This window comes from Rhizobium sp. Root1212 (genome assembly GCF_001424985.1).
Lineage (GTDB): Bacteria > Pseudomonadota > Alphaproteobacteria > Rhizobiales > Rhizobiaceae > Pararhizobium.
Genome location: NZ_LMDA01000003.1, coordinates 1 through 57,671 on the forward strand (window position 1 = coordinate 1; position 57,671 = coordinate 57,671).

General features: G+C 61.7%; 50 protein-coding genes and 1 pseudogene (1 of these 51 running past the window's edge). 9 read left to right on the forward strand and 42 right to left on the reverse strand.

The window, feature by feature from the left end; all coding sequences use genetic code 11:
• A pseudogene (locus ASC86_RS07690) lies at positions 1-178 on the forward strand (amino acid ABC transporter ATP-binding protein); the annotation flags it as partial.
• Positions 179-253: 75 nt separating this feature from the next.
• Here ASC86_RS07690 and ASC86_RS07695 read toward each other — a convergent pair.
• The 6 genes from ASC86_RS07695 to ASC86_RS25615 all read right to left on the reverse strand — a co-directional run bounded on the left by ASC86_RS07695 (position 254) and on the right by ASC86_RS25615 (position 9,314).
• Entirely contained in the window at positions 254-1,753 is a 1,500-nt protein-coding gene (locus ASC86_RS07695; RefSeq protein ID WP_056318759.1) for a caspase family protein, read from the reverse strand.
• A gap of 188 nt (positions 1,754-1,941) precedes the next feature.
• Positions 1,942-3,471 carry a caspase family protein gene (locus ASC86_RS07700; protein WP_056318762.1) on the reverse strand — a complete coding sequence of 510 codons (1,530 nt, stop codon included), beginning with the start codon at positions 3,469-3,471 and terminating at the stop codon, positions 1,942-1,944.
• Entirely contained in the window at positions 3,471-4,367 is an 897-nt protein-coding gene (locus ASC86_RS07705; RefSeq protein WP_056318765.1) for an OmpA family protein, read from the reverse strand. Before ASC86_RS07705 ends, ASC86_RS07700 begins: the two co-directional genes overlap by 1 nt.
• Before the next feature lie 13 nt (positions 4,368-4,380).
• Entirely contained in the window at positions 4,381-7,623 is a 3,243-nt protein-coding gene (locus ASC86_RS07710; RefSeq protein ID WP_056318769.1) for a c-type cytochrome, read from the reverse strand.
• Between the two features lie 26 nt (positions 7,624-7,649).
• Entirely contained in the window at positions 7,650-8,909 is a 1,260-nt protein-coding gene (locus tag ASC86_RS07715) for a ferric reductase-like transmembrane domain-containing protein (RefSeq protein WP_056318773.1), read from the reverse strand.
• Positions 8,910-9,098: 189 nt separating this feature from the next.
• Positions 9,099-9,314, reverse strand: coding sequence for a hypothetical protein (locus ASC86_RS25615; protein WP_156386951.1), 216 nt, complete (start codon positions 9,312-9,314; stop codon positions 9,099-9,101).
• Positions 9,315-9,500: 186 nt separating this feature from the next.
• Here ASC86_RS25615 and ASC86_RS27000 point away from each other — a divergent pair, with 186 nt between their 5' ends.
• A complete protein-coding gene (locus ASC86_RS27000; protein ID WP_082598944.1) occupies positions 9,501-11,696 on the forward strand; it encodes a M10 family metallopeptidase C-terminal domain-containing protein in 2,196 nt (731 codons plus the stop codon).
• A 69-nt stretch (positions 11,697-11,765) separates the two neighbouring features.
• Here ASC86_RS27000 and ASC86_RS07725 read toward each other — a convergent pair whose 3' ends face one another.
• From ASC86_RS07725 to cysG, 5 genes are all read right to left on the reverse strand, one after another.
• Positions 11,766-12,578 (reverse strand): ferredoxin--NADP reductase, encoded by an 813-nt coding sequence (locus ASC86_RS07725; protein ID WP_056318777.1) that lies wholly within the window; start codon positions 12,576-12,578, stop codon positions 11,766-11,768.
• Between the two features lie 138 nt (positions 12,579-12,716).
• The gene (locus ASC86_RS07730) at positions 12,717-13,214 is read right to left on the reverse strand and encodes a DUF934 domain-containing protein (protein ID WP_056318780.1); all 498 of its coding nucleotides are present in this window, start codon (positions 13,212-13,214) and stop codon (positions 12,717-12,719) included.
• A 17-nt stretch (positions 13,215-13,231) separates the two neighbouring features.
• On the reverse strand, positions 13,232-14,905 hold the full coding sequence (locus ASC86_RS07735) for a nitrite/sulfite reductase (RefSeq protein ID WP_056318782.1): 1,674 nt from the start codon (positions 14,903-14,905) through the stop codon (positions 13,232-13,234).
• A gap of 13 nt (positions 14,906-14,918) precedes the next feature.
• Positions 14,919-15,233 carry a DUF2849 domain-containing protein gene (locus tag ASC86_RS07740; RefSeq protein ID WP_056318786.1) on the reverse strand — a complete coding sequence of 105 codons (315 nt, stop codon included), beginning with the start codon at positions 15,231-15,233 and terminating at the stop codon, positions 14,919-14,921.
• A 1-nt stretch (position 15,234) separates the two neighbouring features.
• Complete coding sequence (cysG, locus tag ASC86_RS07745) at positions 15,235-16,698, reverse strand: siroheme synthase CysG (protein ID WP_056318789.1); 1,464 nt, start codon at positions 16,696-16,698, stop codon at positions 15,235-15,237.
• 223 nt (positions 16,699-16,921) lie between these two features.
• On the opposite strand from cysG, the gene ASC86_RS07750 reads away from it, so the two are divergent.
• Positions 16,922-17,518, forward strand: a complete 597-nt coding sequence (locus ASC86_RS07750; RefSeq protein ID WP_056318791.1) for a nucleoside deaminase — start codon at positions 16,922-16,924, stop codon at positions 17,516-17,518.
• A 4-nt stretch (positions 17,519-17,522) separates the two neighbouring features.
• On the forward strand, positions 17,523-18,356 hold the full coding sequence (gene mazG / locus ASC86_RS07755; protein WP_056318794.1) for a nucleoside triphosphate pyrophosphohydrolase: 834 nt from the start codon (positions 17,523-17,525) through the stop codon (positions 18,354-18,356).
• A 165-nt stretch (positions 18,357-18,521) separates the two neighbouring features.
• Here the strand turns inward: mazG and hflX are convergent, their stop codons facing one another.
• The 8 genes from hflX to dusB all read right to left on the reverse strand — a co-directional run bounded on the left by hflX (position 18,522) and on the right by dusB (position 28,569).
• Positions 18,522-19,850, reverse strand: coding sequence for a GTPase HflX (gene hflX, locus ASC86_RS07760; RefSeq protein ID WP_056318798.1), 1,329 nt, complete (start codon positions 19,848-19,850; stop codon positions 18,522-18,524).
• 76 nt (positions 19,851-19,926) lie between these two features.
• Entirely contained in the window at positions 19,927-20,169 is a 243-nt protein-coding gene (gene hfq, locus ASC86_RS07765) for an RNA chaperone Hfq (protein WP_018325164.1), read from the reverse strand.
• A gap of 111 nt (positions 20,170-20,280) precedes the next feature.
• A complete protein-coding gene (locus tag ASC86_RS07770) occupies positions 20,281-21,144 on the reverse strand; it encodes a D-amino-acid transaminase (RefSeq protein WP_056318802.1) in 864 nt (287 codons plus the stop codon).
• Between the two features lie 22 nt (positions 21,145-21,166).
• Positions 21,167-22,531 (reverse strand): sigma-54 dependent transcriptional regulator, encoded by a 1,365-nt coding sequence (locus ASC86_RS07775; RefSeq protein ID WP_056318805.1) that lies wholly within the window; start codon positions 22,529-22,531, stop codon positions 21,167-21,169.
• Positions 22,521-24,794: a PAS domain-containing sensor histidine kinase gene (locus ASC86_RS07780; protein ID WP_056318808.1), complete on the reverse strand. Its 2,274-nt coding sequence runs from the start codon at positions 24,792-24,794 to the stop codon at positions 22,521-22,523. The genes ASC86_RS07775 and ASC86_RS07780 overlap by 11 nt, the downstream gene beginning before the upstream one ends.
• Before the next feature lie 165 nt (positions 24,795-24,959).
• Complete coding sequence (gene ntrC / locus ASC86_RS07785) at positions 24,960-26,414, reverse strand: nitrogen regulation protein NR(I) (protein ID WP_056318811.1); 1,455 nt, start codon at positions 26,412-26,414, stop codon at positions 24,960-24,962.
• Complete coding sequence (locus ASC86_RS07790) at positions 26,411-27,553, reverse strand: nitrogen regulation protein NR(II) (protein ID WP_056318814.1); 1,143 nt, start codon at positions 27,551-27,553, stop codon at positions 26,411-26,413. Before ASC86_RS07790 ends, ntrC begins: the two co-directional genes overlap by 4 nt.
• On the reverse strand, positions 27,550-28,569 hold the full coding sequence (gene dusB / locus ASC86_RS07795; RefSeq protein ID WP_056318817.1) for a tRNA dihydrouridine synthase DusB: 1,020 nt from the start codon (positions 28,567-28,569) through the stop codon (positions 27,550-27,552). The genes ASC86_RS07790 and dusB overlap by 4 nt, the downstream gene beginning before the upstream one ends.
• Before the next feature lie 184 nt (positions 28,570-28,753).
• On the opposite strand from dusB, the gene ASC86_RS07800 reads away from it, so the two are divergent.
• Positions 28,754-29,968 carry a bifunctional 2-C-methyl-D-erythritol 4-phosphate cytidylyltransferase/2-C-methyl-D-erythritol 2,4-cyclodiphosphate synthase gene (locus tag ASC86_RS07800; protein WP_056318820.1) on the forward strand — a complete coding sequence of 405 codons (1,215 nt, stop codon included), beginning with the start codon at positions 28,754-28,756 and terminating at the stop codon, positions 29,966-29,968.
• Positions 29,965-30,462 (forward strand): CinA family protein, encoded by a 498-nt coding sequence (locus tag ASC86_RS07805; protein WP_056318823.1) that lies wholly within the window; start codon positions 29,965-29,967, stop codon positions 30,460-30,462. The genes ASC86_RS07800 and ASC86_RS07805 overlap by 4 nt, the downstream gene beginning before the upstream one ends.
• Here the strand turns inward: ASC86_RS07805 and ASC86_RS07810 are convergent, their stop codons facing one another.
• The 17 genes from ASC86_RS07810 to tpiA form a co-directional block, all read right to left on the reverse strand.
• Positions 30,463-31,293 carry a hypothetical protein gene (locus tag ASC86_RS07810; RefSeq protein WP_056318826.1) on the reverse strand — a complete coding sequence of 277 codons (831 nt, stop codon included), beginning with the start codon at positions 31,291-31,293 and terminating at the stop codon, positions 30,463-30,465. It abuts the gene before it with no gap.
• 70 nt (positions 31,294-31,363) lie between these two features.
• Positions 31,364-31,816, reverse strand: coding sequence for a type II toxin-antitoxin system RatA family toxin (locus ASC86_RS07815; protein WP_056318830.1), 453 nt, complete (start codon positions 31,814-31,816; stop codon positions 31,364-31,366).
• A gap of 9 nt (positions 31,817-31,825) precedes the next feature.
• The gene (locus ASC86_RS07820; RefSeq protein ID WP_056318832.1) at positions 31,826-32,398 is read right to left on the reverse strand and encodes an AAA family ATPase; all 573 of its coding nucleotides are present in this window, start codon (positions 32,396-32,398) and stop codon (positions 31,826-31,828) included.
• 68 nt (positions 32,399-32,466) lie between these two features.
• Positions 32,467-33,441 (reverse strand): lipoyl synthase, encoded by a 975-nt coding sequence (lipA, locus tag ASC86_RS07825; RefSeq protein WP_056318836.1) that lies wholly within the window; start codon positions 33,439-33,441, stop codon positions 32,467-32,469.
• A gap of 81 nt (positions 33,442-33,522) precedes the next feature.
• Positions 33,523-34,968 carry a dihydrolipoyl dehydrogenase gene (gene lpdA / locus ASC86_RS07830; RefSeq protein ID WP_056318839.1) on the reverse strand — a complete coding sequence of 482 codons (1,446 nt, stop codon included), beginning with the start codon at positions 34,966-34,968 and terminating at the stop codon, positions 33,523-33,525.
• A gap of 53 nt (positions 34,969-35,021) precedes the next feature.
• Positions 35,022-35,663, reverse strand: a complete 642-nt coding sequence (locus tag ASC86_RS07835) for an SGNH/GDSL hydrolase family protein (protein WP_056318841.1) — start codon at positions 35,661-35,663, stop codon at positions 35,022-35,024.
• A gap of 83 nt (positions 35,664-35,746) precedes the next feature.
• Positions 35,747-37,087: a pyruvate dehydrogenase complex dihydrolipoamide acetyltransferase gene (locus tag ASC86_RS07840; RefSeq protein ID WP_056318846.1), complete on the reverse strand. Its 1,341-nt coding sequence runs from the start codon at positions 37,085-37,087 to the stop codon at positions 35,747-35,749.
• A 15-nt stretch (positions 37,088-37,102) separates the two neighbouring features.
• Positions 37,103-38,476: a pyruvate dehydrogenase complex E1 component subunit beta gene (locus ASC86_RS07845; protein WP_056318853.1), complete on the reverse strand. Its 1,374-nt coding sequence runs from the start codon at positions 38,474-38,476 to the stop codon at positions 37,103-37,105.
• Positions 38,477-38,497: 21 nt separating this feature from the next.
• Positions 38,498-39,541, reverse strand: coding sequence for a pyruvate dehydrogenase (acetyl-transferring) E1 component subunit alpha (gene pdhA / locus ASC86_RS07850; protein WP_056318857.1), 1,044 nt, complete (start codon positions 39,539-39,541; stop codon positions 38,498-38,500).
• A gap of 153 nt (positions 39,542-39,694) precedes the next feature.
• A complete protein-coding gene (locus ASC86_RS07855) occupies positions 39,695-40,003 on the reverse strand; it encodes a septum formation initiator family protein (RefSeq protein ID WP_056318859.1) in 309 nt (102 codons plus the stop codon).
• 261 nt (positions 40,004-40,264) lie between these two features.
• On the reverse strand, positions 40,265-41,539 hold the full coding sequence (eno, locus tag ASC86_RS07860) for a phosphopyruvate hydratase (RefSeq protein WP_056318861.1): 1,275 nt from the start codon (positions 41,537-41,539) through the stop codon (positions 40,265-40,267).
• A 120-nt stretch (positions 41,540-41,659) separates the two neighbouring features.
• Positions 41,660-42,499: a 3-deoxy-8-phosphooctulonate synthase gene (gene kdsA / locus ASC86_RS07865; protein ID WP_056318864.1), complete on the reverse strand. Its 840-nt coding sequence runs from the start codon at positions 42,497-42,499 to the stop codon at positions 41,660-41,662.
• Positions 42,496-43,392 carry a VOC family protein gene (locus ASC86_RS07870; protein ID WP_056318867.1) on the reverse strand — a complete coding sequence of 299 codons (897 nt, stop codon included), beginning with the start codon at positions 43,390-43,392 and terminating at the stop codon, positions 42,496-42,498. The genes kdsA and ASC86_RS07870 overlap by 4 nt, the downstream gene beginning before the upstream one ends.
• A 140-nt stretch (positions 43,393-43,532) precedes the next feature.
• Positions 43,533-44,105: a transglycosylase SLT domain-containing protein gene (locus ASC86_RS07875; RefSeq protein WP_056318869.1), complete on the reverse strand. Its 573-nt coding sequence runs from the start codon at positions 44,103-44,105 to the stop codon at positions 43,533-43,535.
• A gap of 135 nt (positions 44,106-44,240) precedes the next feature.
• Entirely contained in the window at positions 44,241-45,869 is a 1,629-nt protein-coding gene (locus ASC86_RS07880; protein ID WP_056319100.1) for a CTP synthase, read from the reverse strand.
• A 150-nt stretch (positions 45,870-46,019) separates the two neighbouring features.
• The gene (gene secG, locus ASC86_RS07885) at positions 46,020-46,505 is read right to left on the reverse strand and encodes a preprotein translocase subunit SecG (protein WP_056318872.1); all 486 of its coding nucleotides are present in this window, start codon (positions 46,503-46,505) and stop codon (positions 46,020-46,022) included.
• A 147-nt stretch (positions 46,506-46,652) separates the two neighbouring features.
• Entirely contained in the window at positions 46,653-47,423 is a 771-nt protein-coding gene (tpiA, locus tag ASC86_RS07890) for a triose-phosphate isomerase (RefSeq protein WP_056318875.1), read from the reverse strand.
• Between the two features lie 51 nt (positions 47,424-47,474).
• Here tpiA and ASC86_RS07895 point away from each other — a divergent pair, with 51 nt between their 5' ends.
• Both ASC86_RS07895 and ASC86_RS07900 read left to right on the forward strand, forming a co-directional pair.
• Positions 47,475-48,227 carry a cytochrome b gene (locus tag ASC86_RS07895; RefSeq protein ID WP_348270761.1) on the forward strand — a complete coding sequence of 251 codons (753 nt, stop codon included), beginning with the start codon at positions 47,475-47,477 and terminating at the stop codon, positions 48,225-48,227.
• The gene (locus ASC86_RS07900; protein ID WP_056318880.1) at positions 48,206-48,790 is read left to right on the forward strand and encodes a YceI family protein; all 585 of its coding nucleotides are present in this window, start codon (positions 48,206-48,208) and stop codon (positions 48,788-48,790) included. The genes ASC86_RS07895 and ASC86_RS07900 overlap by 22 nt, the downstream gene beginning before the upstream one ends.
• Before the next feature lie 68 nt (positions 48,791-48,858).
• Here ASC86_RS07900 and ASC86_RS07905 read toward each other — a convergent pair whose 3' ends face one another.
• The 6 genes from ASC86_RS07905 to ASC86_RS07930 form a co-directional block, all read right to left on the reverse strand.
• A complete protein-coding gene (locus ASC86_RS07905; RefSeq protein WP_200943790.1) occupies positions 48,859-50,310 on the reverse strand; it encodes an aspartate aminotransferase family protein in 1,452 nt (483 codons plus the stop codon).
• 11 nt (positions 50,311-50,321) lie between these two features.
• The gene (locus tag ASC86_RS07910; RefSeq protein ID WP_056318886.1) at positions 50,322-51,332 is read right to left on the reverse strand and encodes an NAD(P)-dependent oxidoreductase; all 1,011 of its coding nucleotides are present in this window, start codon (positions 51,330-51,332) and stop codon (positions 50,322-50,324) included.
• Positions 51,329-51,754: a transporter gene (locus ASC86_RS07915; protein ID WP_056318889.1), complete on the reverse strand. Its 426-nt coding sequence runs from the start codon at positions 51,752-51,754 to the stop codon at positions 51,329-51,331. The genes ASC86_RS07910 and ASC86_RS07915 overlap by 4 nt, the downstream gene beginning before the upstream one ends.
• Before the next feature lie 94 nt (positions 51,755-51,848).
• Positions 51,849-53,171, reverse strand: a complete 1,323-nt coding sequence (locus tag ASC86_RS07920; RefSeq protein WP_056318891.1) for an FAD-binding oxidoreductase — start codon at positions 53,169-53,171, stop codon at positions 51,849-51,851.
• Positions 53,171-54,610 carry a UbiA family prenyltransferase gene (locus ASC86_RS07925; protein ID WP_056318894.1) on the reverse strand — a complete coding sequence of 480 codons (1,440 nt, stop codon included), beginning with the start codon at positions 54,608-54,610 and terminating at the stop codon, positions 53,171-53,173. Before ASC86_RS07925 ends, ASC86_RS07920 begins: the two co-directional genes overlap by 1 nt.
• A gap of 129 nt (positions 54,611-54,739) precedes the next feature.
• Entirely contained in the window at positions 54,740-55,615 is an 876-nt protein-coding gene (locus tag ASC86_RS07930) for a phospholipase (protein WP_056318896.1), read from the reverse strand.
• Positions 55,616-55,796: 181 nt separating this feature from the next.
• Here ASC86_RS07930 and parE point away from each other — a divergent pair, with 181 nt between their 5' ends.
• Positions 55,797-57,671, forward strand: partial view of a DNA topoisomerase IV subunit B gene (gene parE / locus ASC86_RS07935; RefSeq protein ID WP_056319103.1) — the 5' portion only. It continues 198 nt past the right edge of the window; the window shows 1,875 of its 2,073 coding nt (coding positions 1-1,875); it begins with the start codon at positions 55,797-55,799; its stop codon lies off the right edge, out of view.

Here is a 57,671-nt window from a genome sequence, read left to right on the forward strand (position 1 = left end):
CGAAGAAGGCATGACCATGCTGTGCGTGACCCACGAAATGGGCTTTGCCCGCCAGGTCGCAAACCGCGTGATCTTCATGGACCAGGGCCAGATCGTCGAACAGAACTCGCCGGCCGAATTCTTCGACAATCCGCAGCACGAGCGCACCCGGCTGTTCCTCAGCCAGATCCTGCACTAAGCACTATTTTTCCGGCGACGGACGAAACAAGCCCCGCCTCACGGCGGGGCTTGTTTGCGTTTGGGGCCATCCGTGTCAATCGATGCGGTATTTCAGCGTGCCGGCATACCAGAGGGTGCCGCGGTTCTCGGTATCGCCAGTCCAGACCTTGCGCAGCCGCGCGACGATATCGCTTAGCGCCTCACGCGCCTTGACCGGCTCGGACAGGCCGTTTTCCTTGGGCGCAACGGGGGTGAGATCGACGTCATCCTCGACGACGACCGCGACGAGCATGTTTTCGCCCTCACCTTCCGCCTCGAAATCGAAGCCGTAATAGGCATCCGGGATCGTCAGCGGCTGGCCGGCCGTCAGAGGCGTGATCTTCCGGGCAAGTGTGTTCGGGAAGATCTGCGTCGCCATGCCCTTGCCATCGACATCCAGCAGCACCAACTGGCCGTCGTGGCGACTGGTGACGGAGATGGTAAAGGCTTCTCCCGATTTGAGGTCCGGGCCGGGATGGAGGCTAACGGAGACATCGCCGGTATCGCCACGGCCGAGGATATCGCCAACATTCGAGAGCGGATCGGCGGCGACATAAACAGGCGCGACAGCAGCGTCCGTTTTCACCTCTTCATAAGCGGATTCCGGCTTTTCCTGTTTGGGTGTTTCCACGACCGGTTCAGGCTTAACGACAGCCGTTCCCAAAGCCTCCGGCGTCGTCTCAAGCTGCGGATCGATGCCGTCGCAGGCTTCCTGCGCCTCACAATAGACCTTCGATTCGCGGGTGACGTAGTCCAGCAGTTCGGCATTGCTGATCAGGCCGTTGGCATTGCCATCGGACGTTTCCGGCCGGTAGCCATCCACGAAAGCCTCAGTGAAAACGCCATGCCGCTCCTCTATCGGCAGCCGCACATCGTCCCAGGCCACCTGATAGGGTGCCGCGGCACTCCAGACCGTTACGCCGGCCTCGGCCAGCGCCTGCGGCTTGTCGACCACGCCGAGATCGATGCGCAGGCCGCGTGTCGCAGGCTTCTTCACAGCCGCGAACGGGCGGGGAAGATAGCGCGCGCCCTTCAGCCCCGACACCGCCTGCGGCGACAGCGAACGCGAGATCGTGCCGGAATGGCAGGCATCAATGACCACGGTCACGGCCCTGCCCTTCATCTCCGCGATCAGCGGCTCCAGTTCGTCGTCGAGGATGACGTTCGTCCAGTCCTCGTCGCCGGCTTTCAGGTCATAGGTCGAGATCGCCTCGTCCATGCCGTCTTCCTCGTCGCCGCTTTCATCCTTCACCTGCAGGCCGTGGCCGGAAAAATAGAGGAAAACGCGGTCGCCGGGCTTCGTTCCTTCGATCAGCCATTCCCTGATCGACGACAGGATGGCCGCTTTCGTCGCCTGCTGGTCGGTCAGCAGACGTATGCCATTCGACTTGAAGCCGAGCTTGTCGGTCAGAAGGCCGGAAATCGCCTTCACGTCGTTTTTCGGACCGTGAAGGAACATATCCTCCGGCAGGTTTTCGTAAGTGCCGATACCGATGACCAGCGCGCGATCCGCGGCTAGGACCGTTGAGCTGAGGAAGCCGGCCAGAATAGCCAAAGCCGCCGCATAGGTTCGGAAAGCTGCCGCGCACTTTCCCTTCTCCCCCGCGGGGAGAAGGTGGCTCGAAGAGCCGGATGAGGGGGAAGGCCGGCTCGGAATATCAGGGGATGCCCCCTCATCCGCCCTTTGGGCACCTTCTCCCCGCTGGAGAGAAGAGAAAGCAAGCATCGCCTTCAGGAAACCCATCACAGCTTTTCCCTCGTATAGAGGGGCTGGATCGCCACCGCCGTATCCGTGCCATCGAGGCGTGACAGAAGCACCTGTAGCAGGTCCGCCGCATCCACCCGTTTCTGCGCCAGAAGGGCTGCGATGGCGTCGATCGGCTCGTTGGTGGAAATCGCCACCAGATGATCGGCCCCGAAGGGCTCGACAACCTCCAGATCCGTGAGCTTGAAGACATGGCTTTCTGTGCCTTCAGCCTGCACGTCGAGCAGTTGGACTTCGCCGGTATTGGCAAGATTGAAAACGATCATGTTGTGGTAGCGGCTGGCCGGCGCTTCGAAGGCGATCCGGTCGCCCTTGGCATAGATGTCTTTTTGTGGCGCAAGCGAGACCTCGCCGGGATTGCGGCTGGCGAGAACCTTCAGAAAATCGAGCAGCACGAATTTATCGACCACGCCCTGAATGCTTTTATCATCGACGTGCTCGCCCGCCACATCGCCATTCGGCGTGTAGAAAACACCGCTGGCGGCATCCCAGCGATAGGGCACGCCGGAGCCGCCGACATGCTGTAGCGTCGCCGTCGCGCCGCCCGCATCGAGCGCCAGCCGGTCCTGCCAGCCAAGCTCGGCTGCCTTCTTCCCCGCCTGCCCCTCGACCTTTGCCGTGCCGCCCGCTCCGATCGGCAACATCAGTTCATCGGCGGAGCGCGGAAGTTGCGGCGTGAAATTCGGCACCTGCAAGGCTTCCGACTGATGCTTCACATTGGCGAAGACATAGTCTTCCAGCTCGACACGCGAAATCTTCCCATCGCCGTTGCGATCGGCCGCACCTTCAACGGCGCGCGCAAAACTCCAGCTCAGCGCACCGCGCGGCTCACCCTCGATGATCACCTCCGGCGATGGCTGGCTTTCGAGCGATGCGGCCAGCATCGTCACCTCGCGGAAATTCGCCTCACGGATCGCGGCACCGCTCGACGCCTCCTCAGAAGGCGGAGCAAGCTTGACCGTGACAGCCGGCGCCAGCCGCGTCTTGCCCGTAAAGGAGCGGCTCATGCCGCCGGAATGGCAGCTGTCGGAGACGAACAACACCCGCACGCCCCTGGCTTCGGCTTCCGAAAACCAGGCGTTCAGCTCATTATCGACGATGATCTCGTTTTCGGTTTCCGCAGCCCTTGCCCGGTCGAAGCCCGGCAATTGCAGGAATTCGTCGAGCCCGTCCTCCTCGTCGCCCGCTACCAGCTCCGGCATCTGCGAGCCATGACCGGCATAGGTGAGGATGATCGTGTCGCCCGCCTGAGAATCGGAAACCAGCTTGTTCCAGCCGGCGCGGATATCATCCTTGCGCGCCTGCGTATCATAAAACGTCAGAAGCTCGGCAATACCGGCTTTCTGCAGCGCACCCGCGACATCCTGCGCATCCTTGACCGCGCCTTCGAGGTTCACCTCATGTGGATAGGCATCGATGCCGATGATAAGGGCGCGGGTCGCCGCGAGCGCCGTCTGGGACGCGGTCAGGGCCATAAACGCGGAAAGCAAAACGCCACGCAGCATCATCATTGCTCCAGATCGACTTCGACACGGCGGTTCAGCTGGTTCAAAATCTCTTCGTCATAGGCGCTCGCGTCATCCGGCTTGAACGGTTCGTCCTCACCCTTGCCGATCACCTGCCATGCCCCGTCATACCCCTCGGCCACCAGATAATTCGCCAGCGCCTCAGCGCGCGCCACGGAAAGCGTCCGGTTGGAGGCGGCGGTGCCGATCGGGTCGGTGTGGCCTATCAGGGTGATGGCCTTGGGCTTCACCGATTTCAGGCATTGCGACAGGTCCCTGGCCGATTCGATGCCTTCCGGCGTGAACTCCGCCGTACCGAAGACATAACGCACCGGTGTCGCCTTCTTTTTCAGGGAGACGCCGCGATAGGCGACCTTGCAGGCGCCGCGCATGGCGAGTTTCACCGGCTTGGGTGCAGCCAACCGCATCTCCGTCGCCATGCGGTCGAGACGGGCGATATAGGCGGCGTCCGGCGCCATCCAGTCGGGCGTCAGGGTTCGGTTGTCGCTGTCTTCCAGCGCCATCTGGTAATACCGGGCCGCCGCCTCGTAACCCTTGCGGTCGCGGTTGATATCGCCAAGCGCATCGAGCACCTGCCAGGGGGCCGCCGTTTCGGCGATCACGCCCTGAAGCTCGCTTTCGAAGCCGGCGAGATTTGCCCCCGCCCCCACGGCCGCCACGATGCGGTTGAAGGTCGCAAGTGCCGCGATCCGGTCGATCAGCGCCACGTCATCGGCGCTGCATCCCGCCTTGTCGCCCTCCCCGGCAATGCGTTTCGCCGCTTTTTCGTCACCCGCATTCGTCGCCTCTGCAACCGCGGTCAGCGCAGGGCACGCCGCCTGCGCCGCCATGGACGGCAGCGCAAACAGAAGGGCAAGACCCACAAGCTTCAACCTCATGCGTCGCTCTCCCTCATGGCCTGATCTCGAAGGTCACGACCTGCAGGCCGCTCGCGCCCTGATCATCCTCGGCCTTTTTCGCCAGATTGATCGCAAGCCCACGTGTCGGCGGCAGATGCGATTGGGCGACGATCTGGCGGGCCTGCTCGGCCGTCAGCTTCTGCTCAGCCAGTCCGCCGGCGCGGCAGAAGGCAACCATCGTCTCGGCCGGCGCCGGCGTATCGAAGGTGAGATTACCGGTGCCAGCCTGCGGAATGAGCCGCCGCTCGCCCGCCTGCAGCGTGGTATTGCCGATCATCGCATCGGGGATAATCTCGACATTGCCGGTCTCCTCCACATAAAGCACCTGCAGCTCGCAAGCCTTGTTGGTGCTCAGCTCGAAGGAGAGCTGGTCTCCCACCTTCGCCGTGGTCGAGGCGACATGCAGCGCAAGCTCCAGCTTACCCTCCTTCTTCGTTTCCTCCTGCCGGTATTCCGGCGTCGCGGCGGCCACCGTCTCCTGTTTCAGGCTCGCCTGCGTGGTGATCGCCTCCGGGCTTGCGGCAAGCGCGTAACCGTCGGAAAAATGCACCGTCGTCGTATCGAGCGGCTTCAGCTGCATCAGCGGGTGCAGCAGGTTGGCATATTGCTGCTCCAGTTCCGCGCGCGGGATGGTGCCCCCGGCCTCCAGCGTCGTCACCCAGTCGAGCGCCAGCCGCAGGGTGTCGTTATCCGTTACCTGCTGGACGGCGCGGGAGAACTCTTCCGGCGTCATGTCGAATTCGGAGGCTAGCGCCGCGAAATCGAGTTCGTCCTCGTATTTATCGGCGAAATAGGTGACGAGTTCGGCGCTGCCCGGCGCCTGCATGCTTTCGGCACCGCCATCCGGCGTCGGCTGGGTGACGTCGAGCTTCACCAGCGCATCGACGAAGCGCTTGCGGTCCTTGTCATAGGCCGCATCCAAATCTTCCTGGGAGACATAAAGCTTCAGCAGCAGGTCCTTCTGGTCGCGGTCGAATAGCGTCGAGGTCTGGATATGCTCACGCAGCTGATCGCGTTTCGAAAGGATGCCGTTGGCATGGCAATCGAAGCAGGAGCGCGCATTGACGATCTCGACGCCCTTGCCGATCGGCCGCTTGCGGAAGGAAACGATCGTCGTCGGGCCGACATCGAGCTGCTTGCCGGCCGATGTCGAGAGATAGTAGCCCTGCAGCCCGTTGGGCAGCGAGAAGATCATTTCACCGCCGTCATGCAGGAAGGACTGCAGGCCTGTATCAAGCGGCTCCAGTTCCTTCGGGCCGTGCGGAAAACGCTTCAGCACCTGCCGGCCGACATCGCCGCCGAAATCGTAGGATTTCCAGTAATAGCCGCCGAAGGGCATGTCGTGCCGTTCCAGCATGCGGTTGTGATCGGAAACGCCGGAGGAACCATCGGCAAAACCGGCGCGCAGCACTCTGCCCCGGCGGATATTGTCGTCGACATCGATCTTGAAGCGGCTCTCCAGATCGCGGATGTGCGGCGGCAGTTTCATCAACTGGTTATAGATTCTCGGCTTCGCCGCATTGGCCATGAACCAGTCGATGCGCATGATCGGCAAAACGCTGTCAGTCTCCTTCGACAGCGCCAGAAGCGAGGCGTCGCTCGCCGGATCGACGCCGTAGAAATAATCCTTCACCAGAAACTTGTAATCGTCGCCGGACCATTCCAGATCGCGCAGATCGACCCGCACCAAGAGCCCGTTTGTGCCCTCGACCTCATGCGGCAGCACCAGTTCGGGGCCGTAGGATAGCGAATTCAAAAGCTTCTTGAAGCCGCCCGCCAGCGTCGGCATGCGCTTCATGAAGGTCTTCTCCTCCTCGCAGCCCATCATGCCGTTGTACTGGTTGCGGTAGGAGAAATAGCGGACGAACTGGCGGTCGAGCGGATTGACGGTCGAGATATCCTTCAACGCCGCCTCGATGAAATCGCCATAGGCGAGCATCGGCCGGGTACGCGCCGGCTTGGCGGCTGCCGTTTGCGGCAGGTTGGCGCTGGTGAGCGAGTTGATCCAGTCGCCCAGCGCCTTGACCTCCTCCTCGCTCGGCCGCTTGCCGAGCGGCATGCGGCCGCTGGTGACGGAGGTGAAGAGACGCGATTTCGCTGCATCGCCCGGAGTCACGAAGGCCGCGTCGGCGCCGATCGACATCAGGTCGCCGGCCGGATAGCTCCCTTGCGCGCTTTCGCCCGGACCGTGGCAGTTTCGGCAATATTTGCCGATGAAGGCATCGGCAGCGGATGCCAGCGCGGCATTGTCCCCTTCCAGCGCGGCAGCGGGCGTCGCCTCCTTGCAGACGGCCGTTGCCGATTGCTGGACCGGCGACGGCGGCTTGACCTCGCGATCGGCCAGGAAAGCGTAGATCGCCGTGCGGTCTGCTTCATTGAGGGCGGAAAGACCGTGCGCCAGGCGCCGCATCACCGGATCGGTGATCGGCGATCCCGAGAGCTTCTTGCCCTCTTCGATCAGGCCGGTGGTGAAGACTTCCGGCGAGGCAAGCCCCGCCATGCGCGCCTTGGTGATATCCGGGGCGACGGCGCCCGTCAGGCCTTTTTCGCCCTCATAGGCGCGCTCCATGTCCAGCCCATAGGTCGTGGTGCGCGGCGTGTGGCATTCGCCGCAGCCGCCGACATTCTCCACAAGATAGCGCCCGCGTTCCATCTGGTTCTGTTCGCGCGACTGGTATTCCGGCACGGTGAAATGGCTGCGCTTCCACAGCGTGATCGTCGTCTGCCGGCTGAAGGGGAATGAAATCTCGTGCTCCTTCGATGTCGCATCGGAGGCTTCGAGCGTATCGATATAGGATTTGATATCGAGCACATCCTCGGGCTTCATGCCGCCATAGGAGGTGTAGGGCATCACCGGATAGAGATTGTTGCCCTCCTTGTCCTCGCCGACCATCACGGCATTGAGGAAGCGGGCATTCGACCAGCCGCCAATGCCGTTCACATGCGGCGAGATATTCGGCGCATAGAAGGTGCCGATGGCGGTTTGCATCTCCATGCCGCCGGAAAGCAGCTCGGTGTTTTCGCCGGAGCCGTGGCAGGCGCCGCAGCCGGCGGCGTTGAAGAGATATTTACCGTTTTCGACATTCGCCTTGTAGCCGGTAAAGGCATCGTCGGCGAAGCGGTCGCGCGCCGAGGCTACCGCGGGACAGAGCAGGCTTGCGCCCAGCGCCAATGCGAAGCCGAGGACGGCAAATCGCGGCGTACCCATCTTCGCTTCATGGCCGATGTCGTGCATCGTCTCCCTCCCGTCCCTGACTTTGCTCATCTGAATTCGAACCGCTCGAACTCGACACGCTTCGGTTTCTTGCCGATTGCCTTCAACCCGCTTTCGATCGCCTTGCGCAAGGCGGGCGGGCCGCAGAACCAGAGGTCCGCCTCGCCCGGATCGATCGTGCTTGCCGCAGCAAGCCGCTCGGCATCGAGGCGTCCGTCCGTCTTGGAATCGTGCAAGACGAAATGGAAATTGGCGAGCTTTTCCGCCTGCCTGCAAAACGTGTCGAGGCCGATCGCCTCGCTCTTGTCGCGCACGCAATAGACCATCTGGATATCCTGGCCCTCGTCGCCCTTGAGACGGCTCGCCATCGCCAGAAACGGCGTCACGCCGATGCCGCCGGCAAGCCAGATCTGCTTCTTGCCGCCGCGGCGATGGTTGAAGCGTCCATAGCCGCCTTCCAGCCGCAGCCGGTCCCCGACAGCCAGTCCTTCGCGGACGGCGCGGGTGAAATCCCCAAGCGGCTTGATCGCGAAACGCACCGTGCCGTCCTCATCCAGGCCGGCGATGGTGAAAGGATGCGGCTCGCGCAGCCCCGCCTTGCCCGCCCGGAAGAAGCCGAACTGGCCCGGCCGTGCTCGCAACTTCCAGCCCAGCGGCCGGGCGGAAACGATCGTCGCCCCCTCATGGCGCTCGATGTGGGTCACTTCGTAGCGGCGCGTCCTGATCCAGGGAAGAAGCTGGGTATAGAGATAGCTGGCAGTGCCGAGCATCGCGAAGATATTGAGATAGATCGCCAGCATCGCGGTGCCGTCATAGGGCCGTTTGATGAAGGTCTGGTGGAAGGCAACCATGATGAACAGGAGGCCGATCAGCCGGTGCGTCCAGCGCCAGAGGTGGTAGGGCAACTCGATTCGGGTGCGCGGGATCGTCTTGACGATGCTGAGGAGCAGCAGGACCACGAAGCCGTAAAAGGCATAATTGCCAACGTCTTTGGCGATTTCGTTGAGACCGCTTGTCAACGCCAGACCCTTGAAGTTCGGGGTGACGATGTAGTGCACGAGAATCAAAAGCAGCACGCCGATGCCGATGTTGCGATGCGCCCGGTAGATGCGATCGAGGCCGCCGAAGAGACGCTCGACGAAGGGCGGCCGGGTGGCGAGGAATTGCGCGATACCCATGGCCGTAAACGCCATGGACGAGGCCATGAGGGAAATGGTCGTTTCCGCATTGGTATGGCTGACGGCGGGAACGGCAAGCAGGCCGGCAAAGCCGATCAGCAGCCACGCAAGAAACGTCCCCGTCGTCACGTTTTCATCCCTCCGGCTTTCGCTTCGCGCGGCCGCTTCCCCAACGTCAAGACTGGCCTGCGCTCGCGGCTTCGTCAACTCTCATGAGCGCATGACGGGCAGGTGTCGGACTTTATTCGGCCCTGCCAAGCAACTGGCTTTATGGAAAGATTAGCAAGAGATGAAAGTTGCGAGCATGGTGCCTCTACTTCAACGCTTCAGCCAGGCACGCGCCTCGTCAGCGAGCGGATGATTAGGATGGCGGCGGATGAAAAGCTCATAGGCCTCCCGCGTGTTCTTGGCGACGACGCCAGCATATTCCTTGCGCACGGCTGCCTCCCCATCCGGGGCCGGCGTCATGATGCCGCCCGTTCCGGGTGGGCCGTTTCCGGCCTCGGCAGGACTAAAAAAAGCCATGGGAATCATCGAAAGCCCTCCCGCCAAAAGGATCGCGCAAACCCTGTCACGCTCAAAAACCGACATTTTACGCAACACCTTTAGTTTCCCGAAAGCTCTGGTTGCTACAGAGCGAATATGTAACCAACGTAACAGCCAGCGGCCTGCCGATGCTCAACTGTGCGCATGAAAATGCAGTCGATACAAGGTGAAGCGATGACAGGAATCAACAAGCAGTGGAAGTGGGTCGACCAGACCGGCTCCGATCTCGTCGATGGCGTTATTTCCGGCAACGCCTGGGGCGATAGCAACATAACCTATTCATTTCCCAGCAGCACATCCCACTACAGCTATACTGAGACCAGTGAGCTGACCAACAATTTCGGTTCGATATCGGCGGCACAGCAGAACGCCGCTCGTTTCGCGCTGGACCTGGCCTATGGTTCAAGCGCCAATGACGGGTTTTCCGTCGAGGGCTTTACCAATCTCGGCGTCTCGCAGGGCACGGCGACCGACGCTCATCTTCGTTTCGCGCAATCGGATGCAGCTGACCCCACCGCCTATGCCTATTATCCCGGCACCTGGGAAAAGGCCGGCGACATCTGGTTCAGCACAAGTTATGCCGGCACCGAATACGATTATCGCAAGCCGGTCGCCGGCAATTATGCCTGGCACACGTTGATCCACGAACTTGGCCATGCGCTCGGTCTCAAGCATGGCCATGAATCGGATAACGGCGTGGCGCTTCCGGCCGACAAGAATTCCGTCGAATATTCGGTGATGACCTATAGCGGCTATATTGGATCAGACGGCTACTATTACGAAACTTTCGGCGGCCCGCAGACCTTCATGATGGCCGATATCGCGGCCCTCCAGCATATGTACGGCGCCGACTTCACCACCCAGAGCGGCAACACCGTCTACAAATGGACGCCCGGCAGCGGCAACACGCTCGTCAATGGCGAGGTCGCCATCTCGCCCGGCGCCAACCGCATCTTCGCGACCCTGTGGGATGGCGGCGGTGAGGACACGTTCGACCTGACCGCCTACAAGACAAGTCTCAAGATCGATCTGCGCCCCGGCCAGTTCTCCGTCTTCGACAAGGCCCAGCTCGGCTATCTCGGCGGCGGACCGAACGATAACTATGCGCGCGGCAATATTTTCAATGCCTTGCTCTATAATGGGGACACCCGTTCGCTGATAGAAAACGTCAAGGGTGGTTCGGGCAACGACACGATTACCGGCAACCAGGTCAATAACAAGCTTTATGGCAACGGCGGCAACGACACGCTGAACGGTGATGCCGGCAACGACCTGCTCGTGGGCGGTGCGGGTGCCGATAAGCTGAATGGCGGCTCAGGGATCGATACAGCCTCCTATGCCGGGGCCAGCAGGGGTGTGACCGTCTCGCTGGTGGGGGCAGGAACGAACGATGCAAAAGGCGACACCTTTTCGTCGATCGAAAACATCATCGGCACCAGTTATAATGACATCATTACCGGCAATTCAGGTGCGAACCAGCTGCGCGGCGAAGCCGGTAACGACACGCTCATCGGTGGCGCCGGTATCGACAAGCTGGACGGCGGCGCAGGCATCGATACGGCCTCCTACGCCGGAGCCAGCAAGGGCGTCACAGTCTCCCTGCTCACGACCAAGTCAAGTACGAACGACGCGGCAGGCGATACCTTCTCGTCGATCGAAAACATCACCGGCACCGGTTATAATGACATCATCACCGGCAATGCCGGCTCGAACCTGCTACGCGGCGAAGCCGGTAACGACACGCTGATCGGCGGCGACGGGGCCGACAAGCTGGATGGTGGCAAGGGCATCGACACGGCTTCCTATGCCGGAGCCAGCAAGGGCGTCACGGTCTCCCTGCTCACGACCAAATCGAGCACGAACGACGCGGCTGGCGACACCTTCTCGTCGATCGAAAACATCACCGGTTCCAGTTACGACGATATCATTACCGGCAATACGGGCGCCAATGTGCTGCGCGGCGAAGCCGGCAACGACACCCTCAGGGGCGACGCCGGCAATGACGTCCTGACCGGCGGCCTCGGTGGCGACAAGCTCTACGGCGGCGCCGGCGGCGACAGGTTCGTCTTCAAGGCGGCGCAGGACAGCACGGTCGCGACTTCGGGCCGCGATACGATCTATGACTTCGTGTATTCTGGAGGCGACCGGATCGATCTCTCCGGCATAGACGCCAACACCAAGATCGCCAGCGACCAGGAGTTCAGCTTCATCGGCAGCGGCGCTTTCACCGGGGCTGCCGGTCAGTTGCGCAGCGTCGTCACCGGCAACAAGACGCTGATCACCGGCGATACCGACGGTGACAAGGTCGCCGATTTCGCAATCTATCTGGATGATGCCATCACCTTCCAGAAGGGCTACTTTCTCCTCTGAAGCCAAAGACAAAAACGAAAAAAGGCGGCTCCGACGAGCCGCCTTTTTTATTGGAGAGGATCGCGGCTATCAGCCGACGAAAGCACGCTCGATAACGAATTCGGCGGGCTTGCTGTTGGCGCCTTCCTCCAGGCCGGCGGCTTCCAGAAGCTCCTTGGTTTCCTTCAGCATCTCGGTGGAGCCGCAGATCATGCCGCGGTCGGTCGCCGGGTCGAAGGTCGGGAGGTTCAGGTCCGAGAAGAACTTACCCTCGCGGATCAGGTTGGTGATGCGCCCCCTGAACGGATAGTCCTCGCGGGTCGTCGTCGCATAGTGGCGCAGCTTGTCGCCGACGATTTCCGCCAGGAATTCGTGGTTGCGGATTTCCTCGATCAATTCGAAACCGTATTTCAACTCGGCCACATCGCGCGTCGTGTGGGTGAGGATGACTTCCTCGTATTTCTCATAGGTTTCCGGGTCACGGATCAGGCTCGCAAACGGCGCGATGCCGGTGCCGGTCGAGAACATATAGAGGCGCTTGCCTGGGGTCAGTGCGTCGAGAACCAGCGTGCCGGTCGGCTTCTTGCGCATCAACACCTGATCGCCGGGCTGAATCTTCTGCAGATGGGAGGTCAGCGGACCATCCGGAACCTTGATCGAGAAGAACTCCAGTTCCTCATCCCAGGCCGGGCTTGCGATCGAATAGGCGCGGTAGATCGGCTTGCCCTCGACCATCAGGCCGATCATGGCAAACTCGCCCGAGCGGAAGCGGAATTCGGCAGGCCGCGTCATGCGGAAGCTGAACAGCCGATCCGTATAATGGGTAACGCTCGTGACCGTCTCGGCAAAAACGCCGGCGGGAACGGTGACCGCAAATTCTTCGAGCTTGGCCGGCGCATTCATCTTGGCATCATGTCCTGTCAATGTTGACTACGGTTTGCAGGTATCTGCGGATATTCCAAACCGACCGGGAATGGAAGCAATTCCATTCCCATTATAGCGGATTTTCGGGAATTCCGGCATGCTTCAGACTGTCGCGGGTTACGAAACCCGACGCCAGCTATAGGACTTCGCATCCGTCGAAGGACGCGCGGTCGGCTGGTAGTGGTTATCGATGCCCGGCAGGCGTCCTTCGGAGAGCCTGCGGATCGCCGTAGCATTGGTGACGGCAAAGCTATCGATACCACAGCGCAGCATCAGCGGCACCTGGTCGATCAGCACATCTCCGACGGCGCGGATTTCCTTGCCGAAGCCAAGGCGCGAACGCAAGAGCGAAGCATGGCTGAAGGCACGGCCATCATTGAAGGCGGGGAAGGCGACCGCAACCAGCGAAATCTGGTCGAGGAACGGCTGCAGGCGCAAAACGTCGTCGGCCGGATTGATCAATACGCCGAGGCCCGTTTCACCGGCTTGCGCCTTTTCCAGGAAGGCATCGAGGCCGAGGATCGCCTTTTCGTTGGAGCCGGCCTGAGTTTCCTCCGTTTCGACCACCCAAGGGTCGTCGGTCACGAAGCCGGTTTCCTTCCAGATTTTCGTCATCGTCTTGTCCTTGCCTCTCAGGCGGCTTGCTGGGCGCTGTCGCCGTAGAGCGCAGTCTTGAAGGGTTGCGGGCCGACGCGGCGATAGGCGTCGAGGAATTTTTCACCGGCATCGAGGCGCAGGCCAAGATAGGTGTCGACGATCGTCTCGATCGCGTCCGTCACCTTCTCCGGCTCAAAGCCGCGACCGATGATTTCGCCGATCGAGGTGTTCTCGTCGCCGGAGCCGCCGAGCGTGATCTGGTAGAGTTCGGCACCCTTCTTTTCCACACCCAGCAGGCCGATATGGCCGACATGGTGATGGCCGCAAGCATTGATGCAGCCGGAAATCTTGATCTTCAGCTCGCCGATCTCGGCCTGACGGCCCGGATCGCCGAAGCGGGTGGAGATTTCCTGCGCGACCGGAATGGAGCGCGCATTGGCAAGGGCACAGTAGTCCAAGCCGGGACAGGCAATGATATCGGTGATCAACCCGGCATTGGCGGTTGCAAGGCCGATGGCGACGAGGCCGCGGTAGACGGCTTCGAGATCGGCAAGCGCCACATGCGGGAAGATGACGTTCTGCTCATGGCTGATGCGGATTTCGTCGAAGGCATATTCCGCGGCGAGATCGGCGATCGCATCCATCTGGACGTCGCTCGCATCGCCCGGAATGCCGCCGATCGGCTTCAGCGAGATTGTCACCATGCCGTAGTCGGGGTTCTTATGCGGCTGCACATTCTGCTGCACCCAGCGGGCGAAATCCGGATCAGCCTTCTTCCAGGCGGCCAGATTGGCCCAGCCTTCGGCACGCTCGGCGAGAGCCGGCGGCTGGAAATAGGCGGAGATTGCCTGAACGTCGGCTTCCGGCAGCTTCAGCTCGGTGTCCTTGAGTTCAAGGAATTCCTGTTCCACCTGACGGGAAAGCTCTTCGACACCGGTTTCGTGCACGAGAATCTTGATGCGAGCCTTGTACTTGTTGTCGCGGCGGCCGTGCAGATTGTACACGCGCATGATGGCGGTGGTGTAGGAGAGCAGGCCCGCTTCCGGCAGGAAATCTCGGATCTTCTTGGCGATCATCGGGGTGCGCCCCTGCCCGCCGCCGACATAAACGGCAAAACCGATCTCGCCGGCCTCGTTCTTCTTCAGATGCAGGCCGATATCGTGAACCTGAATGGCAGCGCGGTCGCGCTCCGCGCCGGTCACGGCGATCTTGAACTTGCGCGGCAGGAACGAGAATTCCGGGTGGACCGAAGACCACTGGCGCAGGATTTCCGCATAGGGGCGCGGATCGGCGACTTCATCGGCGGCGGCACCGGCAAAATGGTCGGCCGTGACATTGCGAATGCAATTGCCCGAGGTCTGCAGCGCGTGCATCTCGACGGTTGCCAGCTCGGCCAGGATATCCGGCGTATCGGACAGGCGCGGCCAGTTGAACTGGATGTTCTGGCGCGTGGTGAAATGGCCGTAGCCGCGGTCATACTTGCGGGCGATATGGGCGAGCATGCGCATCTGGCGGCTGTTCAGAGTGCCATAGGGAATGGCAACGCGCAGCATATAGGCGTGAAGCTGCAGATAGACGCCGTTCATCAGGCGCAGCGGCTTGAAGGCATCCTCGGCCAGTTCGCCGGAAAGGCGGCGCGTAACCTGATCGCGGAACTGCTCGACGCGCCCGGAGACGAAGCCATGGTCGAATTCATCGTAACGATACATGCTGGTTCTTTCCTCAGGCAGCCTGGACCGGGCCGTTCAGGCCCTTATAGCCGGTTGCGTAATCGATAGTCGGGCCTTCGGCGCGAATACGCTCGCGAAGACGAAGCGGCCGCAGCACGCCATCGACTTCCTCGATATCGATGACATTGACGTCAACGACCTTGTTGTCGGCGAAGGCCGTCTTGCCGGTCGCCTCCAGCGCGGAAACGGCCTCGGCATGGCGGGCGACGAAGGCATCCTGCAGCGATTCCACCCAGTTTCCGGCGGCGTCGAGCCAGACGGAAATCCCGTCCGAAAGGCGATTTGCGGTCAAGACCTTGTCTGCCATGTCAGTTCCTTGCTTCGCTTTCCATGTGGTGCAAACGAGGGGTCGCCTCGCCCGCATGTCCGATCGTCTTGCCGCGAACCAGCGGTTCGGAGCGCTCGAAATTCGCACCGGCAACGGCATCACCGATGATGACCATCACCGGGCCAGTAAGTTCGTCGCGGTGCTCCAGGTCCGGCAGGTCGCTGAGCGTGCCATGCAGGAGGCGGCGATCGGCGCGGCTGGCATTCTCGATCACGGCAACCGTGGTTTCCGCAGGCAGGCCGGCCTCCATCAGACGCCCGGCAACCGAGGCTGCCACGCTCCGTCCCATATAAACCGAAATCGTCGCGCCGGAAATCGCAAGCCTTACCCAGTCCGGCAAAACATCGCCGGCAAGATCATGGCCGGTGGTGAAGATCAGCGAGGAGGAAACGCCGCGCAGCGTCAGCGGCAGCTCGAAATCCGCAGCCGCGGCAAAAGCGGAGGTGATACCGGGCACGATCTCGTAGGATACACCGGCCTCACGCAGAGCCGCCATTTCTTCGCCCGCGCGACCGAAAACGAGCGGATCGCCGGATTTCAACCGCACGACGCGCTTGCCTTCGCGGCCGAGGCGAACGAGCAGTTGGTTGATGTCTTCCTGAGACTTCGAATGACAGCCCTTGCGCTTGCCGACGGAGATACGCTCGGCATCGCGGCGGCCCATATCGACGATCGCCTGCGGCACCAGCGCGTCATAAACGAGCACATCCGCCTGCATCATCACGCGCTGGGCGCGCAGCGTCAGCAGGTCTTCGGCACCGGGACCGGCGCCGACGAGCCAGATGTGACCCGCCACCTTTTCCATGGACTGCAGCAGCTTCGTCGCCTCACGGCGCGCTTCGACGTCCTTGCCGAGTGCGACCTGATCGGCGACGGCGCCGGAGAAGAAACGGTGCCAGAAGACCCGGCGCGCAATACCATGCGGTAGAAGGCGTTCCACCGTGCTGCGATAGGCCTGCGCCAATGTGGCCACACGACCGAGCGACGGCGAAAGCAGCTGATCGATCTGAGCGCGGATCATCTGGGCGAGCACCGGCCCTGCCCCTTCCGTGCCGATCGCCACGGCAACCGGCGCACGATTGACGAGGGCCGGCGTCAGGAAATCGCAATAGTCGGGCTGATCGACGGCATTGGCCGGGATTTTTCGCTCGCGGGCAGCGGTGACGATCAGACGATCCTGTGCGGCATCACCGGTCGCGGCAAAGACGAGGGTCGCGCCTTCGACCTGTTCTGGCACGAAGGCGGCACGCACGGTCTCGATGGCTTTCGAGGAAAGAAAGGCTGCGAAATCCGCTTCCGGCGCATCGGCGTAAGCGACGATGCGGGCCTGCGTGTTCAGCAGCAGCCGGACCTTGGCATAGGCCTCGTCGCCATTGCCGAACACCGCCACGCATTTCTGCGCAACGCGGAAGAAGGCCGGAAAAACGGTCAGCTGTTCGTGCATCGGTCTGGAAACGATCCTGTTTCAGGTCTGCGGAATATCTCTTTTCGCTGCAATAAATTGAAGAAACAGAAATTCCTCTCTTTCTGCAGCTGCGTATTGTTTTACCCGACATTCTCCCGAATTGAGCAAATCTCTCCGGGAGGATGCCAGGCCCCACCCCTCAGGCCTGTTGCCTCGCCGGGCGGATATCCCTTAAATGCCGCCAATACCAGAGGAGTCTTCCATGTCCCAAGCCGATCCGGCCGATCTTGCCGCCCGCCTGCTCTCCGTTCTCGAGCATGACATCCTGCCGCTCACGGAAAAGGGCGTTGCGGCCGGAAACAAGGTGTTCGGCGCTGCGATCCTGCGCAAATCCGACCTGTCGCTGGTTCTTGCCGAAACCAACAACGAGACGGAAAACCCGCTCTGGCACGGCGAAGTGCACACGCTGAAGCGTTTCTACGAGCGCTCTGAAAAACCGGATACGAAGGACCTGATCTTCCTCTCCACCCACGAGCCCTGTTCCATGTGCCTTTCGGCCATCACCTGGGCCGGTTTCGACAATTTCTACTATTTCTTCAGCCACGAGGATTCGCGCGACGCGTTTGCCATCCCGCACGACCTGCGCATCCTGAAGGAAGTCTTCAAGCTGGAGCCGGGCGGCTATGCCCGCAACAACGCCTTCTGGCGCTCCGCCAAGATCGGCGATCTCGTCGAGGCGGCAGAGCCCGCCCTCAAGGCCGAGCTGAAGGAGCAGGATGCTCGCATCCGCGCGCGATACGATGTGCTGTCGGAGACCTATCAGTCGGGCAAGTCCGGCAACGACATTCCGCTGAACTGACGTCATGCAGCCCTCCCGCGACATCAGCCGCCTGATCGAAATCATGGAAGCCCTGCGCCAGCCGGAAACCGGCTGCCCCTGGGACATCGTCCAGACCTTCGAGACCATCAAGCCCTATACGATCGAGGAGGCCTATGAGGTGGCCGATGCGATCGAGCGCAACGACATGGGCGATCTCTGCGACGAGCTGGGCGACCTGCTACTGCAGGTGGTTTTTCACGCCCGCATGGCGGAGGAGCAGGGTGATTTTGCCTTCGGCGATGTCGTCGAGGCGGTCACTCGAAAGATGATCCGCCGTCATCCGCATGTCTTCGCCCGCTCCGATGCCGACACGCCGGAAGCCGTGAAGCTGCAATGGGATGCGATCAAGACCGCGGAAAAAGCCGAGCGTCGCGCCCGGCGGGCAAAACACGACCTGCCGGAAGACCCCGATGCCGGCTATCTCGGTTCCGTGCAACGCAGCTTCCCGGCGCTGGTAGAGGCGCTGAAACTGCAGGAGCGCGCCGCCAAGGTGGGCTTCGACTGGTCGGAACCGGAGCCGATCCTCGACAAGATCGAAGAGGAAGTGGCCGAGCTGCGGGAGGCGCTGAGGAGCGGCAACAAGGCCAAGGTTTCCGACGAACTCGGCGATCTGATCTTCGCCGTCGTCAACATCGGCCGTCATGTCGGCGTCGAGCCGGAAATGGCCTTGCGCGGCACCAACACCAAATTCCGTCGCCGTTTTCACCATATCGAAACGGAATTGTCAGCTGCAGGCGAGAGCCTGGAAGAAGCAAGCCTCGATCGGATGGAAGATTTGTGGCAACAGGCGAAGGCGATCGAGCGGCAGTTGGGATAGAAAAAATTCTTATTAGACGCCGGAAATCTCCGCCCACTCCGTCATACTCGGCCTTGTGCCGAGTATCTGCAGGATCTCCGCATGTTCGGAGAGATTGAAAGATCCTCGGCACAAGGCCGAGGATGACGCGAAGAACCGGGCGGGACTTGTTGGCGCCCTGCCCGCTTACCAGTCGTCCACCTGCGGCTTCGGCCCATTGCCGAGACGGCGGTCGAGTTCGACCGATTCGGCCGCGGTCAGGCGCAGGTCGAGACTGACGGAACCGTCTTCCATATCCTCGCGCCCATCGACGATGGTGTGCTCGTAAATCCACGGCAGAAGCTGCAGCTTGTCCGTTGCCAGAACCACGGTGCATTCCGTCATCACGCCGGAAAGCCGGGTGTTGATCTCGCCAAGCAGTTTATCGACGCCCTCGCCGGTAAAGGCGGACACGGCGACCGTATTTTTGCTCGTTGCCGCCTTCTGCACGAGAGCTTCGCGGGCTTCCGGCTCCAGCAGGTCGATCTTGTTCCAGACCTCGATGATCCGGGTTGCGCCTTCCTTCTCGTCGATGCCGAGATCGGCAAGGATGCGCAGGACGTCGCTCGCTTGTGCAGGGTTGTCCGGGTCGGACAGGTCGCGCACATGCAGGACCAGATCGGCTTCCAGCACCTCTTCCAGCGTCGCCCGGAAGGCGGCGACCAGATGGGTCGGCAGGTCGGAGATAAAACCAACCGTATCGGAAAGGATGACCGTGCGGCCGGCCGGCAGCTTCATGCGGCGCAGCGTCGGATCGAGCGTCGCAAACAGCATGTCTTCGGCCAGCACACCGGCACCGGTGATGCGGTTGAACAGTGTCGATTTGCCGGCATTGGTATAGCCGACCAGCGCCACGATCGGGTGCGGCACTTTCTTGCGCTTGGCGCGGTGCAACTGGCGGGTGCGGCGCACCTGCTCCAGCTCCCTTTCCAGCCGCAGGATCTTTTCCTGCAGCAGGCGTCGGTCGGCTTCGATCTGGGTTTCGCCGGGACCGCCGAGGAAGCCCGCGCCGCCGCGCTGGCGTTCAAGGTGAGTCCAGCTGCGCACCAGCCGGCCTTTCTGGTAGTTCAGATGCGCGAGCTCGACCTGCAGCGTGCCTTCCTTGGTGGAGGCGCGGCGGCCGAAGATTTCGAGGATGAGACCCGTCCGGTCGATGACCTTGGCGTTCCATTCCTTTTCAAGGTTGCGCTGCTGCACCGGCGTCAACGGGTGATCGACGATGACGAGACCGGCATTGTGCTCGCTGAGCAGATGGCCGATTTCCTCGATCTTGCCGGTGCCGAGCAGCGTGCCGGGCTTCGGCTGGGCAATGGGCACGATCAGCCCCTGCACCACGGTCAGATCGATGGCGAGCGCGAGGCCAATCGCCTCTTCGAGCCGGCTTTCGTCGGAGCGCGTGGTGGTCGGGGCGACGATATCGGCAGCAGCCTGCCGCCCGGCCTTCTTCAGAACCGGGACGATGACGAGGGCGCGCATATCATCGCGAAGCTTTTCCAGCTCAGGGATGATAGACGACGATTTGGTATCACGTTTGGTAATGTCAGGTGTCCTGTCAGGAAGCGGATTCTTCGCTCTCGAACATCTGCATGGGCTGCCCCGGCATGATTGTCGAGATGGCGTGCTTGTACACCAGCTGCGAATGACCGTCACGGCGCAAAAGCACACAGAAATTGTCAAAAGACGTGACGACGCCCGTCAGTTTCACACCGTTGATAAGAAAAATCGTCAGAGAGATTTTCTGCTTGCGGACGGTATTGAGAAAAAGGTCCTGCAGGTTTTGAGAACGTTCCGCCATGGCGCCGCTTCTTTCTTATTTGCCGGTTCCGATTTAACCGGTTGATTATACGATTTTAATGTCCCGAATACCGCCAGCTATGGAGTTTTCGGCATCTCCCCGGATTTGGTATCAAATCAAAGTCTTCTCCGCAACGTCGAAAAAGGCTTCGCGGATTTTCTGCGCCGTGCTGCCGGGATGGCCGTTGGCGATGGTGTGACCGTCAACCGCCACCACAGGGAAGCAAATGCTGGTCGCGGCGGTGATGAACACTTCACGAGCGGCGAGCATCTCTTCAACGGTGAAGGCTCGCTCCTCGATTTCAAGCCCAATTTTGGTTGCGACATCCTGCAAGGTCGTGCGGGTGATGCCGCGCAGAATCCCGTGATCGGCCGGGCGGGTGCGTAGCGCGCCATCCTTGTCGACGATCCAGACATTGGTGGCGGCCCCTTCCGTCACCCTGCTATCGGCATCGATGAAGATCGCCTCCTGTGCGCCCGCTTCCTTCGCCTGCTGCCGCGCCAACACATTGGGCAGAAGGCCGACCGTCTTGATATCGACCCGGTCCCAGCGATTTTCCGGCACTGTGATGGCGCGGATGCCGTCGACATTCTTGCGGGCGATCAACGAGGCATCGGTGCGCTTTGCCGTCACCACAACCGTTGGCTTGGTATCCGGAGCCGGAAACACGTGATCGCGCCGTGCCGCACCGCGCGTGACCTGCAGATAGAACAGGCCGTTCTTCACGTGATTGCGCCGGACCACCTGGCGGATGATCGTGACCAGCGCCTTGCGCGACATCGGCGGGGCGATGCGGATTTCCGACAGCGACCGGTCGAGACGATCGAGATGCCGGGTCAGGTCGACGATATAGCCATGCCGGATTTCGCAGACTTCATAGACGCCATCGGCGAGCTGAAAGCCGCGGTCTTCGATGGAAACCCCGGCCTCCGCTGTGCGCAGGTAAGCGCCGTTCACATAGGCAATTCTCGTCATGCCCGCTCCTCGGGGTTCAATATCAGACACCGAGGGACTTCAGCTTGCGGTGCAGCGCCGAGCGCTCCATGCCGACAAACTCCGCCGTGCGGGAAATGTTGCCGCCGAAGCGATTGATCTGGGCGATCAGATAGTCGCGTTCGAACATTTCGCGCGCTTCGCGCAGCGGCAACGTCATGATGTGCTGGTCGCCCTGGGCGGAAATCTTCGGCAGGCTGTCGCCCACCTCGGTCGGCAGCATATCGGCGGAGATCGGCGTATCCGGCCCATCGGTTCGCGCCAGAATCATGAGGCGCTCGATGTTGTTGCGTAATTGGCGGATGTTGCCCGGCCAGTCATGGGCCTGCAGCACGGCCAGCGCATCGTCGCCGATCTTGCGGGCGCGGATACCGGCCTGCTCGCTGATCTGGCGCATGAACATATCGACGAGGAAAGGAATATCTTCCCGCCGCTCGGCAAGCGCCGGCACCCGCACGGGAATGACGGCGAGGCGATGATAAAGATCTTCGCGGAAGGCGCCTTCTGCAATCTGGCTTTCAAGATTGTAGGCGGTCGAGGAGATGATACGGACATCGACCTTCACGCGCTTCGAACCACCGACACGCTCGAACTGCTGATCGACCAGCACGCGCAGGATCTTGTTCTGGGTTTCGCGCGGCATTTCGCCGACTTCGTCGAGATAGAGCATGCCGCCATGGGCTTCTTCGAGCGCCCCGGTCTTGCGCGGCTGGCCGGCAGTACCTTCGGTGCCGAAGAGGGCGATTTCCATGCGCTCCGGCGTGATCGCCGCTGCGTTCAGCGCGACGAACGGCCCGCCCGCCCGCGCCGACTTGCGGTGGATCATGCGCGCCACCAGTTCCTTGCCGGAGCCGGAAGGGCCGTGGATCATGATGCGGCTGTTCGTCGGAGCGACCTTCTCGATGTTCTGGCGCAATTGCGAGACCGCAACGGAGGTGCCAATCAGCTCAACGGGATCGCCGGAGCGCTTCTTCAGCTCGGACACCTCGCGCTTGAGCTTCGATGTTTCCAGCGCCCGCTCGGCGATCAAGATCAATCGATCGGCCTTGAACGGCTTTTCGATGAAATCATAGGCACCGCGACGGATCGCCGAAACGGCGGTCTCGATATTGCCGTGGCCGGAAATCATCACCACCGGCAGGTCGGGATGGCGGCTCTTGATTTCGTCGAGCAGCGCAAGGCCATCAAGCTTGCTGCCCTGCATCCAGATATCGAGGAAAACCAGGCGCGGCAGGCGATCGCTGATTGCGGCAAGCGCGCTGTCGCTGTCGAACGCCGTGCGGGTTTCATGCCCCTCGTCCGACAGGATGCCGGAGACGATTTCGCGGATATCCTCCTCGTCATCAACTACAAGAATGTCAGCCGCCATGAGAATAGTCCTTGTCCTGTGTCACGTCCGCACGGCTCGCAACCGGAGCGGGCGGGAGAATAATCCTGATCATCGCGCCATTGCCGCCGTCGAAATCCGCCGGCGCATCATGCAGCTCCAGCTGGCCGCCGTGGTCCTCGATGATCTTCTTCACGATGGCGAGGCCGAGCCCAGTGCCCTTCTCGCGCATCGTCATGTAGGGCTCGAGAATGCGGTGGCGATTCTCGATCGGCAGCCCCTTGCCGTTGTCGATGACGTCGATGACGTATTGGCCGTTCGCCTCGTTGCGCCGCGAGCGCACCATCACCTTCAGCTCGCCGCGCACGGCGTCGGTCGGCAAGGCCTCGATCGCCTCGACGGCGTTCTTGATGATGTTGCCGAAGGCCTGGCCCAGCATGCGGCTGTCGAACAGCCCTTCAAGCGGCTCGTCGCCGAAATCTCTGATGAAGGTGACATGGGTGTTGCCCATTTCGCGCAAGAAGACGGCGTCGGTCAGCACCGCGCGCAGGTCGCCCTTCTCCTTTGTTGGCTTCGGCATGCGGGCAAAAGCCGAGAACTCATCCACCATGCGGCCGATATCCTCGACCTGGCGCACGATCGTATCGGTGCACTGATCGAAAACCTTGCGATCGTCTTCGGCGATCTGGCGGCCGTAGCGGCGCTTCAAGCGCTCGGCGGAAAGCTGGATCGGCGTCAGCGGGTTCTTGATCTCATGGGCGATGCGGCGGGCGACATCCGCCCAGGCGGTGGAGCGCTGCGCGATGACAAGATCGGTGATATCATCGATGGTGATGACATAGGCTTCCTGCGCATCGGTCGTCTCCTCGCGGGTCACCTGCACGTTGAGCGTTCGCTCGACGCCGCCGCGCATGATGTTGACCTGCTTGCGGTAGTCGTTGCGATTGCGGATCGCCGCTTCGTCCAGAACCGCCTCGATCTCCGGTGCCACGTCGCCCAGCTTCGCGCCGACGAGCTCGAGTGGATGATGGGAGAGAAAATGCTCCGAGGACGGATTGGCGATGGTGATGCGCCGGTCGTTCTCGACGCCGATCACGGCCGCGGTCACGCCGGAAAGCACCGCCTCGATGAAGCGGCGGCGATGATCCATCTCGTCGCGGGCTTCGAGGATTTCGCCCTGCTGGCTGCGGATTTCGGCAATCATCTTGTTGAAGGTGCGCGAAAGGCTGCCGACATCGCCATCGACAGCGTGCACCGGCACGACGACATTGAGATTACCCGATGCAACGCTGTCGGCCGCGCCGATCAGAAGGCGGATCGGCCGCACGATGCGGTCGGCAACTGCAATCGCTGTCCAGATCGCCGCAAGCAGCACGATCAGCGCAAAGCCGAGATAGAGCACGCCGAACGCCACCTGCAGCGAGGTGCGGCCGGCTTCGAGATTGCGGTATTCGGCCGCGTTCTCCTCCATCAGCCGCATGGAGGCCATGACCTTCGGATCGACGGTGCGCACCGTATAGAGGAAAGCGCCTTCGATATTGTCGATCGGGATCACCGCGCCGACGAGATTGGTCACGCCCGGCGGAATGAGCGTCGGCTGGCCGGCGACGGAGCTTGCCAGCGCATCCTTCGGGATCGCCGGCAGCGGCCGGTCGGTCGGGATATTGGCGGACAGGATCGCAGAGCCATCGGCGCGCACCAGAAAGGCGCCGAGCATGCCGCGCCCGCGCGCCTGCCGCGTCATCAGTTCGATGAAACCGGTGCGGTCGAGGCTGTAGAGCTGACGGTTGCGCTCGAGGTCGTTGGCCATGGAAACGGTCTGGCCCTGAAGATAGCTCGCGTTTTCGAGCACATAGGCCTGGGCGACGTCCATGGAGGAGCGGACGATGGACTGGGTGCGCATCGAAAACCAGCGATCGAGGCCGACATCGAGCGTGATCGAGGCGAAGATCGCCACGAGAATGGCCGGCGTGATGGCCACGATCGAAAACAGGGCGACGATGCGGATGTGCAGGCGGGCGGCGGCGCGGCCTCGGCTTCGTGCCTTCAGGAGCCGCATGATTTCGCGGCCGATCAGCGCCATCAGGCCGATAACGAAGACCGCATTGATAGCGGCCGAACCGATGACGACAGGCGTTTCCGGGGCAATGGGCGTCAGGCCCAGGAGAATCAGCAGCGAGATGATGGCGCAGAGAAGCGCGCCGGTCGCCAGCAACAGGCCAGGCAAGGCAAAGGATGCGCGCCGGTCCGTACCGTGGAGAGCACCCTCCTCGCTCGCAAGTGGCAGTGTCAGCCTGTCGGCCATATGCAATGCTTCCCCCGACCCGGCGCGGCCTCCGAAGAAACTCCGCCGGTCGTTTTCACGCTTCTGTCTAGAAATGACCGCTCACGTCAGGCCTGTCACAGCGACCTGACCTATGCCGTCTAAGCAACGTAATGTGGCGAAAATGCAACGGTTGCTGCAGCCAAGTCAAGCGCCGCGTGAGCTGCGGTACACCGAGACGCCAAGTTCTCGGATTTTCTTGCGCAACGTGTTGCGGTTGAGGCCGAGCAGATCGGCCGCCTTGATCTGATTACCCCGCGTTGCGGTGAGTGCGGCGAGAATCAGTGGATATTCCATCTCGGCCAGAACACGGTCGTAGAGGCCCGGCGGCGGCAGGCCATCGCCGAAGCCGGAGAAATACTGCCGCATGTTTTCCTCGACGGCCTGCGAGATCGTCATGGAGCCGGTGCGACCCGCCGCCTTCTCGATGGGGCTGTCGGGAATATCCGAGCGCAGCTCGTTTTCGATGATCTCGCGGGTGATCACATCCTGCGGATAAAGCGCCGTCAGGCGGCGCACCACGTTTTCCAGCTCGCGAACGTTGCCGGGCCATGGGTGCGCCTTCATCAGTTCCAGCGCTTCCTGATCGAAACGCTTGACGTCGAGGCCTTCCTTTTCCGCCTGCTGGACGAAGTGACGGACGAGATCGGGGATATCCTCGGCGCGGTCGCGCAACGGCGGCAGGCGCAGCGGCACGACGTTCAGGCGATAATACAGGTCTTCGCGGAAAAGCCCCTGATTGATCGACTGTTTCAGGTCCTTGTTGGTTGCAGCGACGATGCGGACATCCGAGCGGATCGGCGTGCGGCCGCCGACGGTCGTATACTCGCCCTGCTGCAGCACACGCAGCAGGCGTGTCTGGGCATCCATAGGCATGTCGCCGATTTCATCTAGGAACAGCGTACCGCCTTCCGCCTGCTCGAAACGGCCGGTGGAACGGGTCTGGGCACCGGTGAAGGCGCCTTTCTCATGGCCGAAGAGTTCCGATTCGATGAGATCGCGGGGAATGGCGGCCATGTTGATGGCGACGAAGGGGCCGTTGCGGCGCTTGCCATAGTCATGCAGGGCGCGCGCCACCAACTCTTTGCCGGTGCCGGATTCGCCGGTAATCATCAGCGTCAGATCGGTCTGCATCAGGCGGGCTAAAACGCGGTAGATTTCCTGCATCGCCGCCGAGCGGCCGACGAGCGGCATGCCGTCCTGCGTGTCGTCGTCGAGCTTGGCGGGCTTGCGCTTCGGCTCGGCCAAGGCACGGCCGATGATGGCGATCAGTTCGGTGAGGTCGAAGGGCTTCGGCAGATAATCGTAAGCGCCCTTCTCCGAGGCCTTGATGGCGGTCATGAAGGTGTTCTGGGCGCTCATGACCAGCACCGGAAGGTCCGGCCGTGCCTTCTTGATACGCGGCAGAAGGTCGAAGGCGTTTTCATCCGGCATGACGACGTCGGTGACGACGAGATCGCCATCGCCGGCGGAAATCCAGCGCCAGAGCGTCGCGGCATTGGAGGTGATGCGGACATCGTAGCCGGCGCGGCTAAGCGCCTGATTGAGCACGGTGCGGATCGCGGCGTCGTCGTCGGCGACGAGGATGGTGGCGCCAGTCATCGGGATAATCCTTTAGTGCTCACGGGGCTTGCGTCCTCCGCCGAATTTCCCTTGGAGGCCGGCATCAGGACACGGAAGGTGGTGCGGTGGGCCTGGCTGTCGCATTCGACGATGCCGCCATGGCCGCCGATGATCTTTGCGACCAGCGCAAGGCCGAGGCCCGAACCGTTTGTCTTGGTGGTGATGAAGGGGTCGAACAGATGCTCCACGAGATCGGCCGGCACGCCGGGGCCGTTGTCTTGAACGCAGAATTCGAGCGGCAGCGAAATCTTCTCCCGCGTGCCGGCAACCGAAAGCCGGATGCCCGGCCTGTAGGCCGTCGTCAGCACGATCTCGCCTTCCGGCCGGTTGCCCACTGCCTCGGCGGCGTTCTTTACCAGATTGAGGAAGACCTGCACCAGTTGATCGCGGTTTGCATAGACCGGCGGCAGCGAGGGGTCGTAATTTTCGGTGATGCGGATGCCACGGGCAAAACCGGCCTTGGCGACCGCCTTCACATGGTCGAGCACCGAATGGATGTTGACCGGCTGGCGATCGACGGGACGCTCATCGGAAAAGACCTCCATGCGATCGACCAGCGAGACGATCCTGTCCGTCTCGTCGCAGATCAGCCGCGTCAGCGCGCGATCCTCATCGCCAACGGAGGTTTCGAGCAACTGGGCGGCGCCGCGAATGCCGGAAAGCGGGTTCTTGATCTCATGGGCCAACATCGACGCCAACCCCGTCACCGAGCGGGCAGCGGCGCGGTGGGTAAGCTGGCGGTCGATCTTGTCGGCCATCGACCGTTCCTGAAAGACGACGACGACCGAGCCGGGCTCCGACAGAACCGGCGCGACATAGAGATCGACCAGCTTGTCGACCCCAAGGCGCGGAGAACTCAGATCGACGCGGTATTCGTTGACCGCCGCGCGGCGCTCGCGCACCTGCTCGATCAACGTCAGCAACGGGCTGCCGAAGGGAATGAAATTGCTGATATCGTGTTTTGCCAGATGGTTGGCGCTGGCGCCGAAAAAGGCTTCAGCCTCCCAGTTGGCAAAGGCGACATGGCCTTGCCCGTTGACGAGGATGACCGGGTTTTGGATGGCGTTGAGCACTGCCATCGACAGGCTGCCAGCCTGTGCTTCGGTTTCCGCGCTCATGCTGCCAGTTCCGTTTCCGGCACCCAGGCGACGATCGCCGCCGTCACTTTCGAGAGCACGGCTCCCGGCTCAGTCGATGTCATGATGTCAGCTTTGTCCTTGCCCTGAATGCCCGGCGCGAAGCGATCGAGGTACCAGCCGACATGTTTGCGTGCATGGCGAAGGCCGGCTTCGATGCCGTAGAATTCCAGCATCATCGAATAGTGCTCGGCAAAGATATCGGCGATCTCGGTGGCCTCGGGATGCTTGATCGCACCGGCCAGAACGCCCGGATGCCACGGACGCCCCTGCGTCGAGCGGCCGACCATCACCGCATCCGCGCCGGAGCGGCAGAGGATTTCGCGGGCATCGTCCGCCGTCGCCACATCGCCATTGGCGATGAGCGGCACCGAGACGGCATCGCGCACGGCGCGGATCGCGTCCCAATCGGCGCGGCCGTTGTAAAACTGCATGCGCGTGCGGCCATGGATGGTGATCATCCGCACGCCGGCTTCTTCCGCCCGCTGCGCGATCTCCGGCGCATTGATGGAGTTTTCGTCCCAGCCCAGCCGCATCTTCAAGGTGACGGGCACGGAAACGGCCTTCACCGTCGCTTCGATCAGCGTCAGCGCGTGGTCGGGGTCGCGCATCAGCGCCGAGCCGGAATAGCCACCAGTTACCTTCTTTGCCGGGCAGCCCATGTTGATGTCGATGATATCGGCGCCATTGTAGGCGGCAATGCGCGCGGCCTCGGCCATCCAGTGGGCCTCGCGGCCGGCAAGCTGCACCATGTGCGGAGTGATGCCCGCACCCTTCAGCCGCGCCCAGCTTTCCGTGGCATTGCCGACAAGTTCGCGGCTCGCAACCATTTCCGTGACGACAAGGCCGGCACCAAAACGCCAGGCAAGCTGCCGGAACGGCAGGTCCGTCACGCCCGACATCGGCGCAAGCACGATGCGGTTTCGGAAGGTGACGCCCTCGACCGCAAACGGGGATGACAGAGCCGGCACTGGCAAATGGCTATCTTTCGGGCACATGAGAACTTTGCACTATTTTTAGACATCGTTCGTGGGCTTGCCAAGTCTTTTCCGCAGGCCCGTCCAAATTTTCATCCACAACTGGCAAAGGCAGCATGTTCACGGTACATCACGGGGCCAGCCTGATCGCGGAGGGCGCCTCATAGCCCAAATGCGACGGGAATCACAGGACGCTTTTTGGAAGATGCAGACAAGAGAAGACATTTCCTGCGGTATCGTCGTCGTCGCGGCCGGCCGGGGCGAGAGGGCCGGATCGCCGGAGGAAGGCCCGAAGCAGTATCGCCTGATCGGCGGACGGCCGGTTATCTGCCACACGCTTGACGCTTTTGCGACATGGGCTGTGGAGACCGGCCAGAAGCCGGTTTTCGTCGTCGTCATTCACCCGGATGACGAGATGCTGTTCGAAAAGGCACGCCTCTCCCTCTCAGGTAATCTCGACCTGATCGTCGTTCATGGCGGCGCAACACGGCAGATGTCCGTGCTCGCCGGCCTTGAGGCGCTGGCGGCCCGAGCGCCGAGCCATGTGATGATCCAGGATGCGGCACGTCCCTTCGTCGACAGTGCCCTTCTCATCCGCTGCCAGGATGCGCTTATCGCCGGCCATGAAGCCGTTCTGCCGGCAGTCGCCGTCGCCGATACCCTGAAGCGGGCGGACAGCACCGGCCATGTGAGCGAGACGGTTCCGCGCGCCGGGCTTTTTGGCGCGCAGACGCCGCAATGCTTCCGCTTCGATGCCATTCTTGCCGCCCATGAGAAAGCGGCCCTCTCCGGCCGTTCCGATTTCACCGACGACGCCTCGATTGCCGAATGGGCCGGCATGCCGGTGACACTGGTCGAGGGGTCGCCGGACAATTTCAAATTGACGACCAAACGGGATATCGCCATGGCCGACCAGATTCTTTCCACCCTCCCCGACATCCGCACCGGCAATGGTTATGACGTACACCAGCTGGTGGAGGGCGATGGCGTGACGCTCTGCGGCATCTTCATTCCCCACGACCAGAAACTGCTCGGCCATTCGGATGCCGACGTGGCGCTGCACGCGCTGACGGACGCCCTGCTCGCCACCTGCGGCGCCGGCGATATCGGCGATCATTTTCCGCCGTCCGATCCGCAATGGAAGGGCGCGCCTTCCCGCATCTTCCTTGAACATGCGGCAAAGATCGTGCGCGAACGCGGTGGCGTAATCATGAATGCCGATATCTCGCTGATTGCAGAAGCCCCGAAGGTCGGGCCGCATCGCGACCGAATGCGCGCCAACCTTTCCGAGATGCTCGGCATCAGCCTCGACCGCTGCTCGGTGAAGGCGACGACCAACGAGAAAATCGGTTTCATCGGCAGGCGGGAAGGCATCGCCGCCATCGCCACCGCAACCGTAGCCTTCAGAGGGCAAGCATGAGCATTTGGCCGCAAGATATTGAGGAAAAAGCCTATTCCCTCATCCACGATTTCACCGCGCGGGGCCTGATGGTCGCAACCGCGGAATCATGCACCGGCGGAATGATCGCGGGCGCGCTGACGGAAATCCCCGGCTCATCCTCGGTCATCGATCGCGGCTTCGTCACCTATTCCAACGAGGCGAAGATGCAGATGATTGGCGTCTCCTCGGAAACGCTGGCCGCCCATGGCGCTGTCTCGCGGGAAACGGCGATCGAAATGGCAAAGGGTGCGCTTGACGGCTCCAGCGCCGACGTCAGCATCGCCGTGACGGGCGTTGCCGGACCGGGCGGTGGGTCGGTGGAAAAACCTGTCGGCCTCGTGCATCTCGCCGCTGCCCGGCGCGATGGCCAGATGTTTCATCGGAAGATGCGCTACGGCGATATCGGTCGTCAGGGCGTACGGCTTGCGACGCTGCGCACCGCGCTGGAAATGCTGGTGGAAGCCGGTCGCTGATCACTTTGCTCCCGGCGGGCATATCTGGAAAGCGTTCATCGCCTGCTCGTCCGGTGCGCCGGAAGGCTGCTCCTCCCAGAAGGCGCTGCCATCGGCAAGAAACGTATCGGCCATGTATTTATCCGAGCCCTCACGCTGGTTCCGGGCCTTTTCCGCATAGTCCGGCGCACGGCGCTTTGCCTCAAGGCAATGCGTAAAATCCGGCGTGTAATTTCCCCGGATCAGGTAGTCGATATAGAAATCGCCGCTGCTCAACGCCTCGCCGGAGGCGATATGCTCGACCCGTGCCGCTTGCCTGTCCGCAAGGTCGATATCGAGCGTTTCGATATACACGCGCTTTCCCCATTCCGGGCCGGGCGGCTGAAGATCGTTCCTCTCGGTCACATAGAAATGGTTGATGAGATCGACGCCCTCGAGATTGGAGGCCAGCGTTCCCATCGGCGAAAACCGGACGATCAACTCGTCCGGGCCGAACATCTTCGCAAGCGGCCCGACCTGCATCGATTTCTGCGTGATGTTTTGCGTTTTGCCGATCGCAGCAAAGGATGGCTCCGGGGCGTAGCTGTAGTGCCGGTTTACCAGCGCCAGCATGGCGGCAATGCGGGTCGGGAAGACATCCTTATCGACGAACTCCGGTTCTGTCGGCAAACCCGTTTCGCGCGAATGCACCCTGATCTTTAGCGTCGGAGAAAGCCAATAGCTTCCGGCAACCGGCTTTCCATCAGCGTCGAGAAGCAGGACGTAGTGCCCCGCCTTGCGTATCGCGACATCAGCCGCCTGCGCCGCAAGCGGCATGCAGGCAACAGCGAGGAAGGCAAGAGCGCGTATCATCATTTCCAGATGACGCACCGATGAAGCGGAATATTCAAGTGTCCTTGAAAAAATATCGCGAAAATACGCTTCAGACGGAAGCGTAGATCGTATCGGCGCGCTTTTCGAAGGCTTCGGTGAACATGCGGAAGGCGCGATCGAACATCGAGCCCATCAGGGCGCCGAGGATGCGGCTCTTGAACTCGTAATCGATGAAGAAATTCACGTTCGACCCGCCCTCTTCCCTCGTCTCGAAGCGCCAGCGGTTATCGAGATACTTGAAGGGGCCGTCGATATATTTCACGTCGATCACCCGTTCCGCCTTATTGAGCAGGACCTGGGTGGTGAAGGTTTCGCGGATCGCCTTGTAGCCGACGGTCATGTCGGCGACCAGCAGCACCTTGCCGTCACGCTCCTTGCGGGAGCGGACCGTCAGGGCCTCGCAAAGCGGCAGGAATTCGGGATAGCGCTCCACATCGGCAACGAGATCGAACATCTGTTCGGCGGAATGCTGGACGGGGCGCGTGGTTTCGAATTGAGGCATGATCGGCAGTTAAGCGGGCGTATCGAGAAGATCAAGAAGGTCGCACATTTCGGCATGGCTTTTCAGCTGCAAAACCGGGACACCCGCTCCATATCGCTGCAGCTGCGACAGAATATGCGGCACGAAATGCTTCTCGAAATGCCAGATGTAAGAGAGGAACTCGCGATCTGGGATGCGCTCGACACAGCCGGGCGCCATGTCCGGTCGGGTTTTGCCGAGATAATGCAAGGCCCGCCGCGTTACCCCCAGCAAGCATCGCCAGCGAGGCAGCCGCACCCAGACCACCATCTGCGCCCGCGGTAGCCGGATATCGAAGCTCGACGAACCACTACCGTCCATCAGCCAGCGTTCTCGCGCCACACCTTCTGCGATCAGTGCCCTTTCTTCCGCTTTCTCGCGTTTCACCCAGCCGGGCAGCCAAAAGAAATCGCGATCCATGGAGATATAAGGGATACCAAGCCGGCCGCAGATCCCGCGCGACAACGTCGACTTGCCGCCGCCGGAGCAGCCGATGACCAGAATGCGCTCGGCCTGCTTCAGCACGCCAGCGGCCTCTTCGAGACTGTCGAGGTGTCGCGTCATATCACCTGCCCTTTGGAACGCAAAAAGCCGCAGCCCTGCGGCTGCGGCTCAGCTCTGTTTTTAAAAACTTACTCGGCGGCCGTCAGCAGCCTCTTTTCGCGGTTTGCCTTCAGGCGGGCGAAGTCATCGCCGGCATGGTGCGACGAGCGGGTGAGCGGGCTCGAAGCCACCATCAGGAAGCCCTTGGAATAGGCGACCGTCTCGTAGGACTTGAACTCTTCCGGCGTGACGAAGCGCTCGACCTTGTGATGCTTGCGGGTCGGCTGCAGGTACTGGCCGATGGTCATGAAATCGACGTCGGCTGTGCGCAGGTCGTCCATGAGCTGCAGCACTTCATTGCGCTCCTCGCCGAGGCCGACCATGATGCCGGACTTGGTGAACATGGTCGGGTCCAGTTCCTTCACCCGCTGCAGCAGGCGGATGGAGTGGAAATAGCGCGCGCCCGGACGGACCGTGAGATAATTGCCGGGAACCGTTTCCATGTTGTGGTTGAAAACGTCGGGCTTGGCGGCGACGACGCGCTCAAGCGCGCCGGGCTTCTTCAGGAAGTCGGGCGTCAGGATTTCGATGGTCGTCGTTGGCGATGCGGCGCGGATCGCCCAGATCACCTTCTCGAAATGCTCGGCGCCACCGTCAGCCAGATCGTCGCGGTCGACGGAGGTGATGACGACGTGGGAGAGGCCCATCTGCTTGACGGCCTTGGCGACGTTTTCCGGTTCGGCCATGTCGAGCGCATTCGGCTTGCCGGTCGCGACATTGCAGAAGGCACAGGCGCGGGTGCAGATTTCACCCATGATCATGAAGGTCGCGTGCTTCTTGTCCCAGCACTCGCCGATGTTCGGACACCCGGCTTCCTCACACACCGTCACCAGCTTGTGGGAGCGGACGAGTTCGCGGGTTTCCTGATAGCCCTTGGAGGTCGGCGCCTTGACGCGAATCCACTCCGGCTTGCGCAGCATCTCGGTGTCCGGCTTGTGGGCCTTTTCCGGGTGACGGACGCGCTTGGCATCGTCGTTATTGGTGCGGTCGAGAATGGTGACCATCTGCTTTCACTTTCTTCTGCGCCGGGCTGGGGGCCACAAAAACGAACGGCCCGCCTCAGATGGAGGCGAGCCGTAGCACAATCAAGCGTTCAGTGCACGCCCATAGGCATCGAGCACGCTTTCCTTCATCGTTTCGGAAATCGTCGGATGCGGGAAGATAGTGTGCATCAGGTCTTCTTCGGTCGTCTCCAGGTTCATGGCGACGACGAAGCCCTGGATCAGCTCGGTCACTTCAGCGCCGACCATGTGGGCGCCCAGCAGTTCGCCGGTCTTCTTGTCGAACACCGTCTTGACCAGACCCTGGTCTTCGCCGAGCGCGATCGCCTTGCCGTTGGCAACGAAGGGGAAGCGGCCGACGCGGACCTCGCGGCCTTCGGCCTCTGCCTTCGCTTCCGTCAGACCGACGGAGGCGACCTGCGGGTTGCAATAGGTGCAGCCCGGAATCTTCAGCTTGTCCATCGGGTGAACGTTCGGCAGGCCGGCGATCTTCTCGATGCAGATGACGGCTTCGTGCTCGGCCTTGTGGGCCAGCATCGGCGGGCCGGCGACGTCGCCGATGGCGTAGACGCCGGGAACGTTGGTCTTGCCGTAACCGTCGATGACGATGCAGCCGCGGTCGGTCTTCACGCCGAGGGTTTCAAGGCCGAGGTTCTCGATGTTGCCCTGGACGCCGACGGCGGAGATCATGCGGTCGGCCGTGATCTTCTCGATCGAGCCGTCCTTCTTCTCGACATGGGCGGTGACCGAATTGGCACCCTTTTCGACCTTGGCCACCTTGGCATCGAGCAGGATCTTCATGCCCTGCTTTTCGAACTGCTTCTTGGCGAGCGCGGAGATTTCGGCATCTTCCACCGGCATCACCTGGCTCATGACTTCGACGACGGTGACGTCGACGCCCATGGTGCGATAGAAGGAGGCGAACTCGATGCCGATGGCGCCCGAGCCCATGACCAGCAGCGACTTCGGCATTTCTTCCGGCTTCATCGCTTCGAAATAGGTCCAGATCAGCTTGCCGTCCGGCTCGATGCCCGGCAGGGCGCGCGGGCGGGCGCCGGTCGCGATGATGATGTGCTTGGCGGTGTAGGTGCCCTCGCCCTTGGCGTTCTTCGGCAGCGGCGCCTGCGGCTGCTGGGCCGGCTTCGTCGTCTTCGATACGACGATCTCGCCGGGCTTGGTGAGCTTGGCCTCGCCCCAGATGATATCGACCTTGTTCTTCTTGAACAGGAAGCCGACGCCGCCGTTCATGCGCTCGGCAATGCCGCGCGAGCGGGCGACGATCGCCTTCAAGTCCGGCTTGATCGTGCCTTCCAGCGTCAGTCCGTAGTTCTTCGCATGCTGGGCGCTATGCAGCACGTCGGCGGAGCGCAGCAGCGCCTTGGTCGGGATGCAGCCCCAGTTGGAGCAGATGCCGGCCAGATGCTCACGCTCCACGCAGGCGACCTTGAGGCCGAGCTGGGCGGCGCGGATGGCGGCGATATAGCCGCCGGGACCGGAACCGATGATGATGACGTCGTAATTCTCAGCCATGGTGTTTCCTGCCTTGTCCTTGCGCGAGTGCGGTGCCGCCTCGCGTCCTGTTCTCAAAGTCCGAGCATCATGCGGACGATCGGCTCCAGGCCGCGCCCGATGGCTCGTGTGTTTTCTGCATCGAGATGTATGCCGTCGAGCGGCGTGGTTTCCGCAACCGAACCCGCATCGAAGAAGCCGCAGCCCTTTTCGTCGGCCAGATCCGCATAGAGCGAAGCCAGCATCGCCGATTGCTCCAGCGTTCCGGCAAACATGGCGGCGAAGGCCTCGTTTGCCGTTTCGCAAATCGGCGGCGGCGCGACGACGAGGATTTCCGGGGTACTGTCCGCTTCGAACGACCAGGCGTGCTTGCGCACCAGTTCGATCAGCCTCTCCAGCCCCTGCACCGCGCCAAAAGCAGTGCCATGGATGAGCGGCTTCATGTCGTTGGTGCCAAGCAGCAGGATCACCAGATCGAGCGGATCGTGGCTGTGCAGGATCGTCGGCAGGATGCGCGCGCCGTTGCGGTCGCAATCGGCGAGATGGTCGTCATAGGCCGTGGTGCGGCCGTTCAGACCTTCCGCGACAACATGGACATCCGGCCCGAGGACCTTTGCCAGAACGCTCGGCCACCGATCCTGAAGCGCATGACGCCCTTGGGAGCCCGCATCGTAGCCCCAGGTCAGACTGTCGCCATAGCAGAGGATTGTTTTCATGCGGTGCCTCCTCGGGCTCCTCCCTTTTGTCGGAAGGAACTAGGGATCGGAAACCCTCCCCCGCGAGGGGGAGGGAAACGGGATCAGACCAGCATGCCCATCGGGTTTTCGATGTAGCGCTTGAAGGCGCCAAGCAGTTCGGCCCCGAGCGCGCCATCGACGGCGCGGTGGTCGGTGGACAGCGTGACGGTCATCACATTGGCAACGACCATTTGGCCCTTCTTGACCACGACGCGCTCCTCGCCTGCACCGACCGCCAGGATCGTCGCATGCGGCGGGTTGACGACGGCGGCAAAGTTCTTGACGCCCATCATGCCCATGTTGGAGACCGCGGTCGTGCCGCCCTGGTACTCTTCCGGCTTCAGCTTGCGTTCCTTTGCGCGCTTGCCGAGGTCCTTCATCTCGTTGGAGATGGCCGACAGGCTCTTCAGCTCGGCGCTGCGGATGATCGGCGTGATCAGGCCGCCGGGGATGGAGACGGCGACGCCGACATCCGCATGCTTGTGCTTGACCATGTTCGCCTCGGTCCAGGAGACATTGGCGTCCGGCACGTCGCGCAGCGCAAGCGCCATGGCCTTGATCACCATGTCGTTGACCGAGAGCTTGTAGACCGGCTTACCATCCTTCTCCGGCGCGGAACCGTTAAGCTGCGCACGCAGGGCAAGCAGGGCATCCAGCTCCACGTCGACGGAGACGTAGAAGTGCGGGATGGTCTGTTTGGATTCCTGCAGGCGCTTGGCAATAGTCTTGCGCATGCCGTCATGCGGCACGAGATCGTAGGAGCCGGCGGCGAAGTTCTTGAGAACCGCGTCGTCCGAAGCGCCCTTTGCCAGGGCCGGAGCCGGTGCAGCGGCGGCGGCCGGTGCGGCAGCCGCAGCCGGGGCCGCGGCAGGCTTTGCACCACCGCCGGCAACGGCGGTTTCCACGTCCTTCTTGACGACGCGGCCATGCGGGCCGGAGCCGGCAACAGCCGAGATGTCAATGCCGGCTTCCTTCGCGAGACGACGGGCGAGCGGCGAGGAGAAGGTGCGGCTGCCGCCAGATGCGGCCGGAGTGGCCGCTACAGGAGCCGGTGCAGCTTCAGACTTGGCAGCCGGAGCGGCTGCTTCCGCCTTCGGGGCTTCGGCCTTTGCGGCCGGAGCCGCACTGCCACCGCCTGCAGCGGCAGTTGCGACATCCTCGCCATCGGCGGCGAGGATCGCGATCAGGGCGTTGACCTTGACCGCCTCGGTGCCGGCCGGCACGACGATCTTGGCAACGGTGCCTTCGTCAACGGCTTCGACTTCCATCGTCGCCTTGTCGGTCTCGATCTCGGCGATCACGTCGCCGGGAGCGACCTTGTCGCCTTCCTTGACGAGCCACTTCGAAAGATTGCCCTCTTCCATGGTCGGGGAAAGGGCTGGCATGGTGATGTTGATCGGCATCTCTTCACCCTCCCTTTACTTGTAGCAGACGGCTTTGACCGCCTGGACGACTTCGCCGACATTCGGCAGGGCCAACTTTTCGAGGTTGGCGGCGTAGGGCATCGGGACGTCCTTGCCGGCGATCGTCAGGATCGGCGCATCGAGGTAATCGAAAGCCTGCTGCATGACGCGGGTGGCGATTTCGGTGCCGACCGACGACTGCGGATAACCTTCCTCGACGGTCACCAGACGGCCGGTCTTCTTCACCGATTCGATGACAGTCGGCAGGTCCATCGGACGGATGGTGCGCAGGTCGATCAGTTCGACGTCGATGCCTTCCTTCTCGAGTTCCGCAATCGCCTTGATGGCATAGGTCATGCCGATGCCGAACGAGACGACGGTCACGTCCTTGCCGGTGCGGTGGATACGTGCCTTGCCGATCGGCAGAACGAAATCGTCCATCTTCGGCACGTCGAAGGAGTGGCCGTAGAGGATTTCGTTTTCGAGGAAGATGATCGGGTTCGGATCGCGGATCGCCGCCTTCAGCAGGCCCTTGGCGTCGGCTGCCGTGTAGGGCATGACGACTTTGAGGCCGGGAATCTGGCTGTACCAGGCCGCATAATCCTGGCTGTGCTGGGCCGCAACGCGGGCAGCAGCGCCGTTCGGGCCGCGGAAGACGATCGGAGCCCCCATCTGGCCACCGGACATATAAAGCGTCTTGGCGGCGGAGTTGATGATCTGGTCGATCGCCTGCATGGCGAAGTTGAAGGTCATGAACTCGACGATCGGCTTCAGGCCAGCCATCGCAGCACCGACGCCGACGCCGGCAAAGCCGTGTTCGGTGATCGGGGTGTCGACGACGCGGCGGTCACCGAATTCCTGCAGCAGGCCTTGAGTGATCTTGTAAGCGCCTTGGTATTCGGCGACTTCCTCACCCATGACGAAAACGTCTTCGTCGCGGCGCATTTCTTCCGCCATCGCGTCGCGCAACGCTTCGCGCACGGTGGTCGAAACCATTTCGGTGCCGGCCGGAATATCCGGGTCGGAGGCGATGCTGGACTTAGGCTCGGCCGGGACCGGCGCAGCGGCAGGGGCCGGTGCTGCCGGCGCTTCAGCCGGGGCAGCGGCGGCAACAGGCTTGGCAGAGCCGATATCGGCTGCGCTTTCGCCGTCCTGCAGCAGCACGGCGATTGCCGTGTTGACCTTGACGTTTTCGGTGCCGGCGTCGATCAGGATCTTACCGATCGTGCCTTCATCCACGGCTTCCACTTCCATGGTCGCCTTGTCGGTTTCGATTTCGGCGATCACATCGCCCGAGGTGACCTTGTCACCTTCCTTTTTCAGCCACTTCGAGAGCGTGCCCTCTTCCATCGTCGGGGAAAGGGCCGGCATCAGAATTTCAATAGGCATGATGGTCTCCTCGCCCCAGGATCAAAGCAGAATGTCGGTATAAAGCTCGGATACATCCGGCTCCGGATCGGCCTGGGCGAAATCGGCGCTGTCGGCGACGATGTCACGGACGTCCTTGTCGATTGCCTTCAGCTCGTCCTCGGTCGCCCATCCGTTTTCAAGGATGCGCGCCTTCACCTGTTCGATCGGGTCGTGTTCCGACCGCATCTTCTGGACTTCGTCCTTCGAGCGATACTTGGCCGGGTCGGACATGGAGTGGCCGCGGTAGCGGTAGGTCTGCATCTCGAGGATGATCGGACCCTTGCCGGTGCGGCAATGGGCGACAGCCTCGTCGGCTGCGGCCTTCACGGCGCGAACGTCCATGCCGTCGACCTGCAGGCCGGGGATGCCGATCGCGGAACCGCGCTGCGAGAAATCGACGCCGGCCGAAGCGCGGGCAACCGCGGTGCCCATGGCGTAGCGATTGTTCTCGATGATGTAGATGACCGGCAGCTTCCAGAGCGCCGCCATGTTGAAGCTCTCGTAGACCTGGCCCTGGTTGGCGGCGCCGTCACCGAAATAGGCGAGCGAGACGTTGTCGTTGCCGCGATACTTGTTGGCAAAGGCAAGACCGGTTCCGAGCGAAACCTGGGCGCCGACGATGCCGTGGCCGCCGTAGAAATTCTTTTCCTTGGAGAACATGTGCATCGAGCCGCCCTTCCCCTTGGAAAGACCGCCGCGACGACCGGTGAGTTCGGCCATGACGCCGCGGGCGCTCATGCCGCAGGCCAGCATATGGCCGTGGTCGCGGTAACCGGTGATGACTTGGTCACCATCCTTCAGTGCCATCTGCATGCCGACGACGACAGCTTCCTGGCCGATGTAAAGGTGACAGAAACCACCGATGAAGCCCATGCCGTAAAGCTGGCCGGCCTTTTCTTCGAAACGGCGGATCAGCAGCATCTCGCGATAGGCCTTCAGATCGGTTTCCCGATCGAATTCGGCAATCGTTCCTTCAACGAAATCCTTGGTGGATTTTGCCGGCGTCTTACGGCCGGACGCGGACCCATTTTGTCGCGGAGCCATTCAATTCCTCCCTATGGTTTAGCCTCTTGATGCTCACCATAGGCAAAGAATGACCGGACAGCAATGCCATATTTGCATGGCTAATATTCTTAGTAACCCAATGAAATTGTTGTCATTTTTGAAATTAACATATTTTGGGTTAATTTTACCATTTCAATGGAAAATAACGATTTCGTCCGCTCGCGACATGTTGAGCCCGAAGCGTGCTTTTTCGTCGAGCATGTCTCGTTCCAGCGATCCATCGCTCAAAAGAGCAACCTCTTTTTCGAGCGTTTCGCGCTTGCCGGTCAGCTCCGTCAGCCGGGCCTGCCGCTCGATGCGCTGACGCTCGAATACTTCCATTGCCTTGAGGCCGTAGTCCCCATGGACGGAATGGTAGCCGAAATAAGAAAGGAAAGCGACGGTAATCAGCGGCATGACAAACCGGCCGAGTTTCCGTTTTTTATGGTGTTTGGTCCACATAACGACGCCCTGTACGCAATACAGGAAGACGATAGCGTCGATTGATTAACCGACCGTTGACCATAACGGCGCGCATGAAAAAACCCGCGTCCGATGAGGGACGCGGGCCGGATGACTGCCGGGGCTCGCCCCCTCCGCTGTCATGCTCGGGCCTGTCCCGAGCATCTTACACCACCTCCGCATGCTCAGAGAGGCTGGAAGATCCTCGGCACGAGACCGAGGATGACGAAGGAGTACGACGGGCCTTTGATTTCCTGGAAATTAGCCGCGCAGGATCGAGCGGCCGGCGTAGCGGGCCTGCGGACCCAGCTGCTCTTCGATGCGGATCAGCTGGTTGTATTTGGCGGTACGGTCGGAGCGGGCCAGCGAGCCGGTCTTGATCTGGCCGCAGTTGGTGGCAACCGCGAGATCGGCGATGGTCGAATCCTCGGTCTCGCCCGAGCGGTGCGACATCACGGCGCTGTAGGCGGCCTTATGCGCGGTTTCGACGGCGTCCAGCGTCTCGGAGAGCGAGCCGATCTGGTTGACCTTGACGAGGATCGAGTTGGCGACGCCCATCTTGATGCCGTCACGCAGGCGGGCCGAGTTGGTGACGAACAGGTCGTCGCCGACGAGCTGCACCGTCTTGCCGATCTTGTCGGTCAGGGTCTTCCAGCCGGCCCAGTCGTCTTCGGCCATGCCGTCTTCAATCGAGAAGATCGGATACTTGCCGGCGAGTTCGGCCAGGTATTCGGCCATGGCGTCCGGCTCCAGCGTGCGGCCTTCGCCTTCGAGAACGTACTTGCCGTCCTTGAAGAATTCGGTCGAGGCGCAATCGAGCGCGATGAACATATCTTCGCCCGGACGGTAGCCAGCCTTCTCGATCGACTTCATGATGAAGTCGAGGGCGGCCGGCGCCGAAGCGAGACCCGGCGCGAAGCCGCCTTCATCGCCGACATTGGTGTTGTGGCCATCGGCAGCGAGCTGCTTCTTCAGCGTGTGAAAGACTTCCGAGCCCATGCGAACGGCGTCGCGGATATTGTCGGCGCCAACCGGGACGATCATGAACTCCTGGAAGTCGATCGGGTTGTCGGCATGGGCGCCGCCGTTGATGATGTTCATCATCGGAACCGGCAGGACGCGGGCGTTCGGGCCGCCGACATAGCGGTAGAGCGGCAGGCTTGCGGCAGCGGCGGCAGCCTTTGCGACGGCCAGCGACACGCCGAGGATGGCGTTCGCGCCGATACGGCTCTTGTTGGGCGTGCCGTCGAGTTCGATCATGGTTTCGTCGACGAGGATCTGGTCTTCGGCATCCATGCCGCCGATTGCTTCGTAGATTTCGCCGTTGACGGCTTCGACAGCCTTTTCGACACCCTTGCCGAGGTAACGGCTGCCGCCATCGCGCAGCTCAACGGCTTCATGCGCGCCGGTCGATGCACCCGAGGGAACCGCGGCCCGACCGAAGCTGCCGTCTTCCAGATGAACGTCGACTTCCACGGTGGGGTTGCCGCGGCTATCCAGAATTTCACGGCCGATGATGTCGATGATTGCGGTCATGGTCTCTTCCCTGTTTCAGGTGATAAACGGATGGCCATGTCATAATTCATGGCCCGGAAATTACAATGCCGGGCGCCGGCGAATGCCGGCCAGCGCCACGGCTTCAAGAAAATTTCACAATCAACGCTTGGAAATGGCGTCGAAGGCCAAGAGCGTTTCGAGCAGGCGCGGCATGTCCTTGAGATGGACCATGTTCGGGCCGTCGGACGGCGCATTGTCCGGGTCCTCATGGGTCTCGACGAACACGCCGGCGACACCGACGGCAACCGCCGCCCGCGCCAGCGTCTCGACGAATTCGCGCTGGCCGCCGGAAGAACCGCCCTGCCCGCCCGGCTGCTGTACCGAGTGCGTGGCGTCAAAGACGACAGGCGCGCCGAGCCCAGCCATGATCGGCAGCGAGCGCATGTCGGAAACCAGCGTATTGTAGCCGAAGGACGCGCCGCGTTCGCAGAGCATCACGTTCGGGTTGCCGCTTTCGGTGAATTTGGCGAGCACGTTCTTCATGTCCCAGGGGGCAAGGAACTGGCCCTTCTTGACGTTGATGGCGCGGCCGGTCTTGGCGGCGGCGACGAGGAGGTCCGTCTGGCGGCTGAGGAAGGCCGGGATCTGCAGGACATCGATCGTCGGGGCAACGAGGGCGCACTGCTCTTCGTTATGAATATCCGTCAAGACCGGGAAGCCGTATTCCTTCTTGAGGTCGGTAAAGATTTCCAGCGCCTTCTCAAGGCCGATGCCGCGCTTGCCGGAGAGCGAGGTGCGGTTCGCCTTGTCGAAGGACGACTTGTAGACGAGGCCGATGCCAAGCTTGTCGCAGAGTTCGACCATGGTGCCGGCGATCATGAACGCATGATCGCGGCTTTCCATCTGGCAGGGACCGGCAATCAGCGACAGGCGCTTGCTGTTGGAAAAGGTAACCTGCTTTTTGCCTTCGCCGACGACGACGTCTGCATTTGTCTTCATGACTGTTCTCCAAATACGAAGAGGAGGCCCTGCCCCGGCGCTTCCGGGACGATGATGCGCTCGCCTTTCCTGATGAATTCAACCGCATTTGCGGCAAGAAGATGCCCGGTGGCCTCGAGGTCCTTCACCGTGAAAACGACAGCGCGCCCGATCAGGCCGCGCAGGCGCGACGAGGTGCGCCGGCCATAGAAGCCGGCCATCCCTGCGGGATTGAGCACCGAAATCTTCACATTGCGGGTTTCGATATCCATGCCGAAGGAATGGGCGGTCACCTCGCGCTCATCGACCGCTTCCTGCAACAGATATTGGAAGTCGGTCGGGTTCGGCTCTGACAGCACCACTTCGCGCATGCCGGTCACGCCGTTCGCATGGGTTTCCAGCGCCGCGCGGTCGGAAGGCAGCGCCTTCAGCCGCTGGCAGGTGAAGAGAAAGAAATCCGGCGAACGCAGATCAGCGGCAAAGGCCAGGCGAAAACTCGCCTCGGCTTGCGCGCCATCCGGTAAGGTCATGGACCGGGAAAAATCGAGCGGATTGCCGCCGGAAATGCCCTTTTCGACGAAGCGCTTATGGTCGCCGGTCGCATCGTCGGTCGAGAGCACGATGGCGGAAAAGCCATCATGGCCGCGACGGAAGCGATAGGCCTGGTCGCGGGCGACGAAGACGTTGCCGCCAAGGGCGGCGGCTTCGCAATCCTCACGGCTCGCAACCGCGAGCGGCTCCAGATAGGTCTTGTCGGCGAGGAAGACGCAGGCGTTCTCGGTTCCGAAGGGATGCTGCGCATCGGCGGCGACCGTAAAGCCTAGCTGCGTCAAACGGTGCCGCGCGACCGAAAGTTCGGCGACGGGCAAAACCAGATGGTCGAGCAGGCGGGCACTGCGGGGAGCTGCGATCATGACATTTCCTGAGATGGCCTTGGGCAGGTGCTTTGCCCTGTTTGGCGGCCATTTTCAAGGAAATGTTGATGGAGCGGCCGATGCGATCGCCTTTACCGGGAAATCGACATGGAAGCTGCGGAACGCTGCGGACTCACAATTCAGCGGCAACCCCGCAGCTGCGTCGCATAGGTCCGAGCCATGTTGGCGGCGCGCTGGGCAGCCTTGCGCAATTGCGGATTGCCGCGCCACGAGCCGTTCGCATAGCCGGCATCGCCGGAATAATAGGCGAGATAGAGGCTGTAGGCATCGTTGAGCGCGATACCGTTCGTGTCATGGCTGTTGCGATGATACCAGCCGACGAAATCGATCGCATCGGCGAATTTGGTACGCCGGGCGAGCAAGTGGCCTGTCTCGCGTTTGTAGCGCGACCAGGTGCCGTCGAGCGCCTGCGAGAAGCCATAGGCCGTCGACTGACGCTTCCACGGAATGAAGCCGAAGAGCTTTGTGCGCGGCGGGCGGGCGTAGGGGCGGAAGCCCGATTCGGTATAGATCGTCGCCATCAGGATCGGCACGGGCACGCCGTATTCGCGCGACGCCTTGTTGGCGGCACGTTGCCAATTGTTGAACCAGCCATCGCGCTGTTCGAAGATCGCGCAGGCGTCGCGCGTGTTCTTCGGCGCGGTAGCACACCCCGCCAGCGCAAGAAGGGCGACGATAAGCACTACACGCATCGCACGATCTCTCACTTTCAAAGTGATTACTGACAGGTAAACGTTAAGGAGACGTTTTTACGCAAACCGGCGGGCGACGATATCGTGTCGTCGCCCGCCGATTGCTTGAAATCCAAAGGTTCGGAGCCTGCCACCTCAGACGAGGCGGCTCTGTTCGACGGCGGCTTCGATGAAGCTGGCAAACAGCGGATGCGGATCGAGCGGCCGCGACTTCAGTTCCGGGTGGTACTGAACGCCGATAAACCACGGATGATCCGGGTACTCGACGGTTTCCGGCAGGACGCCGTCCGGCGACATGCCCGAGAATTCAAGACCGCACTTTTCCAGCCGTTCCTTGTAGTCGACGTTGACTTCGTAACGGTGGCGGTGGCGCTCGGAGATATCGGTGGAACCGTAGATATCGGCGATCTTGGTGCCCTTCTTCAGGCTCGCCTTGTAGGCGCCGAGACGCATGGTGCCGCCGAGATCGCCGGATGCCGAGCGCTTCTGCAGCTCGTTGCCCTTCACCCATTCCGTCATCAGGCCGACGACGGGCTCGGGGGTCGGGCCGAATTCGGTGGACGATGCCTTCTCGATGCCGGCGAGATTGCGGGCCGCTTCCACGACCGCCATCTGCATGCCGAAGCAGATGCCGAAATAAGGCACTTTTCGCTCACGTGCAAAGCGGGCGGCATTGATCTTGCCTTCCGAGCCGCGCTCGCCAAAACCGCCGGGCACGAGAATGCCGTGGACCTTTTCCAGATACGGCGCCGGGTCTTCCTTTTCGAAGACTTCCGATTCGATCCAGTCGAGCTTGACCTTGACGCGATTGGCGATGCCGCCGTGATACAGCGCCTCGATCAGCGACTTGTAGGCGTCCTTGAGGCCGGTGTACTTGCCGACGATCGCGATCGTCACCTCGCCTTCCGGCGTGCGGATGCGGTTGGAGACGTTTTCCCAATTGTCCATGCGCGGCTTCGGGGCCGGCTCGATGCCGAAGGCGGCCAGCACTTCCGAATCGAGGCCTTCCTTGTGGTAGGCGATCGGAACGTCATAAATGCTCGCGACATCCAGCGCCTGGATGACGGCGGAAGGACGCACGTTGCAGAACAGCGAAAGCTTGCGGCGCTCGGCCTCGGGGATTTCGCGGTCGGCGCGAACGAGCAGGATGTCCGGGTGGATGCCGAGCGCCTGCAATTCCTTGACCGAATGCTGGGTCGGCTTGGTCTTCAGTTCGCCAGCGGCCGGAATGTAGGGCATCAGCGTCAGATGCACGAAGACGGCGGTGCCGCGCGGAAGATCGTTCTTCAGCTGGCGGATCGCCTCCATGAACGGCATCGCCTCGATATCGCCGACCGTGCCGCCGATTTCGCAGATGACGAAGTCGTACTCGTCATTGCCGTCGATGACGAAATTCTTGATCTCATTGGTGACGTGCGGAATGACCTGGACGGTCGCGCCGAGGTAATCGCCGCGGCGTTCCTTGTCGATGATGTTCTTATAGATGCGACCGGTGGTGATGTTGTCGGTCTTGGTCGCCGAGCGGCCGGTAAAGCGCTCGTAGTGACCGAGGTCGAGGTCGGTCTCAGCGCCGTCGTCGGTCACGAAGACCTCGCCGTGCTGGGTCGGGCTCATGGTGCCCGGATCGACGTTCAGATAGGGGTCGAGTTTACGCAGCCGCACCCGATAACCTCGGGCCTGCAGCAACGCAGCGAGAGCGGCCGCAGCAATCCCTTTTCCAAGGGAAGAAACCACGCCGCCAGTGATGAATACATATCGCGCCATGGGCTTCACCGGATACCGTTTCAAAAACGATTCCGCCACCGAAAAATTCATCTTCCAGAATTTTTCCGTCAAAGGATGGGTGGCAGGAATTCAAACAAAAGAAAACCGGCGGAAAAAATCTTCCGCCGGCGGCTTCAAGATAGGTTGGCCTTACTGGCCGCTGGGAACGCCCGACTTGTCGGCAGGCGTCTGCGTGGTGGCAGGCGTCTGGGTCGCCGGGGTTTCAGCCGAAGGGGTCTGCGTGGCCGGGGTCTGGGCAGCAGGGGTTTCCGTTGCCGGAGCCTGACCGTTCACGGCGCCATTCTGGGCCGGTGCCTGGCCGGCCGGCTGCTGTGCTGCGCCGCCGAGCGAATCGAGGACGCCCTTGCCGTTGGTGGTCGTGCCGGGAATACGGTCGAGAACGTCGGTCGCATTCGGCTGGTAGCGGGCAAGGATGCCCATGCCGAGCGCAAGAACGAAGAACAGGGCCGCCAGGATCGCCGTCGTGCGGGTCAGCGCATTGGCCGTGCCGCGGGCGGACATGAAGCCCGAACCACCGCCGATACCGAGACCGCCGCCTTCCGACCGCTGGATCAGCACGACGCCGATCAGCGCGAGAACAACCATGAGATAGATGACGAGCAATACGGTCTGCATTTTATCCGGTCCTGACCATCGTCTCGGCGGCGGGCGGGATGTCCGCACCGGCCAGCCGGGATGCCAATAAAGTTTGTTGGCGGCTGCATATACCAAGCAACCGCGCATTAAAAGCCCCTGCCTGCAATCACGCGTGCAAAGCGCGCGTCAAGCCGTCAGGTCTTCGTAAGCCCCGTAGATGGCGAGGAAGTCGTCGGCTTTCAAGCTCGCGCCGCCGATCAGCGCGCCATCGACATTGGCGACACCCAAAAGTTCCTTGGCATTGGAAGGCTTGACCGAACCGCCATAGAGAATGCGCATCGTGGCGCCCTCGGAACCAAAGCGCTTCTTCAGTTCGTCGCGCATGAAGGCATGGGCTTCTTCCACATCCTGCACCGTCGGCGTCAGGCCGGTGCCGATCGCCCAGACCGGCTCATAGGCGATGACGGTGTTTTCCGCCGTCGCGCCATCCGGCACCGAGGCTTCGAGTTGTCGCTTCAGGACATCCAGCGTCTGGCCCGCCTTGCGCTCATCGCCGGTCTCGCCGATGCAGACGATGGCGGTCAGATCGGCGCCATGGGCGGCTTCCGCCTTGGCGCGCACCAGCGCATCGCTTTCCTTATGGTCCGTACGACGCTCGGAATGGCCGATGATGACGTAGGTGCCGAAGCAATCGGCGATCATTTCGGCCGAGATATCGCCGGTATGGGCGCCGGAAACCTTCTGGTGGCAATCCTGCGCACCGATCGCCAGCGGGCTATCGGTGCAGAGCGCGGTCGCGACATAGAGCAGCGTGGCCGGCGGGCAGATAAGGGCCTCGACCTTTGCAGACAGCGGTCCTTTGACCCCTTCCGCCATGGCCTTGATCTGGTCGAGAGAAGCCCTCACCCCGTTCATCTTCCAATTTCCGGCAACGAGCGGACGTATTTCGGGGGTCATGCGGCTTCCTCCAGCGCTTCCATCTTCGCCAAAGGCCCTAGCAAATACGCCGTGGAAAGGAAAGCGTTCCGCCTGCCCTGCCCGTTCCATCCGGCCGATCCCCAAACTGTGATGAAGAGCCGGCTTGCTCGTGACTATCCTCAGGCGGATGCTGTTCGAACATCCACCGGGAAATTTGCAATGTGGCGGAACGACAGAAGCAGCTTCGGCTGGATCGCGATTATCCTTCACTGGACGATCGCTCTTCTCATCGGCGGTCTCGTGATCCTTGGCTATGTCATGACCCGCCCCGATATCGACCCGGAACTCCAGTTCGAGCTTTATCAGTGGCACAAGTCCTTCGGGATGCTGGCCTTGGCACTGACGGTCGTTCGCATCGCCTGGTGGTGGCTTGAGGTGCCCCCCGCCCATCCCGCCACGCTTTCAAGGTATGAGGCGCGCGCAGCAACCGCCACCCACGCACTGTTGCGCATGCTGACGCTCGCCGTGCCGTTGGCGGGCTGGGCCATCGCTTCGACCTCGACGCTCGCAATCCCGACATTTTTCTTCGATCTCGTCGTTATCCCGCATTTGCCGTTTGAAAAATCCGAGGCGGCCGAGGCCTTCTGGACGATGGCCCATAGTTGGCTGGCCTATGGCCTTGCGGGGATCGTGCTTCTGCATGCGGCAGCGGCTCTCGTGCATCACTTTTTATATCGGGATGAGGTTCTACGCCGAATGCTGGGAATATTGCCGCGCAGGCCAGCGTCTAACACGGACACATCTGCATCCGGGAGTGAGAAATGGGACATCGGGCAACGTTAAGGACAATGATCGCCGGCTTGGCGCTGCTTGCAGCCACGCCCGGCTGGGGCCACGCCGTCTCTCTCGATGATGCGGCCGGTCGCTACGCGATCGATAGGTCATCCCGGATCGGGTTTTCCGTCGGACAGGTCGGCGGCGGCGGCATATCCGGGAAATTCACCAAATTCTCCGGCACATTCAATCTCGATCAACACGATATCGGCAAATCGGTCGTCGAATTCTCACTTTTCCCTGAAACCGTCGCAACCGGTGAACCTCGCGTCGAGAGCTTTTTGCGCTCGCGCGCGATTTTCGACATCAAGGACTTTCCGCAGATTGTCTTCCGCTCGACGAAAATCAGTCAAACCGGGGAAAACACCGCCGAGATCGAAGGCAAACTCACGGCAAGGGGCACGACGCGCACCGAACGCTTCCAAGCCGAACTGACGAAATGGAACGCACACGCCATCAGCTTCCATATCAAGGGCAATATTTATCGCGCGCCTTATAATATGGCGGTCGGCATCCCGATCTATTCCAATGTCGTGCAGTTCGACATGACGGTCAACGGCGTGCGCCGGTAGATGCTGGTGTTTTGAATCAGAAAACGGCGGTAAGCCGCCGTTTTCAAAAGCCTAACCGGATTTGACCGTCAGCCGAGCTGGCTGCCGACGAAATCCTTGACGATACGGACGATGCCGCGGCCGAGCAGGTCGTCGAGGGCGTCGCAGAGCTGGTCGACGTGCTGGCGCTCGCAGATGAGCGGCGGCAGCAGGCGGATGACGTTGCGATTATACTCCGTGAACGCCACCAGCGTATCGTAGTCGCGCAGCAGAAGCGCGCCGATGAAGCCTGAGAGCGAGCCCTTCAGCTTGTCGTCCAGCACAGCCACCACCGGCCGCAGCACGAACGGCAGCGTCTGGCTGAAATCCTGGAACTCCAGCCCGACCATCAGGCCCTGCCCGCGAACATCCTTGATGATCTTCGGATACTTGTCCTTGAGTGCGGTCAGGCGCTCCAGCAGGTACTCGCCCTGCACGGCGGCGTTCTCGATCAGGTCTTCGTCGTAGAGAACGTTCAGCGTTTCTATCGCCGTGATGCAGGCCTCGCCGATGCCGCCGAAGGTGGCGTGGGCGTGGATCATCGCGGTCTTCGGCGTGCCATAGGCCTTCATGTAGATGTCGCGGCGGGCGATCATTGCGGCCATGGCGGTCTTACCGCCACCGAGCGACTTGGCGACCGCCGTGATATCCGGCACCACATTGGCATATTCGAAAGCGAAGAATCGGCCGGAGCGACCGACGCCGCACTGCACCTCGTCGGCCAGCCAGATCACGCCATGCTTGTCGCAGAGCGCGCGCACCTCTCGCCAGAACTCCGGCGGTGCGATATTGATGCCGCCGCCGCCCTGGATGGTTTCCAGCACGAGAACGCCGATGGTCGGATCGCTCTCGAAGGCGCGGCGGATCGCGTCGATATCGCCGAACGGTACCTTGACGTTGTTGTCGAGCAGCTTGAATTCGCCGCGATAGAGCGGGCCGTCGGTGATCGACAGCACGCCGCGCGTCTTGCCGTGGAACGAATTTTCCGCATAGACCATGCGCGGCCGTTTCGGGCCGGCAACGCGCTCGGCGAGCTTGATGGCGGCTTCCATGGCCTCCGAACCGGAGGAGCCGAGGAACACCATGTCGAGGTCACCCGGCGCGATCTCTGCGAGGTTCTTGGCCAGCGCCGCCGCGTATTGCGACATGAAGGCGATGGCGATCTCGTGGCGGTTCTCATCCTGGAACTGCTTGCGGGCAGCAATCAGGCGCGGATGGTTGTGGCCGAGCGCCAGCGAACCGAAGCCGCCGAAGAAGTCGAGGATCTTTCGACCGTTCTGGTCGATGTAATACATGCCCTCGGCGGTCTCGACCTTGATCTTGTTGAAACCGAGCAGCTTCATGAAGTGAAGCTGGCCGGGGTTCAGGTGATCCTTGAACAGCGTCGTCATGTCGGCGACGTTCATGGCTTTCGCCTGTTCGACCGTCATGAGGTTGGGCTTCTTGATGCCGCCATCGAGGGCGGGAGCGTCGATGGTGACGCGGGCTGGCTTATCGAGCATTGTCCCCTCCTTCATTCTGCCGGTACGGCAGACGGCGCGGCAGCAACATGGCCGGCCTTCTTGGCGCGATATTCGTCATAGGCGGCGATCAGCATGTCGCCATCCTTGTATTGTGCTTTCCAGCCGAGATCGCGTTTCAGCTTGCCGGTCTCGCGGACGCACATCTCATCGGCGATGAGGTACTGTTCCGGGTCCATGATCGGCAGGTTGATCGCATCGAAGGCAGCCAGCGTCGCCTTGACGGCAAAGCCAGGTGTCGGGATCAGGAAAGACTTCGAACCCGCATGGACGATGAGATCACCCAAGAGCTTCCTCACCGACGGCGGATTGTCGGAGCCGAGATTGTAGGCCTCGTTCGGAACGCCTCCCCGCCAGGCGAGATAGGCCGCCTCGGCGCAATCGAAGACCGAGATGAACTGGTAGGGCGCCTTGCCCGAGCCGATCATCGGCACCGGCAGGTTGGCGTCGATCAGCTTGAACAGCTTTTCGAGAATGCCGAGGCGACCGGGGCCGATGATCAGGCGCGGACGGAAGATAGTGATCTTCATCCCCTGCTTGCGCCATTCGGCGGCAAGCTGCTCGGTCGCCCATTTGGACTTGCCGTATTCGCCAAGGGGCTTGGCCGGATGGTCTTCCGTCTGCGGCGACTGGACCGTGTGGCCGTAGATCATGTCGGTGGTGAACTGCACGAGGCGGTTGGCACCCGAACGCGCCGTCGCCTTCATGATGTTCTCGGCACCGTAATAATTGACCGGCCAGAAGAATTCCCAGCGCTTGGAGCGGATCTGCAACGGCGACAGCATCTTGGCCGCCATGTTGTAGACCATGTCATCCGGGCCGATCTCGACCTTCATGACGTCTTCTTCCTTGGTCACGTCGCAATGGACGAAACGGGCGCGGGCGTAATGCGGCAGGTCGGACTTGGCGACATCGGCAACAAGAACCTCCTGGCCTTCCTGCACGAGTTTATGGGCGAGATGCCGGCCGACGAAACCGTCGCCGCCGAAAATGACATGCTTCATGATGCACTCCCGATTTTTGCAGTTGCGCCCTCGGCGACATCGTCATGGGACGACATGCCGGATTGGGCGATAAGAACCGTGCCCACGCAGATGAAGGCGATACCGGCGATGCGCCACGCATTCAGGTCTTCGTGGAAGATGAAATAGGCAAACAGAGCGACCGCCACATAGGCGAGGCTCAGGAAAGGATAGGCGAAGGAGAGTTCCACCTTCGACAGGACGAAAAGATGCGAGGCCATGGAGATGACGAAGGTCGCAAGACCAGCGAAAACCCATGGATTGAAGACGATCTGGAAAATGCGCGCGATCGCCGTATCGGCGGTGAAGCTCAGCGGGCCGAGCGATAGCATGCCCTGTTTCAGCATCAGCTGCGCGGCAGCATTGGTCAGCACCGTGAAGAGGATGAAAACAATATATTTCACGTTTTTACTCCCTGTTCCCGCAAACTTGTCTACATCAGAGAGAAGTATATTCGGTTTAAGTCGTGTGTTTATTTGACTAAAATTTTATGCATTCTCACTTTGGCAAAGCCAAAGCCGTCCGTTTCCAGAAATTCGAGACCATGGCGGGGTCGCGCAAAGCCTCCAGTTTTTTCCACTCGGGGAACGACGCAGCAAAGGTTTGAGCGCTCATGCGCGCATCCTTGTAGGGATTGATGGCGCCGCCGGCCGCAAGCACGATCGCATCCAGCGCATCGAGCAGCTTAAGGGTTCGTTCACCCTGATTGGCGAAATCCAAAGTCAGGGTAAAACCGGGCCGGGCGAAGGACAGAATGCCCCTTTGCGGCCGGTCTCCGAATTTTTTCAGCACGGTCAGGAACGAGGCATGGCCGGCCTTGCGCGCGGTCTCCATCAACCGTGCCGTGATGTCCGGCGCGTTTTCGGCTGGAAAGACGCTCTGGTGCTGATAGAGCCCTTTCGGGCCATACAGCCTGTTCCAGTTGGAAATCGCATCAAGCGGATAGAAATAGCCCGGCCATTTGACCGTCGAGACCACCTCGCCCGGCTTTTCCTTGCGATAGTAAAGTTCGTTGAAGCCCTTGAGCGTCAGCCGGTTCAGGAGGTTGAACGGCGGCGAGAAGGGAACGCCGAGCTTCAGCCCCTTCGGCATATCAGGGAATTCGCAGGACGCGTCGGCATGGTCGCCGGCAAGCAGCACCCCTCGCCCGGTCGCTCTACCGGTCGCGAGCTGGTCGATCCAGGCGACGGAATATTCGTGCTCGCTGTCGATCCGGTCGACCATGGCGAAATAGTTGTCGAGGCTGTCGAAGCGGATCGCGTGCTGCTGGATGTGGGCTGATGGGACCTTCATCAGTTGCAGGTCGACGGAGAGAATCAGCCCCGTCAGCCCCATGCCGCCGATGGTCGCGAAGAAAAGCTCGGCATTTTCCTGCGGCGAGCAGGTCAGCAGATCGCCATCGGAGCGCAGCAACGTCAAACCGAGGACATGGTGGCCGAAGGTGCCACGGGCATGGTGGTTCTTGCCGTGCACATCGTTGGCAACGGCACCGCCGACGGTGACGAAAGCCGTGCCCGGCGTCACCGGCAGGAAGAAATGGTGGGGGATCGCCCGCTCCAGCACCTGCCGCAGGGTCACGCCCGGATCGCAGGAGAGGATGCCGGTGCCGGGATCGAAGCCATTGATGCGGCTGCGGGTGCTGTTGTCGATCAACGCGCCCGTATCGTTGTGGCAGCTGTCGCCATAGGAGCGGCCGTTGCCGAACGGCAGGAATGCGCCGGGGGCGGCCTCGCGCTCCTTCTCCTCAAAGGCATGGACGCTGATGGCGCGGCGAACGCGGCGGTCGAGCCGGCCCCAGCTCTGATAATCCGATGTCGTCATCACGTTCCCAATGCGCCGAAGAGCACGAGGCCGGCGCCGATCGCCATGGTCACGAGACTGCGCCAGTCGCGCATGATGAACACGACCGGATCTTCATGCAGCATACCACGACGGGCCAGCATCCAGATGCGCAGCTGCATATAGAGGATCAGCGGGCAGAGCGGCCACAGCGCCCACGGCACCGTGTACATCTCCATCATCTCCTTGCTGTGGATGTAGAGCGCAAGAACCAGCGCTGCGGTGAAGGCGGAGGCGACACCCGCCTGCCCCACCATCTCGTAATCGTCGGCGATATAACCGCGACCGGGCACCTGCTCTCCTTCGCTACCGTTATACTCGTGCAGCTCCACATAGCGCTTCACCAGGGCGAGGCTGAGGAAGAAGAAGATCGAGAAGGACAGGAGCCAGACGGACAGGTCCGTGGTCGTCGCGGCAGCACCGGCGACGATGCGCACGGTGTAAAGGCCGGCCAGCGCAAACACATCTACCAGCAGCTTACGCTTCAGAAAGAAAGTGTAGGCCGTGGTGGTGAAGGCATAGAAGGCCAGCACGAAGGCGAAATCCATCGGCAGGAGCAGCGTCAACGCCAGCGAGGCGACGATGAGACAGGCAGCAATCGCCAGGCCCATCGGGACCGTCATGGCGCCGCTTGCCAGCGGCCGGTGGCGCTTCTTCGGGTGGCGGCGATCACTGGCGAGGTCCGAGAGATCGTTGATCACATAGACGGCCGAAGCGAGAAAACTGAAGGCGAAGAAGGCGTAAATGGAATTGATGACCGCCGTGACGTTCAGGATCTCATGGTTGAGAACGCAGGGCACGCCGATCAGCACATTCTTCGCCCATTGATGGACGCGGATGGATTTGAGCGGCGTCAGCACGCTGACCTTCCCGGTATCGAGCTTTTCGGCATCGTGGCTGCGGCGCCATTTTTCCGCTGCCGCGTCGGGCGCGACGACGATCGCCTTGCGCGCGGCGTCGAACACCGGCACGTCGTCGCGGCTGTTGCCCATATAATCGAAACCACCCTCGCCGAAGCGCTCGATCAGCGCTTCGCGCTTGCGGCGGCTGGTGAGATTGACCTCGGTGGAACTATGCAACACGGAGGAAAAGACGCCCGTATGTTCGGCGACCCCGACGGCCACGCTTTCGGCAGCGCCGGTGACCAGGATGACCTGCCGGCCCATTTCACGCTCGCGCGCCAGCCGCTTCAGCACCGCATCCCGATAGGGCCAGTCCGCCGCTGTGCGGCCGGAGCGGGCCGCGACCTCGTGCTTCAGCCGCGCCTTGCCCTTCATCGCCCAATAAATCATGGCGAAAATCATGAAGGGATTGCGAAATAGAACGATCGCAACGCCTTCCCACAGCGTATCGGCGGCAAGCAGCGTGCCGTCGAGATCGACGCAAAGCGGAATATTGCTGATATCGGTGCGAGCATCCATGTGACAACAACCCCAAGAATAACGCTCGGGACGTTCCCACAGGTGGCTTTCGGAAAAGCAAACAACCGGGAGGCGGCGGTCTCAAAATTGCCGGAGTGGTTAACGATATCCGGCAAAAACCATTCTATTTCAACGCACTCCGATCCAGTTCAAAACCTCCCGCCAGTCGACCATGCGAATGGGCGTGCCATGGGAGCCGGTGTTGAACAGCACCATGCGGGTCGGATAGTCCTTCTTCTTCAGCGACCGGTAGAAATCCACCTGCACCTGGTAGGGATAGACCGTATCGTCCGTGCCATGGCCGAAATACACCGGCAGCTTCACCTTGAAGGCGGGGCTGGAAGTGAAGCTGCTGTCCGTGGGACCACCGAGGATCACCATGCCGTTCAGCACGTTGACGGCCTTTTCATCGTGGCTGATGCCCCAGCAGAGGAAACTACCCATCGAGGCGCAGGCGAGCACGATCGGCTTTCCCGGCGAGCGCTGGCTGGCATAGGCGATCAACCCGGCAATATCGGCCGTGCCGGCATCATCGAAGGTGCGGATGCTCGGCGCGTAATAGACCCCGCCGTTCGCGACCGCGAGGTTCTTCAGCCGGTTGAAGTTTCCGCCGAAATTATAGTCATTCATGCCGAGCCGTCGGTCGCCGCCGCGTCCATGTACAAAGATGACGGTGAACGCCGCGCCGGCCGGATTACCGACCCGCCCGACATCGAGCGTGCGACCGCCGAGATCGATCGTCTCGTTCGCCTGCACGCGCTTCGTGCCCAGCGAGACATAGGTATTGCGAACCCGGCGTTCGGGCTCGACGTCGCGCTGGTGGATATCGCGCATCTTGTCGTAATCGATAATGCGGAAATCGCCGTCGTCGCCGCTGTCGAGCACCTTGCCATAGGAAAACAGCTCATCCTTGAACGGCCCGATACCCTCGGCCCGCGCCGGCGAAACCGCCGACGAAAGCGCCAGAAACGCGGCGAAAGCGAAATGAACTGTGGACAGGGCCATGGGGAATGTTCCTCTTTTGATCCAAGCCTTGCCATTAGCGCTTTCGAAACGCAACACTTGGGGGTATTGAAGGCCTGCTTCGGCACGACACCCGCGGGTATTCTGGCGCGGGCCGCCCCCGCGCCTTGAACGCGAAAGCCGAATGCCGGCATACCAGACTGGAAAGATTCTCGAACGCTCCATGAACGATAGCAACGACCTTTTCTCCGCCACGCCCGCCCCGACCGTTTCCGCCCCTCAGCCGAAGCCGGAGGCACCTTCGCGCCCTGTTGCAGCAGAAGCGCAGAGCGCCGCCCCTGCCCGGCAGCCCGCGCCGCTGAAAGCCGATACGGGCGACTACAATGCGTCTGCGATCGAGGTTCTGGAAGGGCTCGAACCGGTACGCCGCCGCCCCGGCATGTATATCGGCGGCACGGACGAAAAGGCGCTGCATCACCTCTTTGCCGAAGTCATCGACAACTCGATGGACGAAGCGGTGGCCGGCCACGCCAATTTCATCGAGGTCAGCCTCGACACCGACGGCTGCCTGACCGTCACCGACAACGGCCGCGGCATCCCGGTCGAAAACCATCCGAAATTTCCCGGCAAATCGACGCTCGAAGTCATCATGACCGTGCTGCATGCCGGCGGCAAATTCGACAGCAAGGTCTACGAGACCTCCGGCGGCCTTCATGGCGTCGGCGTGTCCGTCGTCAATGCGCTCTCCGATCTTCTCGAAGTCGAGGTCGCCCGCAATCGCAAGCTCTACCGCCAACGTTTTTCGCGTGGCATCCCACAGGGTGGGCTCGAAGAGCTAGGCGACGTGCAGAACCGGCGCGGTACCCGCACCCGCTTCCATCCTGACCCGGATATTTTCGGGCCGCATGCCAGGTTCGATCCGGCCCGTCTGTTCCGCATGGCGCGCTCCAAGGCCTATCTGTTCGGCGGCGTCGAAATCCGCTGGAACTGCGCGCCTTCGCTGGTCGAAGGCACGGACACGCCGGAAAAGGCCGTGTTCCACTTCCCCGGCGGCCTGAAGGACTATCTGCAGGCGACGATGGGCAAGGAGTTCACCGTCACCCGCGAGATTTTCGCCGGCAAGAGCGAGAAATCCGGCCATGGTTCGCTCGAATGGGCGGTCACCTGGTATGGCGGCGATTCCATTGTCCATTCCTATTGCAACACCATCCCCACCCCCGAGGGCGGCACCCATGAGGCCGGGCTGCGCATCGCGCTGACCAAGGGGCTGAAATCCTATGCCGAGCTGACGCAAAACAAACGTGCGGCGATCGTCACCACCGATGACGTGATGATCTCGGCCGCCGGCATGCTCTCCGTCTTCATCCGCGAGCCGGAATTCGTCGGCCAGACGAAGGACAAGCTGGCGACCGTCGAGGCCCAGCGCATCGTCGAAAACGCGCTTCGCGATCCCTTCGACCACTTCCTGGCCGACAACCCGCAGGAAGCGGCAAAACTTCTCGACTGGGTGATCGAGCGCGCCGAAGAGCGCGTGCGCCGCCGCAAGGAAAAGGAAGTGAGCCGCAAGACGGCCGTTCGCAAGCTGCGCCTGCCGGGCAAGCTCGCCGATTGCTCGCAGAATTCGGCCGAGGGTGCGGAACTCTTCATCGTCGAAGGGGATTCGGCCGGCGGCTCGGCCAAGCAGGCGCGCAACCGCGCCAATCAGGCGATCCTGCCGCTGCGCGGCAAGATCCTCAACGTCGCCAGCGCCGGCCGTGAAAAGCTCGGCGCCAACCAGCAGATATCGGATCTTACCCAGGCACTCGGCTGCGGCACGCGCAGCAAATACCGTGACGAGGACCTGCGCTACGAGCGCGTCATCATCATGACCGATGCCGACGTCGACGGCGCCCATATCGCCTCGCTGCTGATCACCTTCTTCTATCAAGAAATGCCGGAGTTGATCCGCGGCGGTCACCTCTATCTCGCCGTGCCGCCACTTTACCGCATTTCCCAAGGGTCGAAGACGCTTTACGCCCGCGACGACGCGCACCGTGTCGAACTGATGGAGAAGGAATTCACCGGCCGCGGCAAGGTCGAGATCGGCCGCTTCAAGGGG

Excerpts from the sequence above, each read along its gene's own strand:
- ASC86_RS07700 (WP_056318762.1), bottom strand. The coding sequence starts at position 3,471 with ATGATGCTGCGTGGCGTTTTGCTTTCCGCGTTTATGGCCCTGACCGCG.
- ASC86_RS07705 (WP_056318765.1), bottom strand. The coding sequence starts at position 4,367 with ATGAGGTTGAAGCTTGTGGGTCTTGCCCTTCTGTTTGCGCTGCCGTCC.
- ASC86_RS07710 (WP_056318769.1), bottom strand. The coding sequence starts at position 7,623 with ATGCACGACATCGGCCATGAAGCGAAGATGGGTACGCCGCGATTTGCC.
- ASC86_RS25615 (WP_156386951.1), bottom strand. The coding sequence starts at position 9,314 with ATGATTCCCATGGCTTTTTTTAGTCCTGCCGAGGCCGGAAACGGCCCA.
- ASC86_RS27000 (WP_082598944.1), top strand. The coding sequence starts at position 9,501 with ATGACAGGAATCAACAAGCAGTGGAAGTGGGTCGACCAGACCGGCTCC.
- ASC86_RS07725 (WP_056318777.1), bottom strand. The coding sequence starts at position 12,578 with ATGAATGCGCCGGCCAAGCTCGAAGAATTTGCGGTCACCGTTCCCGCC.
- ASC86_RS07730 (WP_056318780.1), bottom strand. The coding sequence starts at position 13,214 with ATGACGAAAATCTGGAAGGAAACCGGCTTCGTGACCGACGACCCTTGG.
- ASC86_RS07735 (WP_056318782.1), bottom strand. The coding sequence starts at position 14,905 with ATGTATCGTTACGATGAATTCGACCATGGCTTCGTCTCCGGGCGCGTC.
- ASC86_RS07740 (WP_056318786.1), bottom strand. The coding sequence starts at position 15,233 with ATGGCAGACAAGGTCTTGACCGCAAATCGCCTTTCGGACGGGATTTCC.
- cysG (WP_056318789.1), bottom strand. The coding sequence starts at position 16,698 with ATGCACGAACAGCTGACCGTTTTTCCGGCCTTCTTCCGCGTTGCGCAG.
- ASC86_RS07750 (WP_056318791.1), top strand. The coding sequence starts at position 16,922 with ATGTCCCAAGCCGATCCGGCCGATCTTGCCGCCCGCCTGCTCTCCGTT.
- mazG (WP_056318794.1), top strand. The coding sequence starts at position 17,523 with ATGCAGCCCTCCCGCGACATCAGCCGCCTGATCGAAATCATGGAAGCC.
- hflX (WP_056318798.1), bottom strand. The coding sequence starts at position 19,850 with ATGCGCGCCCTCGTCATCGTCCCGGTTCTGAAGAAGGCCGGGCGGCAG.
- hfq (WP_018325164.1), bottom strand. The coding sequence starts at position 20,169 with ATGGCGGAACGTTCTCAAAACCTGCAGGACCTTTTTCTCAATACCGTC.
- ASC86_RS07770 (WP_056318802.1), bottom strand. The coding sequence starts at position 21,144 with ATGACGAGAATTGCCTATGTGAACGGCGCTTACCTGCGCACAGCGGAG.
- ASC86_RS07775 (WP_056318805.1), bottom strand. The coding sequence starts at position 22,531 with ATGGCGGCTGACATTCTTGTAGTTGATGACGAGGAGGATATCCGCGAA.
- ASC86_RS07780 (WP_056318808.1), bottom strand. The coding sequence starts at position 24,794 with ATGGCCGACAGGCTGACACTGCCACTTGCGAGCGAGGAGGGTGCTCTC.
- ntrC (WP_056318811.1), bottom strand. The coding sequence starts at position 26,414 with ATGACTGGCGCCACCATCCTCGTCGCCGACGACGACGCCGCGATCCGC.
- ASC86_RS07790 (WP_056318814.1), bottom strand. The coding sequence starts at position 27,553 with ATGAGCGCGGAAACCGAAGCACAGGCTGGCAGCCTGTCGATGGCAGTG.
- dusB (WP_056318817.1), bottom strand. The coding sequence starts at position 28,569 with ATGTGCCCGAAAGATAGCCATTTGCCAGTGCCGGCTCTGTCATCCCCG.
- ASC86_RS07800 (WP_056318820.1), top strand. The coding sequence starts at position 28,754 with ATGCAGACAAGAGAAGACATTTCCTGCGGTATCGTCGTCGTCGCGGCC.
- ASC86_RS07805 (WP_056318823.1), top strand. The coding sequence starts at position 29,965 with ATGAGCATTTGGCCGCAAGATATTGAGGAAAAAGCCTATTCCCTCATC.
- ASC86_RS07810 (WP_056318826.1), bottom strand. The coding sequence starts at position 31,293 with ATGATACGCGCTCTTGCCTTCCTCGCTGTTGCCTGCATGCCGCTTGCG.
- ASC86_RS07815 (WP_056318830.1), bottom strand. The coding sequence starts at position 31,816 with ATGCCTCAATTCGAAACCACGCGCCCCGTCCAGCATTCCGCCGAACAG.
- ASC86_RS07820 (WP_056318832.1), bottom strand. The coding sequence starts at position 32,398 with ATGACGCGACACCTCGACAGTCTCGAAGAGGCCGCTGGCGTGCTGAAG.
- lipA (WP_056318836.1), bottom strand. The coding sequence starts at position 33,441 with ATGGTCACCATTCTCGACCGCACCAATAACGACGATGCCAAGCGCGTC.
- lpdA (WP_056318839.1), bottom strand. The coding sequence starts at position 34,968 with ATGGCTGAGAATTACGACGTCATCATCATCGGTTCCGGTCCCGGCGGC.
- ASC86_RS07835 (WP_056318841.1), bottom strand. The coding sequence starts at position 35,663 with ATGAAAACAATCCTCTGCTATGGCGACAGTCTGACCTGGGGCTACGAT.
- ASC86_RS07840 (WP_056318846.1), bottom strand. The coding sequence starts at position 37,087 with ATGCCGATCAACATCACCATGCCAGCCCTTTCCCCGACCATGGAAGAG.
- ASC86_RS07845 (WP_056318853.1), bottom strand. The coding sequence starts at position 38,476 with ATGCCTATTGAAATTCTGATGCCGGCCCTTTCCCCGACGATGGAAGAG.
- pdhA (WP_056318857.1), bottom strand. The coding sequence starts at position 39,541 with ATGGCTCCGCGACAAAATGGGTCCGCGTCCGGCCGTAAGACGCCGGCA.
- ASC86_RS07855 (WP_056318859.1), bottom strand. The coding sequence starts at position 40,003 with ATGTGGACCAAACACCATAAAAAACGGAAACTCGGCCGGTTTGTCATG.
- eno (WP_056318861.1), bottom strand. The coding sequence starts at position 41,539 with ATGACCGCAATCATCGACATCATCGGCCGTGAAATTCTGGATAGCCGC.
- kdsA (WP_056318864.1), bottom strand. The coding sequence starts at position 42,499 with ATGAAGACAAATGCAGACGTCGTCGTCGGCGAAGGCAAAAAGCAGGTT.
- ASC86_RS07870 (WP_056318867.1), bottom strand. The coding sequence starts at position 43,392 with ATGATCGCAGCTCCCCGCAGTGCCCGCCTGCTCGACCATCTGGTTTTG.
- ASC86_RS07875 (WP_056318869.1), bottom strand. The coding sequence starts at position 44,105 with ATGCGTGTAGTGCTTATCGTCGCCCTTCTTGCGCTGGCGGGGTGTGCT.
- ASC86_RS07880 (WP_056319100.1), bottom strand. The coding sequence starts at position 45,869 with ATGGCGCGATATGTATTCATCACTGGCGGCGTGGTTTCTTCCCTTGGA.
- secG (WP_056318872.1), bottom strand. The coding sequence starts at position 46,505 with ATGCAGACCGTATTGCTCGTCATCTATCTCATGGTTGTTCTCGCGCTG.
- tpiA (WP_056318875.1), bottom strand. The coding sequence starts at position 47,423 with ATGACCCCCGAAATACGTCCGCTCGTTGCCGGAAATTGGAAGATGAAC.
- ASC86_RS07900 (WP_056318880.1), top strand. The coding sequence starts at position 48,206 with ATGGGACATCGGGCAACGTTAAGGACAATGATCGCCGGCTTGGCGCTG.
- ASC86_RS07905 (WP_200943790.1), bottom strand. The coding sequence starts at position 50,310 with ATGCTCGATAAGCCAGCCCGCGTCACCATCGACGCTCCCGCCCTCGAT.
- ASC86_RS07910 (WP_056318886.1), bottom strand. The coding sequence starts at position 51,332 with ATGAAGCATGTCATTTTCGGCGGCGACGGTTTCGTCGGCCGGCATCTC.
- ASC86_RS07920 (WP_056318891.1), bottom strand. The coding sequence starts at position 53,171 with ATGACGACATCGGATTATCAGAGCTGGGGCCGGCTCGACCGCCGCGTT.
- ASC86_RS07925 (WP_056318894.1), bottom strand. The coding sequence starts at position 54,610 with ATGGATGCTCGCACCGATATCAGCAATATTCCGCTTTGCGTCGATCTC.
- ASC86_RS07930 (WP_056318896.1), bottom strand. The coding sequence starts at position 55,615 with ATGGCCCTGTCCACAGTTCATTTCGCTTTCGCCGCGTTTCTGGCGCTT.